The sequence below is a fragment of the Pantoea sp. S61 genome (genome assembly GCF_016625145.1).
GTDB lineage: Bacteria > Pseudomonadota > Gammaproteobacteria > Enterobacterales > Enterobacteriaceae > Pantoea > Pantoea rwandensis_B.
This window is the reverse complement of the sequence record NZ_JACVUO010000014.1, coordinates 1-57,671: the sequence shown is the minus strand read 5'-3', so window position 1 is coordinate 57,671 and position 57,671 is coordinate 1. Positions and strand designations below refer to the sequence as shown.

Annotated in this window: 31 protein-coding genes (1 of these 31 running past the window's edge); 4 read left to right on the top strand and 27 right to left on the bottom strand. The window is 51.5% G+C overall.

The features are described from left to right. From IAE30_RS21885 to speA, 27 genes are all read right to left on the bottom strand, one after another. Positions 1–237: the 5' portion of a YidB family protein gene (locus IAE30_RS21885; protein ID WP_038644964.1), read on the bottom strand. Its footprint begins 174 nt before the window's first position; the window shows 237 of its 411 coding nt (coding positions 1–237); it begins with the start codon at positions 235–237; the stop codon falls past the left edge of the window. 447 nt (positions 238–684) lie between these two features. After that, complete coding sequence (speB, locus tag IAE30_RS21880; RefSeq protein WP_034823229.1) at positions 685–1,605, bottom strand: agmatinase; 921 nt, start codon at positions 1,603–1,605, stop codon at positions 685–687. Between the two features lie 221 nt (positions 1,606–1,826). Then, positions 1,827–3,068: a capsule biosynthesis protein gene (locus tag IAE30_RS21875; protein ID WP_045831717.1), complete on the bottom strand. Its 1,242-nt coding sequence runs from the start codon at positions 3,066–3,068 to the stop codon at positions 1,827–1,829. An 89-nt stretch (positions 3,069–3,157) separates the two neighbouring features. Further along, positions 3,158–5,161 carry a capsular polysaccharide biosynthesis protein gene (locus IAE30_RS21870; protein ID WP_200681014.1) on the bottom strand — a complete coding sequence of 668 codons (2,004 nt, stop codon included), beginning with the start codon at positions 5,159–5,161 and terminating at the stop codon, positions 3,158–3,160. Between the two features lie 50 nt (positions 5,162–5,211). Then, complete coding sequence (gene rfbC, locus IAE30_RS21865) at positions 5,212–5,763, bottom strand: dTDP-4-dehydrorhamnose 3,5-epimerase (RefSeq protein ID WP_038644959.1); 552 nt, start codon at positions 5,761–5,763, stop codon at positions 5,212–5,214. Between the two features lie 49 nt (positions 5,764–5,812). Next, on the bottom strand, positions 5,813–6,685 hold the full coding sequence (gene rfbA, locus IAE30_RS21860) for a glucose-1-phosphate thymidylyltransferase RfbA (RefSeq protein WP_200536745.1): 873 nt from the start codon (positions 6,683–6,685) through the stop codon (positions 5,813–5,815). Positions 6,686–6,792: 107 nt separating this feature from the next. Continuing rightward, positions 6,793–7,680 (bottom strand): dTDP-4-dehydrorhamnose reductase, encoded by an 888-nt coding sequence (gene rfbD, locus IAE30_RS21855; protein WP_200681013.1) that lies wholly within the window; start codon positions 7,678–7,680, stop codon positions 6,793–6,795. Beyond that, the gene (rfbB, locus tag IAE30_RS21850) at positions 7,680–8,765 is read right to left on the bottom strand and encodes a dTDP-glucose 4,6-dehydratase (protein ID WP_200681012.1); all 1,086 of its coding nucleotides are present in this window, start codon (positions 8,763–8,765) and stop codon (positions 7,680–7,682) included. Before rfbB ends, rfbD begins: the two co-directional genes overlap by 1 nt. A 144-nt stretch (positions 8,766–8,909) precedes the next feature. Continuing rightward, the gene (locus IAE30_RS21845) at positions 8,910–9,917 is read right to left on the bottom strand and encodes a glycosyl transferase group 1 family protein (protein WP_038644953.1); all 1,008 of its coding nucleotides are present in this window, start codon (positions 9,915–9,917) and stop codon (positions 8,910–8,912) included. Continuing rightward, positions 9,905–11,917: a glycosyltransferase gene (locus IAE30_RS21840; protein ID WP_200681011.1), complete on the bottom strand. Its 2,013-nt coding sequence runs from the start codon at positions 11,915–11,917 to the stop codon at positions 9,905–9,907. The genes IAE30_RS21845 and IAE30_RS21840 overlap by 13 nt, the downstream gene beginning before the upstream one ends. A gap of 68 nt (positions 11,918–11,985) precedes the next feature. Beyond that, the gene (locus IAE30_RS21835) at positions 11,986–12,900 is read right to left on the bottom strand and encodes a glycosyltransferase family 2 protein (protein WP_200536741.1); all 915 of its coding nucleotides are present in this window, start codon (positions 12,898–12,900) and stop codon (positions 11,986–11,988) included. Between the two features lie 85 nt (positions 12,901–12,985). Then, positions 12,986–14,152 carry a nucleotide sugar dehydrogenase gene (locus IAE30_RS21830; RefSeq protein ID WP_038644947.1) on the bottom strand — a complete coding sequence of 389 codons (1,167 nt, stop codon included), beginning with the start codon at positions 14,150–14,152 and terminating at the stop codon, positions 12,986–12,988. A 538-nt stretch (positions 14,153–14,690) separates the two neighbouring features. Further along, positions 14,691–15,752 (bottom strand): DUF563 domain-containing protein, encoded by a 1,062-nt coding sequence (locus IAE30_RS21825; RefSeq protein ID WP_167540444.1) that lies wholly within the window; start codon positions 15,750–15,752, stop codon positions 14,691–14,693. 172 nt (positions 15,753–15,924) lie between these two features. Beyond that, positions 15,925–17,856, bottom strand: coding sequence for a glycosyltransferase (locus IAE30_RS21820; RefSeq protein WP_234472842.1), 1,932 nt, complete (start codon positions 17,854–17,856; stop codon positions 15,925–15,927). Positions 17,857–17,862: 6 nt separating this feature from the next. After that, complete coding sequence (locus IAE30_RS21815) at positions 17,863–18,651, bottom strand: glycosyltransferase family 2 protein (RefSeq protein WP_200681009.1); 789 nt, start codon at positions 18,649–18,651, stop codon at positions 17,863–17,865. Positions 18,652–18,662: 11 nt separating this feature from the next. Then, complete coding sequence (locus IAE30_RS21810) at positions 18,663–19,877, bottom strand: hypothetical protein (protein WP_200681008.1); 1,215 nt, start codon at positions 19,875–19,877, stop codon at positions 18,663–18,665. A gap of 295 nt (positions 19,878–20,172) precedes the next feature. After that, on the bottom strand, positions 20,173–21,375 hold the full coding sequence (locus tag IAE30_RS21805) for a sugar transporter (RefSeq protein ID WP_200681007.1): 1,203 nt from the start codon (positions 21,373–21,375) through the stop codon (positions 20,173–20,175). A 13-nt stretch (positions 21,376–21,388) separates the two neighbouring features. Beyond that, the gene (locus tag IAE30_RS21800) at positions 21,389–22,039 is read right to left on the bottom strand and encodes an ABC transporter ATP-binding protein (RefSeq protein WP_038644936.1); all 651 of its coding nucleotides are present in this window, start codon (positions 22,037–22,039) and stop codon (positions 21,389–21,391) included. Between the two features lie 12 nt (positions 22,040–22,051). Continuing rightward, positions 22,052–22,852, bottom strand: coding sequence for an ABC transporter permease (locus tag IAE30_RS21795; RefSeq protein ID WP_200681006.1), 801 nt, complete (start codon positions 22,850–22,852; stop codon positions 22,052–22,054). Between the two features lie 53 nt (positions 22,853–22,905). Beyond that, entirely contained in the window at positions 22,906–24,669 is a 1,764-nt protein-coding gene (locus IAE30_RS21790) for a polysaccharide biosynthesis/export family protein (RefSeq protein ID WP_200681005.1), read from the bottom strand. A gap of 17 nt (positions 24,670–24,686) precedes the next feature. Beyond that, entirely contained in the window at positions 24,687–24,932 is a 246-nt protein-coding gene (locus tag IAE30_RS21785) for a hypothetical protein (protein WP_234465266.1), read from the bottom strand. A gap of 1,200 nt (positions 24,933–26,132) precedes the next feature. Then, entirely contained in the window at positions 26,133–27,356 is a 1,224-nt protein-coding gene (locus IAE30_RS21780; protein WP_370585633.1) for an HlyD family type I secretion periplasmic adaptor subunit, read from the bottom strand. Beyond that, positions 27,356–29,539 carry a type I secretion system permease/ATPase gene (locus IAE30_RS21775; RefSeq protein ID WP_038644930.1) on the bottom strand — a complete coding sequence of 728 codons (2,184 nt, stop codon included), beginning with the start codon at positions 29,537–29,539 and terminating at the stop codon, positions 27,356–27,358. The genes IAE30_RS21780 and IAE30_RS21775 overlap by 1 nt, the downstream gene beginning before the upstream one ends. After that, entirely contained in the window at positions 29,536–30,990 is a 1,455-nt protein-coding gene (locus IAE30_RS21770; RefSeq protein WP_045814691.1) for a TolC family outer membrane protein, read from the bottom strand. The genes IAE30_RS21775 and IAE30_RS21770 overlap by 4 nt, the downstream gene beginning before the upstream one ends. A gap of 75 nt (positions 30,991–31,065) precedes the next feature. Beyond that, positions 31,066–48,963 carry an Ig-like domain-containing protein gene (locus tag IAE30_RS21760; RefSeq protein ID WP_234472838.1) on the bottom strand — a complete coding sequence of 5,966 codons (17,898 nt, stop codon included), beginning with the start codon at positions 48,961–48,963 and terminating at the stop codon, positions 31,066–31,068. Positions 48,964–49,274: 311 nt separating this feature from the next. Then, positions 49,275–49,970, bottom strand: coding sequence for an EAL domain-containing protein (locus tag IAE30_RS21755; RefSeq protein ID WP_038644926.1), 696 nt, complete (start codon positions 49,968–49,970; stop codon positions 49,275–49,277). A 716-nt stretch (positions 49,971–50,686) separates the two neighbouring features. After that, positions 50,687–52,666, bottom strand: coding sequence for a biosynthetic arginine decarboxylase (speA, locus tag IAE30_RS21750; RefSeq protein ID WP_045814693.1), 1,980 nt, complete (start codon positions 52,664–52,666; stop codon positions 50,687–50,689). 803 nt (positions 52,667–53,469) lie between these two features. Between speA and metK the strand changes: the two genes are divergently transcribed. The 4 genes from metK (at position 53,470) to IAE30_RS21730 (ending at position 57,589) form a co-directional block, all read left to right on the top strand. Next, positions 53,470–54,621: a methionine adenosyltransferase gene (gene metK / locus IAE30_RS21745; RefSeq protein ID WP_038644924.1), complete on the top strand. Its 1,152-nt coding sequence runs from the start codon at positions 53,470–53,472 to the stop codon at positions 54,619–54,621. 292 nt (positions 54,622–54,913) lie between these two features. Next, positions 54,914–55,309 (top strand): polymorphic toxin type 44 domain-containing protein, encoded by a 396-nt coding sequence (locus IAE30_RS21740; RefSeq protein WP_038644922.1) that lies wholly within the window; start codon positions 54,914–54,916, stop codon positions 55,307–55,309. Next, positions 55,287–55,670: a hypothetical protein gene (locus IAE30_RS21735; RefSeq protein WP_052059361.1), complete on the top strand. Its 384-nt coding sequence runs from the start codon at positions 55,287–55,289 to the stop codon at positions 55,668–55,670. The genes IAE30_RS21740 and IAE30_RS21735 overlap by 23 nt, the downstream gene beginning before the upstream one ends. Positions 55,671–56,194: 524 nt before the next feature. Then, entirely contained in the window at positions 56,195–57,589 is a 1,395-nt protein-coding gene (locus tag IAE30_RS21730) for a sugar porter family MFS transporter (protein WP_038644920.1), read from the top strand. Positions 57,590–57,671 lie beyond the last annotated feature (82 nt).

Below are 57,671 nucleotides of genomic sequence, written 5' to 3'. Positions count from 1 at the left end.
CAACTCCTCCTGCCCAAAGGCACTCTGAATCTCACCGCCGCCGACCTGTTGATTACCGCCGGTGCCGATCCACGAACCCAGCACCTCACCGAACCCGCCCTGTTGAAACTTCTGCAGTAGCACTTCGATTCCGCCCTGCTCCTGCACCCAATTCCAGATCGCCTGCAACTGACCCAACTGATTGCCTTGCCCGTTGCCGCTCCCCAGCGAACCCACTAATTCATCCAGAAAGCCCATGGTGACCTCCAAAGATTGAGTAACCGTGATTAACGAAGCGATAACTAACGCTACGCCCAAAAGTATAGCTACAGGGTGCCGATAATGAATTGTCACCTTTAAGTTGTTGAGGCATCAATGCGAGAAGCGTGACAATGGTCTGTATTCACCAGACGGGGCCATTTCATGGTGAAGATGGTCTACACTGACCGTTTGTTTGCAGGCGATACCAGAGAGAGTCACCGGAGCACCACATACTATGATGACCATTCTGATTATTCTCGCCGTCGTTATCGCGATTGTGCTGATCGGCGCGTATCTGGTGGTAAGGTCTGCCGCTCAGGACATCAATGGCGACTATTAGGAATCGGGGAAGTCGAGAGCAAATGATCGCCCTCAGTTTTTAATCTTTGTATCACTATCAACAGTTGATTTGAGGACAAGGCTCTCGCCCTGCCCTTCCCAGTATTAGCCTTTGTTCGCTGCCTGCACGTGCAGCATATCCAGCGCCAACGTAGCCGCCGCCAGTGATGTCAGATCGGCGTGGTCGTAACCCGGTGCCACTTCCACCAGATCCATCCCGACGATGTTCATACCCTGCAAGCCACGAATCAGCTTGGTGGCTTTATCGCTGGTCAGTCCGCCGATCACAGGCGTGCCGGTGCCCGGTGCGTGTGCCGGATCCAGACAGTCGATATCAAAGGTCAGATACACCGGCAGATCGCCCACAGTGCGTTTCACTTCCGCCAGAATATCATCGACGCTGCGATCGTTAACCTGTGCTGCATCCAGCACGTTAAAGCCAAGGCTCTTATCAAACTCGGTACGGATACCAATCTGCACTGAGTGATTTGGATCGATCAGCCCTTCTTTCGGTGCGGTGAAGAACATGGTGCCGTGGTCGAAGGTTGGACCGTTAGAGTAAGTGTCAGTGTGCGCATCAAAGTGCACCAGTGCCATTTTACCGAAGTGCTTAGCGTGCGCGCGCAACAGCGGCAGCGTGACGTAGTGGTCGCCCCCGAAGGTCAGCATACGCTTACCGTTTGCCAGCAATTTCTCAGCGTGCGCCTGCAATTTGTCAGAGAGATCCTGTGAATCACCGAATGCGTAAACGAGGTCACCGCAATCCACCACGTTCAGGCGCTGACGCAGGTCGAAATCCCACGGCCAGCGGCAACCTTCCCATGCGAGGTTAGTGGAGATCTGGCGAATCGCACCCGGCCCTAAACGGCTGCCCGGACGACCCGACGTTGCGGCATCGAAAGGTACACCGGTGATCACCCACTCAGCATCGCTGTCGTAAGGCTGGAAGTTCACCGGGAAGCGCATGAAACCGAAGGCGTTAGAAACCAGGGAGTTATCGTACTGATTGCCCAGGGTGTTATACATAACTTGTCCTCTTTAAGATCCGTGAGTCGGTTAGCCACTAAAATATAGGTAAAAAAAATCCCCTCCGCGTCGTTAGGCCCGACGAGGAAGGGATTTATTGAACGTAATTATTGCGGAGATTTTCATGCTCTGCAATCGACGCTTTAATGACATTTGAAATGAATCGCTGATATCACTTTGGCAGCATAGGTACGCACGAGACATTTCCCCAAATTTCCAGCTCACTTCCGTTCGAGATTAGTGAGAGCAGTAGGCTGGAGGGTCTCTGAAGGAATATCGAGCCAGTCGGACTTACCGTAAAAGACGGCATTAATTTGCGTGTTATAAAGCAAATGAGTGCGAAAGCGCTGGAAAAGTTTTTTATCGGGTACAAAATCCGACTGCCAAAACTGGTTGAGCGGCCCCTGCCAGGCCAAGCCTTCGATGTTGTAAAGCGCCTTACCCATCACTTTAAGCGGCTTATTGTGGATTAATGCCGACAGACCGGCGGTACTGTTCACCGTGATCACCGCCCGGGTGTGGGTCAGTAAAGCGGGCAAAGAGAGATCGTGCACATAGATAACCCGACCGCTGATGCCATATTTTTCAGTCAGCACGTTAATGAAGGTGCCATAAAATCGATGGCCACGATCCATTGGGTGGTGTTTAAACACCAGGTGTCGCTCTTTTGGCGCATGACGGGCAAATGATCGGATCACCGTTTCAATATAGTCTCGTACGTCTTTATAAGGGCTGTGATGGATGATCTGACTGTCGTTATAAACTTGTAAAATCGCCAGATAGTACTGATTGTCCAGTTCACCGGTGATATGGCTCAACATGTTGCGTTGCTGCCAGCGGTAGACGAGTTTGCGGCGACCTGCACGTATCCAGCAGCGCATCTCATACCAGGGTGAGAACGACTTATGATGCCTGTAGCCTTTATAACGGTGGCGGCCAAACCAGCCCGCTGCATAATAAAACATGGCATGGGCCGCGCGATTATAGGCACTCGGCTTCCACGGCGTCGGCGTTTTCAATTCGGGCAGCGGCTGCTCGCGATAATATTTCGCATCAATCGGCATTGAAGAAAATGCATTTACGCCCCCTTTTTCAAGGGTGATATAAAACGGACGAAAGTATCCTTCTTCGAATGCAAGGAAATCGATCGACTGGGTACTCGACCATTTCTTAGCTTCGACATGCATTGGGCGGCAGTCACCGAAACAGACAATGGTGTCGAAGGGGTACTTTTTGTGCAACTCACGCAGCCAATAAGCAAATTTCTTCGCCGATCCGGTGTAATGCAGCGCGGTTTCTTTCGCGGCATACCATGAATCCCCGGCATTGAAGCAAACCTGCTTCACTTCACGATGGCTGTTCTGCAACCAGATCGCCAGACGTGCAAAGCAAGGGCCCATTGGCCCCTGTAAAAAAAGATATCGTCGGCCATTAAGCAAATGGCGGATAGCTGGCTCTTCCATTATTTTTCCCAGAGCGGTTCCGTTGCGGGATCGCATATATGAGTGGCTTGATGACCGTTTTTCTTTCATTGGTGGGGATAAATCGTTCGCTAACGAAATGTCTGCACGAGGTAGCTCAATTTCATTTGCCAGCGTTGCCAGCGGCTGGATTTCTGTGCCGGGGAGTTGCCCTGCTGCGCTAACTGGTGGATTAACTGCTCCGGGCTCATCCACAAACCACTCTGCCAGTCGATATATCGTGGATAGGCGACCAGCGTGGTATAAACCAGCGCAGCCAAAGATAAATGACGCTGGCGACGTTCAGCGGGATGGATATCGTTCGTCAGCCCCCAGCCGCTATAAAACGGCTGGCCCCAGGTGGTGACTTTTACACCCTGCACTAAAGCTTCAAAACCGCTCAGCGAGGTCATGGTATGCAGCTCGTCTACATGCGGGTAGAGACTGGTCAGGCCGATATCCAGCACCTGGCTATCGACACAAGAGGTCAAACACGCCTCAGATATCGCCCCTTCACGGTTGCCTGCTACCACGTCTGGATGGGGTTTAAACAAAATATGAGCTTCCGGTCTGGCGGCACGTACGGCCCATAGCAGTTGTTCATTGCTATGAATGACCGGGCTACCCGTCAGGATCGATGCATCACCATCGACCTGCCCCACCACCAGCAGCAGCGGACGACCATCAACAGGCGGCGTAAAAGGTTGCACATTACCGACGTTGTATTTGCTGACCCCATTCTGCTGAAGCAGATCGATTAGCGCCGCGCCGCGCGCCAGCTGTTTCTCTGTCAGTTGCTGTTGATTCAGCAGTTGCTCGATCCGGCTTGGCCGACGGCTGTCGAAATAGATCCCCACAGGATCAATAGAGAGCGATGAAGGGCGACACAGATTAGACCCCAGACCTCGCGAGCGGATAAAGCCGTCTTCCACCCGTATAGGGTTGGCGAGTTCAGGATGACGACTGCCCCAGACCAAAACCTGCTCATCAGAAGCCACCTGTTTTGGTAGCTTACGCACAAAGCAGATCTCCTCAGCTAGCGGCGAACAGAAAGCACGCATAAATGCGCGTTTCCACAACGAGAAACCCACCAGATACAGGCGTCGATAATGCGGGGGCGGATTCTGCTGACGCGCGATAATGGGCAACACCTGCTCCACTTCACAGCGCTCGCCCAGCACCGGATCGAGGTAGCGCGGATACTGAATCAACGCCGCTGCCACCAATTGTGGCAGGCAGGCCTTCGTCTGCCGCCGCTTAAGATGTTGACTGTCATGGGTCAGCCCCCATCCCGCGTAAAACGGCATGCCGAAACAATAGACTGTCTTGCCCAGCAATAGGGCTTCGAACCCCATCTGGGATGATACGGTGTAGACCGCGTCTACCTGATTAAGCAGTGCATGGGGATGGCAGTGATCGGCCACCACTTCCACATCATCCATCTGCAAACGCGCCAGTACGCCACTCTTTCTGCCCAGACGGGTATCCGGGTGAGTGCGTAGCAGCAGCCGGGCATCAGGATGGTTGCGCCTTGCTGCTGCGACCATATCAATAAAATCTGCTTCGCTAGCCAGCGCGCCAGGGATGGAGAGATCACCGGCCACCTGATCAATCAGCAACACTTTAGAGCGAGGATCGTTTTGCAGACGTATGGCTAGAGCTGCTGGTAAATCGCGCGCTGTGCCGTAGCAGTTGTATTTGGTGATCCCCAGACGAAGCAGTTCGCTCGTCAGCTTCTCAGCTCTCGCCAGCATAGCAGCATCGCACGGTGTGGCGATTAATTGCTCAAGGTAACTAGGCTGGCGGGCATCATAGTAAACGCCTACCGGATCAACGATCAGGGAGACTGGCACGCCTCCCCTGGCGGGGTGGCCAATATAGCCGATAAAGCCATCTTCCAGCTGCCAGTACGGCAGCCCGAGTTTCTCGGCCCTTTGCTTTATCTGCCGGGTGTTGCTCTTTTGGCCCCAGCTAACCAGCACATCGTCTTCAGCGAGCGTCATACTGGCTTTGAAGGCATGTAATGTGTGGCCAAGCATCGGCTCAAACCGTGCTTTTTTGGCAAGGATTCCGGCTGAACCTGTGTAAAATTTCATTCGAACTCTGCGCGGTAGAAACTCCACACGCCATCGCGGAGGAGTGTGACTCAGATAAAGTGCTCTGCGTCTGGGAGGGACTTAGCAATGCTGTCTTTGGTCGAGGTGAGAATCTCGCTGTCGATTTTCGGCCACGTGATGGCTAAGGTCTCGTCATTCCAGCGAATGCCACGGTCACTTTCCGGCGCATAGTAATGGGTGGTTTTATACAAGAATTCTGCGGTGTCGCTTAGCGTCATAAAACCGTGAGCAAAACCTTCTGGGATCCACAGCTGGCGCTTGTTCTCACCCGACAAATGCACACCCACCCACTGACCAAAGGTCGGGGAACTTTTACGGATATCCACCGCCACGTCGAACACTTCACCTGCGATACAACGCACCAGTTTGCCCTGCGCATGCGGCGCGAGCTGGTAATGCAGGCCACGTAATACACCCTTAGAGGATTTTGAGTGGTTGTCCTGGACAAAGTTTACGCTGCGGCCAATGGCAGTTTCGAATTGCTGATGACTGAAACTTTCGAAGAAGAAACCACGATCATCGCCAAACACTGTTGGTTGAAGAATAAATACATCGGGAATTGCAGTTTGAATAACATCCATGGTTGAAACCTGATTCCAAAAGGGACGCATGCCCCAGAAAAAAAGAAAATTACTTAATCATTTTCAACAGATACTGCCCGTAGGCATTCTTAGCCAGTGGCGCGGCTAATGTGCGCACCTGGTCGGCATCGATGAATTTTTTACGGTAAGCAATCTCTTCAGGGCAGGCCACTTTCAACCCCTGACGGGTTTCGATCGTCTGAATGAAGTTGCTGGCCTCGATCAGGCTCTCATGAGTGCCGGTATCCAACCAGGCAAAACCACGGCCCATCATGGCAACTGACATCTCACCCTGTTCAAGGTAAATGCGGTTGAGATCGGTGATTTCCAGCTCGCCACGCGGGGAGGGTTTTAGGCTTTTGGCAATCTCTACCACGCGATTATCGTAGAAATAGAGCCCGGTGACTGCATAGTTGCTCTTTGGCTCCAGCGGTTTCTCCTCCAGGGAGATCGCTTTACCTTCTGCATCAAACTCCACTACGCCATAGCGCTCAGGATCATGCACATGATAGGCAAAGACCGTGCCTCCCGCCGATTTGCTCGCAGCCGCTTCCAGCTCTTTTTGCAGGTCGTGACCGTAGAAGATGTTGTCACCCAGCACCAGCGCGCAGTCATCGTTTCCGATAAAGTCTTCGCCGAGGATGAAGGCTTGAGCCAAACCGTCTGGACTTGGCTGTACTTTGTATTGCAGATTCAGGCCCCATTGGCTGCCATCGCCTAGCAGTTGCTCGAAGCGCGGCGTATCTTGCGGGGTGCTGATGATCAAAATATCGCGAATACCGGCCAGCATCAGGGTGCTCAACGGGTAGTAGATCATCGGTTTGTCATAGATTGGCAGCAGCTGCTTACTCACCGCCATGGTCACCGGATAAAGGCGAGTACCAGACCCACCAGCCAGAATAATACCTTTACGCTTGCTCATAACTCTTCAATGCTTCTTTCTTGATTACTGTAAAAGGGAGGCCACTGTGCCACCCCAGACAAAGTCCACGTCGATTAAAAAGGCATCAATAGCCTCACTTAATCTGTTTACTTGCCGAGGATTTCGGCCAACATGCGATCCACCCCGACAGTCCAGTCCGGCAGCGTCAACCCAAAGGTGCGCTGAAACTTGCTGGTTTCAAGGCGTGAGTTCTGGGGACGTTTAGCCGGCGTTGGGAATGCGCTGGTCGGAACAGCATTCACCTGAGTGACTGCCAGCTCAATGCCGGCTGCACTTGCGGTGGCGAATACGCGCTGAGCATAATCAAACCAGGTGGTAGTGCCTGAGGCGATCAGGTGATAAAGCCCGGCAACCTCCGGTTTATCCTGTGCGATACGGATCGCATGGGCTGTGCAATCGGCCAGCAATTCTGCCCCAGTCGGTGCACCAAACTGATCGTTGATAACCGACATCTCACTGCGCTCTTTACCAAAGCGCAGCATGGTTTTGGCAAAGTTGGCACCACGAGCGGCATACACCCAGCTGGTACGGAACACCAAGTGACGAGAGCACAGCGCAGCAGCATGTTCGCCCGCCAGCTTGGTTTCACCGTAGACGTTCAGTGGCGCGGTCTGGTCTGTTTCCAGCCAGGGTTTTTCGCCGCTGCCGTTGAAGACGTAGTCGGTGGAGTATTGAACCAACCAGGCGTCGAGTGCTTCGGCTTCTTTGGCGATGGCGGCCACGCTTGTGGCGTTGAGCAGCTCGGCAAAATCACGCTCGCTCTCGGCTTTATCCACCGCGGTGTGGGCGGCGGCGTTCACAATCACGTCCGGCTTCAGCAGGCGAACGGTCTCGGCCACACCCGCCGGGTTACTGAAGTCCCCGCAGTAGTCAGTGGAGTCAAAATCCACCGCGGTAATACGGCCGAGCGGTAACAGCGCACGCTGTAACTCCCAGCCAACCTGACCATTTTTGCCAAACAGAAGAATATGCATCAGTGACGTTCCTGGTAGTTTTTCGCGATCCAGTCCTGATAACTGCCGCTTTGAACGTTATTCACCCACTGCTGGTTATCCAAATACCATTGCACGGTTTTACGGATGCCGGACTCGAACGTCTCCTGCGGCTGCCAGTTCAGCTCATGGCTCATTTTGAAGGCATCAATGGCATAGCGACGGTCATGACCTGGGCGGTCGGCTACGTAGGTGATCTGCTCGCGGTAAGAACTGGCTTTTGGCACCATCTCGTCGAGCAGATCGCAAATAGTGTGCACCACGTCCAGGTTCTGTTTCTCGTTGTGGCCGCCGATGTTGTAGGTTTCACCTACCACACCTTGGGTGACGACGGTATAAAGAGCGCGGTCATGATCTTCGACATACAGCCAGTCGCGGATTTGATCGCCTTTGCCATAAATGGGCAGCACTTTGCCATCCAGCGCATTGAGGATCACCAGCGGGATCAACTTCTCCGGGAAGTGATACGGACCGTAGTTGTTGGAGCAGTTGGTGACGACTGTCGGCAGGCCATAGGTACGATGCCATGCGCGCACCAGATGATCGCTAGAGGCCTTAGACGCAGAGTAAGGGCTGCTTGGCGCGTATGCTGTGGTTTCGCTAAAGAGCGGCAACACAGTGCCTGCGCTCACTTCATCCGGATGTGGCAGATCGCCATACACTTCATCAGTTGAGATGTGGTGGAAACGGAACGCCAGCTTGCGGTCTTCATCCAACTCGCTCCAGTAAGCGCGGGCCGCTTCGAGCAGCGTATAGGTACCGACGATATTGGTTTCGATAAAAGCGGCAGGCCCCGTAATAGAGCGATCCACATGACTCTCAGCAGCCAGATGCATCACCGCATCGGGTTGATGGGTGGCAAAGACCCGATCCAGCTCCGCACGCTGACAAATATCGACCTGTTCAAAGGTATAACGGTCACTTGCCGCGACATCGGCCAGCGATTCCAGATTGCCTGCATAGGTGAGTTGATCAAGATTGATCACTGCATCCTGAGTTTCACGGATGATGTGGCGAACAACAGCAGAACCGATAAAACCGGCTCCCCCAGTTACAAGGATTTTCATAAGCAATTTTTACTTTCAATGTGGATGAAATGGTCACCAGAAAACGGTCTTTGCTCTGCGTTTTGACCGTGTGTTAGCGGCAGGCGCATGTGAATACATGGCCGGCTTTAAATTAGAGTGTTTTATTTGCCGACGCGTTGGGTGTTAATACAATAACGAGTCCGTATATTCTTTCGCATTATTCGCCAGCGTTAGGCGTTTTTGATCGGAATTGACCAACAGCGATATTGCCTCAATCCATTTTTGTGGATCGTTACTCAGCAATACACCATTAATATTCTGTTCAATAAAATCACTATAGGGCGCGCAATTGCTATAAACCCCTACAGCTCCCATACGAATGAAATCATAAAATTTGACTGGACCGCGCGCCCTATTGAATGCCGACTCCAGTAAAGGTGCCAGACCAATATCGATTCGGTGGTGCTGCGTATAATCCAGATAGTTTTGCCAACTCATCGGATGCAATACCGTTACGCGTGGTAAATCGCGATAGAGTTTATAAACCTCGTGCTCACCAAATATTTCGAAGCTGGCTTGTGGACACTGCGCCAATACGCCTGCCACTACCTCGCGCAACCAATACTTCTCGGCCTGATGCGAGCTTGAACCGTGATAAGCGATTTTTACGGGCTGCTTTACAGCAAGCAACTGTGGCGTGGGCTTAGCAGGCACTACATCGGGATTGAGGTGCGCATATTTCCTCGCCAGATACGACGTCGATACCCAGATACTGTCGCAATGCGAGGTGATCCAGCGGTGCTGGGCTGCAGAACGACGAATAATTTTAGTCCGATAACCTTTAGGCAACGCCGTCAAAGCCGATGGATCCAGCAAATCGTCATCCATGAAATAGACCACCTGTGAGAGGTCATCCATATTGCGGGCGATTTCACGCTGCCACGGAGCAGAAATAAAGCGGATGACTACAATAGCGGTTCCGTTATCCACTTCGATAGTGGGTGTGGTTAAGGTATCCACTAGCTGACATTGTGCGCCGGAAAAACGGCTTCTGATGGCGGCTTCAAAATAGGCCAGCGTCGGTGAATTACCCTCATGCAAAATCAGTAATGTGCGGCACTCTGTCCCGCTGCTTTGCTTATTCAACTTCAGATAGGGTTTAAACAGCGCCTTTCTGATTAACTCGTCCATGGCAGTACCACATTAGGAGTATGGCTTAGGGAGAAATCGGGTCGATCGTAGCTCAGGTTAGGATTGTATGCAGGATCGTGTTTGAGCCGCCTGGCCCAGCGTTTTTTCATATAGCGCAGTTCACCCCGCGAGCGTGCCAGTTGTTCCGGCGTCACATCTTTGCCTCGAGATACCGACTCATGGTGGTATAGCTCAGCAAAAGGCGTCCAGACGATGCGCCACCCAGCCTCCCCCACCCGCAGACAGTAATCCACGTCGTTAAAGGCCACTGGCAGGTTCACTTCATCTAAGCCGTTGAGAGACAAATAGAGTTCCCGAGGGGTAAGCAAACAGGCCGCGGTCACAGCGGACAATTCCTGCGCGCTCACCGCCCTGCGCTGGTAACCGGGCTCGTCGGCGGCCAGGCCACTGTGGAAATGATCGGCACAGCCCCCCGGCCCAACCGCATCCCCCGCATGCTGAACCCGACCATCACCGTAATAGAGTCGAGCCCCTACAATCCCTACGCCCGGTCGCAGCAGGTGAGAAACCATCTCATCCAGCCACAGTGGGTTGATCACTTCTGTATCGTCATTCAACAGGCAGATAAACTCACCCGTGGCCTCACGCACCCCGGCGTTGTTGATCGCCGAGTAGTTAAACGGATGGTCCCAGGAGATGACCTGCACACCGTACTCTTTGCTGATATGAGCAAAATAGGCCAGTGTTTCAGGGTCATCACTCTGGTTATCCATTACCATTATTTCAACATTTGGGTAGCAGGTGTGTTGCACCAGGCTTCCAATACAAGGTCTGAGATGTGCCAGCCCGTTGCGAGTGGGAATAATCACCGACACCCGCGGCAGTTCAGCTGGCAACGGCCAGCGCCAGCGGCAAATCCCGTGTGGCGCTGACTCCAGCGTTACGCCGACGGGCAAATCTTGCAGCATAGCTGCCAGTGATTCATAGCTATCTTGCATCGGCAATGTGTCCGGCACGTGCATCAACAAGGCCGGAATGTGTGCAATCTCTTGTGGCGCAAGCTGGCGAGCCAACTGGAACCACCCACGATAACTTTCAGCTCCATCCTGAGGGATGGATTTATCTCCCTGCTCCCGCCATAACCCACACCAGCCAATATAGTTTTGGCTTTGCAGCAAGGTTTCATTCCAGTCAGGCTTGAAGTCTGGCGAGTGGCGTTTGCCTTTGCCGTCCAACAAATCGTGATCGCCGTAAATCCATTGTGCATTGGGTGTTTGGCGGAGCTGATAAGCCAGCCACACCAGCGCAGCCGGTGCCAGTTCAGCGCCCACAGGAATCGCCCATTGCCACTCTCCCACTGGCCTGTGCGCGGCTGGAGGTTGTTCCAGCACAGTGATATGTGTTGTCGGGTAACATAGCGCCGCGATGCTGGTGAGGGTACGTTGCCGTGACGCCTCGTCGCCCCCCTTCACCAGATGCAGACATACATGGGGCAGATTGCCCCAGCGGGCCAGCAGACGGTCAATCAGGCGGCGCTCACCAGGTTGCACGGTATCGAAATTAGCCAGCCAGTGTTCATAGGCGTGTAGTGGCCTGTCGTCACGGATCTTGCCGACCAGCTGGTAAGCCTGCTGTAAGTCGGTAAACCACAGATGCCAAGACAACCCCAGGCGCTTGCGCTTTTGCGCGTCCAGGCGCTGATAGAAATGCCACACCCGGCGTAAACGGCGCATGAGACTGTTGCCCGCTGAAACCTGCGCAAAGCGGACAATACTCAACTGATATTCCGTCCCTTCGCTGCTGGCAAGCAGCCCCACTTCGGTGGCCCCCACCGGTAACCAGACCAGCTCCAGCAGAGTACCGCGACGCGTGACCGGCAGGATTTGCTCATGCCAGGTCTCCTGGCCGCACTGCCAGCGCAGCCGGGTTTCTCCCCGAGGATAACGCGCATGCAGTGTGCCCTGAATCAGGAACCAGCCCGCGCGTAATAAGGTGGTGTCTGGCAGTGCCAGAGGGTGCCAGTGGTGATAGCTATGCATAGAGGGTTTACAGCCATGAAGTGGGAAGGCCCGCTTCTGACTCCTGTCAGAGAATGAAAATACGTCGATTAGCCGATGAGCTTTTTAACTCGGGACGCCAACCAGGAGTCGCTCTTCGGCGGGCTCTCTAGTTCTGGTTCTGGCAATGCATCCAATTGCGCTTGTATTGCTGCCATCTCTGCTTTGACTTTAGGGGCTAGAGCGGCGGCCAATAGACAGGTTTCGTCATTGCGGTCATGGGCGTTGAAATAGGCTTTATGTTTTACACGGTTGGTCGTGGCAGCGCTGCCGCGCAGGTGTTTACCGAGTAAGAACTCTTCCAGCGATTTGACTGCGTAATGGTTGACCCGCACACCGCTCCAGATAACTTCGGCACTGACGCCATTGCCATGTTTTGGGTGTAAGACCAAATCATTGCCCTGCGTATCGATATAGCGGCCAAAACGCAGATCGGCATGATGTGGATTACTAAAGTGATTGACGCAGTTGGATCTGACAATACTCTTAAAATTTTTATTGGCATTGAATTGCTGAGGGGCACGTTGGGTAAAGCGCTCTGTTACCAATCCCTCTTCAGCGAACAACTCACCGCTTGAACCAAAGTTTGCCCAGTTAAGGGCAACAGCACTAACTGAAGGTTCGTTAAACCATTCTTTCAGACTAGTTATTAAACTTTGCTCAGGATTGAGCGACACCAAAAATTCATCGGCATCAATAAATGCCAGCAAATCACTGTCAGTGTCGCAACTACGTAGAATACGCTCGTAAGCGGGTAACTGCGGCTTTTTTCCATCAACAGTTGGAAAGTCGAGTACCGTTGCAATCCCGAGCCTTTTAAGCCCGTCGAGCAAAGCACGGGAACCATCATTACTACCGTTATCCGCAATAATGAATCCGCTTACCCCTACAACTCTGTGGTATGCAACCCACTCCAAAAGGGCATCTACTTCGTTTTTAACAATTGCAGCAACTAATAATTTCAAAATGCACTCTCGGTCAAATTACAGATAAAGTTGTCGTCTGAAAGAACTATCAATAATGAGGGGTATGATTATTTATTGGCGTATCTCAATCTGAACCAAAGAGATCGCGGGTATAAACTTTATCCGCTACATTGGCTAATTCATTTGCCATTCGGTTACAGAGAATAACATCACTAATCGCTTTGAATTCTCCGATATCTCGGATAACCCGAGAATTAAAGAAGGTATCTTCTTTGATTGTTGGTTCAAAGACGACGACCTCGATCCCTTTGGCTTTAATCCGCTTCATGACCGCCTGAATAGCGGATGAACGGAAGTTATCGGAACCCGCTTTCATGACCAAACGATGGATGCCCACAACCTTAGGCTGGCGACTAATCACACTGTCAGCAATAAAATCCTTACGGGTGGTATTCGCATCGACAATAGCGCGTATCAGATTACTAGGCACTTCCTGATAGTTTGCTAACAACTGCTTAGTGTCTTTAGGCAGACAGTAGCCACCATAGCCAAACGAAGGATTGTTATAATGCGTGCCTATACGTGGATCCAGACCAATACCTTCAATAATCTGTCGACTATCTAGCCCATGCGACTGAGCATAGGTATCTAGCTCATTGAAATACGCAACGCGCATGGCGAGATAGGTATTGGCGAACAACTTGATAGCTTCAGCTTCGGTGCTTCCAGTAAGCAACACCTCAACATCTTTCTTGATGGCACCTTCTTTAAGCAGGTCGGCGAAACGCTGCGCACGCTCACTGCATTCACCTACGACGATTCGTGAGGGATAAAGGTTGTCATAGAGGGCACGCCCTTCACGAAGAAATTCAGGTGAAAAGATTATATTATCTGTGCCAAATTCCTGTCGCATTCGCTCGGTAAAGCCCACTGGAATGGTGGACTTGATGATCATGATTGCTAGCGGGTTAATGCTGATTACGTCCCTAATAACGGCTTCTACAGTGCTGGTGTTGAAGTAGTTAGTCTTTGGGTCGTAGTCAGTTGGTGTTGCGATAATGACAAACTCAGCATCTTTATAGGCTTCGACTTTATCGATTGTTGCACTAAGATTAAGAGGCTTATTGGCTAAGTAGTCTTCAATTTCATTGTCTACAATGGGCGACTGATGATTGTTGATTTTATTAACTTTTTCGAGCATTACATCAAGAGCGATGACTTGATGACACTGAGATAATAGTATGGCATTTGATAGGCCGACATAACCAGTTCCAGTTATAGCTATCTTCATAATAATCACTCATAAAAATCGTTAACCGATGGTAATAAAAGGTAGTAATTCAAACCCGTACCTCAACAACGAATAAGTTAAATGCGTTAAGCCACTTTAATTAAAGTTCCAAGAATAAAAAAAACAAAACAACAAAGAACATCATTAAAACTGCAATTAAAACACATTCCATTGCAAAGCAAAAATCAAACCCCAAATTCATAATTCAAGGTAAATTCAGCGCGATCATTAACAACCCTAATCTTGGCAGGTGCTTGGGCGTACTTCATTTAAAACCAGAACATTCTAGAGAACAGAGATAAACTTCAAATGAAATTTATTGAAGGGGATTTATAAATGATGATTCCAAAACACATAAAACACCCCACATAATATTTCAGCTTCAGATTACATAATGCAAAGAAACTCATCATGACATCAATGACCAATCACTGCAAAATTCAGCCACTAACTGACAATGCCAACCACGTCTAACTCTCATTAAAAATGATTAAATCACCACAGCCTAATATAAATTCAAAAACAGACAAAATACATATTATAAAGACATTCCCATTACAATATCACATATATGCCCCACGTCTACACTCATGGAATTATTTCTATTTTTCTCAACACCTTCAGTTTCACATCTATATTCATTATAGGAGTGTTCTTTATGAACGGAAATAAAATGAAAAAAAGTATCAGGCATTGATGCGGGTGCAATATTAAGTATATTCGCATATTTATCTGCATATACAATATTAGTCATTTCAGCCCCCATAACACCAATTACAGTATCAGCATTTTTCAGAGCAGATATTTGTTCTTTTAGATTAAGCTTACCTGGAGTTATAGCTGAAAAACCAAGTTTTTTCAAAGAAGATGACAGGTGATCAATATTGCTAATACGTCTATGAGGAGAATCCCTTAATAATAGGACTTTTTTCGGTCCTGCTCCAGCGACACTTTCCCTCAACTGACTATTAAACTGGACTACTTGCGGAGCCATATAAGTGCCGTGATGGGTCAAGCCATCAATTATTACAAGTTTCTGGAAACGTTTGATCTCACTTTTTCCCATCTTCATTATCATAAGATTTGGAGATGAACAAGACGTTCTCAACGATGTCTCAATAACGAGATTCATCTGACTGCTAACATCAGGCACAAGCACTTTTAAATCTTTATTAATATGAGAAAGGTAATTGATCTTAGGAAGGCACTCAATCAACCAATGCCCGTAATTTTGCTCTCCCCTTTTCCTAAGATTTATAAAACTACCCTGAACATATTCTATGTGATTGAAATTTCTAGCTCTGTTTATAAACCCTTCTATTTCAAGAGATGAATGTTGCGTTATAGTCTCTTTTATTACTCTAAAGTTTGAATCTATAACTAAGCCTTGCTCTCCTACAATAACGTCATGTAATTCGATTATTCTAATATCCTTACCTAATATTTCATTGGAATCCCATCCAGTTGACATTGCACGTCTTACTTTATCAGGGATAAGATGTTCATTGAAAACATTTGGTTTTTTATTCCTGAAACCATTATTTTTTATAGTGATCGCATTGTACCCAATATCTTCTGCAAAAATCACTTCAACGCCCATTTGGGGCTCGACGCCGTTAACCATCCATCAACCTTTTTAAAGTTTTAATAATCATGGTAAAAGTCCTACGGCATTTCCTCTGGAATTATGAAAACTTTCAGAGCAAAAACCTTACTCTAAAATTTTTCGCACAACATATTTGTGAAAGAAACACACACTCAGCAAGATCCCTTCAAGAAACATGAAGGCTCTCATACAATAATATATACTGTTCGCTCATCCAATCAGTTGTATTAGTCAAACCAACACTTTTTTGCCAAATATTTAAATTATCAATTTTCTCTTTATAGAGTTTTTTATCAGAAACTGCATTAATTATCGACTCTTTGCAATCATAAGAATTTATATCACTGCTTACTAGCCAGCCGGCCCCAGTTTCCTTAATTCTATTACCTACGGCACCCAAATCTACACCTAAAACGGGAACGCCTGCGGCCCACATTTCAGTGAGCGTGTGGCAGAAAGTTTCAGGCCATAAAGAAAGTACTATACCGATATGGGGCTTAATTTCTTTTATCTTATCAATAACATCATCACGAGTATAAGGGCCATGGTAAACCCCCAATCCGCTTAACTCGGATGCAACTTTCCCTAAAAAATGGAACTCAAATTCATTTTGTGTATCTTCTTCAATCATTTTTTTAATTAGCAATGCACCTTTGGCTAAAGAAATATTTCCAGGTACAATGATTTTTATTTTTTTAGGGTGAGTATCAAGTACTTCCCCAGGGTGCATTGAACTGAAGTCTTGGCCATGCGGTATAACAGCGAACTTATTTTCCAACTGTGGGAAGATATTACATATTTGTTCTTTGGCGGAATTATCTGTAGTAATTACAGCATCGCAATATGATAAGAAATCACTAAATTGCTCACGCCATCTATACACATAATTATTTTTTAAATTAATAATATCGCCATCTTCCCATAGTGCTACTTTGCAATCTTTATTCTTATTATTGCATGCCCCAGTACAGTATTCCCCTGATTCATTACTCAGCGTAACTGTAGGACAAATTGAATAAAAATCGTGCATCGAATAAATGACTGGGATGTTCATTGACTTTGATATAGAGGGGAGATTTAAACTATGCCAGGCAATATGTCTAATATGTAACAACTCAATCCTGTATTTATATAACATTTCAGCAACAACAATATCGTATTCCTCTGAACGGTGTTCTAAAGCGTTGATAGGAATGCTGATTTTCATCTCTTCAATTATTTCTAATTCACCATCTATCATCCTTGATAAATAAATGTTTGACTTGTCGCACCTTAATAAATAGCAGCTATATTTGTCTGATATTGCACGCATTAGATCTTGATTGGTTTGCAGTGTGCCTCCCGTTGTCGTTGATATAACAAATAATGCACGTGGCAATATAGTACGGTCTTCTTCAAGTGCAGCTCTGATGTTTGAACGCAATAGGTTGAATTCGACATCATGAAATCTTGATGTCAATTTTTTATACTCGGGATAATCAAAGCGAAGTTGTTTAGCTCCAGCCTCCATTAACTTAATTTTTTCATCTTTAAAACTCTGACTTCTTTTGTGATAAACAAAGGACTTATCGCAAATGAGATTAAGCCAACCAGCACGAAAAGCTCTCATGCATAAATCGTTTTCCTCACCGTAACCTATTGGGTATTTTTCTTCGTCAAACAGACCAAATATGTTAAGGAAGTCTCTTCTAATATAGAAGCAAAAACCATTCCCAGTAGGAACTGAGATAGAGTTGCCAAAGGTGTTTTGAGTAATCAGACGAGCATGTTCTTCCTGAGTCAACCCAGCTTTTATTTCATTGAATTTCCCGACATCAGGAACAGAAAAGGCACCGGAGTTATCTGAAAGAGCTGTAACGGTTGATACCTGACTTCTGGAATAAGCTAAGTATTTAAGCGAATCTAACCATCTATGCGTAGTAACTGTATCACTATTAAGCAATACAACATCGTTTTCACCGCTTAGTTTTATAGCTTTATTTACTGTTTTTGTATAGCCTAGATTATAATTATTAGTTACATGTATAAAACCATGTTTATCCTTAAACTCTTTGAGTAGAATTGGTATTTTTCCATCAGTACTGCAATCATCAATCATCAATCATCAATCATCAATCATCAGTACTTGTACTTCATCACTCAGTGTTTTAACAAGAGAGTTTAAACAATCACTAACAGCTTCGTAAGCATTATAAACAGGAACTACGACCGTTATATTTCTTATTTTTTTTGATCTTAGAAAATCGATATATCTTGAATTGTAGATATTTCTTAGAAAATCACTATTATATGTCTTATTGGTATTATTAAGTGATTGAGTTGTTCCAGAAAACTTCAAATCAATAACAGAGCCATTTTTTAAAATACCTTCCTGGAAGGATAGTAAGAAACCTGCACACTGTCCAGGAAGTCCTTTCCTTGTAAGATCGCCTCGGTTTTTATCCGTTTTGATTTGCATAAGTAAATTATTATCAACGTGAACATCAATGCTTACGGGCTTCCCTGGATTGCTTTCATCTATTGCCCAACCACGCATCTCTGTCGTTGACAAAGAATCAAAGCATCCCCGGAAGCGGGTATTATTGTTTGACTTTGCCGTATTCTTTGTCTTTGTAGTATTCTTCGGCTGTGTAGTGTTTTTTTGAATAATTAAATGACTCGCGTTATTCTCTTTAGCTATCATTTCACACAACATCGTCAAACTTGAAATTTTTCCATATTTATTAACATCAAATGATTCTGATGGCTTCCTTTTGAGATAAAAGCCATATTTAATATAATGCTCAATAGGATTAATACCCGTTTGGATCACATCAGGGTATTCCATGGCATACCAAACTGGATCTACTAAACCAATGGAATATACTTCATTTAATAAATTAGAATAACTCATTTTCTTGCCCATTAATATTTTATTTTCCGGTTTTCTTTAATACCGAAAACAATGTAATGCTCAAGCGGATTAACGCCTTTTTTCTTAACGTCCGGATGAAGTTCAAAATACACTTCATTAGAAAAACTTGATGATGGATCTCTATTTTCAAAACCGCCAAATAATAAGTAATGCTTAGCAGGATCAATCCCAGAGCTTTCAACATCTGGATTCTGCAACAAGTACCACTCAGAATCGAAATAGACTGAATTCCTAATTAACTGTATTTTATTATTTAGCTTATTATTACTTTTTTCTTTTTTAATCTTTACGGGATAACATAAAGCGCGAATAGGTGCTGTTGCTTTCCACGAAAAACTATTTTTGATTTTTTCATGCCTATCATTAACCGCTGAAATCTCCCCTTGAAGCTTTAACACTTCCCGATTTGCCTTTTCAAGCAATCTTGTAATCAGTGCTAACTCATTGAATCTACACGTCAGTGACGCTTTATTTTTACCAAGTTCAACGTTTAACCTACTAAGTTCCTTTAGATAATCAATTTCAGCCATTTCTTTTAAATCTGGATTTTCACTAAGATTAACAAAATCTTCAACATGCTCAAATTTAATTTTTTCTTTTAAATTTAATTGAGAATTTTTTACTTTAACACTGTTATTTCTTGAAAAGATTTTTTCTTCTTTGCTTTGACTTTCTTGCAGCATCAGCGTCAATGTAGATATTTCATTGAATCTTAACTTAATATTATCTTCCAGGGCTGTGACTTCATTTATTACATCTGACAAAAAATTAGCAGCGCAAATTAATTTATCTTCAGATCCGTTTGTAAAAGCACTCTCTCTAATTGGCTTAATACCATTTGGCAGAAGCGATACTTCATCTAGACGCTCTAAAGTACGCCAATATTTATTACCCCACACCCAAAAAAAACCTAAATATTGACTTATTATTACCTTTTGTTTATCACTTAGCAGGTCTTTTATTTCTCTGTTTTCCCCTCCGCTCGATATATGTTTAATAACTGAAGACAGTGTGATAACGCTTCTATTGAATAAAATAAATTTTCTTTTGGTTTTGTTAATTAATAACAAAATATACTGTTGTTTCTCATTCCATTTTTCTAATGTTTCTTTTGTGATAGCATCCTCACTTCCAACATCGCTCCATGGATAATCATACTCCCATATGAATATATCATCCTCTGGTGCTAATTGAAGCAGAGACATTAGTTCTTCCGCAGAAGGTGAATGTATGGGGAACGATCTGCACTGCTCTAACTTAGCCTCTGAAGATCTATATAAATATAAGCTCACCAGACATCCTCACTCATAATAATAATGGTTTTAAAATTATTGGCATTTCAAAAATTAATTTATTTTAAAAAGTCACAAATGTCATACATAACACTTGTAAGTATTCAGCATAATGATTCATAAGTAGGATATATAAGTCTGGGATTCTCTTTAATAACCAAATTAATTTCCCAGTCGATAATATAGAAGCTTAGTCCATAATATATAATCAGTCCTGATGCTCTCGTAAGGTAGCCAAGCCCATTACAATCAGGCCATATAGCAGACAAAGTAGTACCGCTATAGTAGCCAGGTTATAAAGCCGGCGTGGATACTCTGCTTCCTCTGCCAACGTCGGCTTGCTAATAATTAACAGATGTTTTAGTTTGCGGTACGCCTCTATTCTGGCTTGCTCCAGACTAATCAAGCCAGTTTTGTAGAGATCCGCAGCTAATGTTGCCTGTGTTTCAACACCCATATAGCTGGCGATCACTTCGTTCATCGCATCTTTATCCACACCTGTCAGTTTGGATTTCTCCTGAGCCAATTGCTGAGTTAAGGCATCGACCCTTGCCTGCACAGATACAACTGAAGGTGCGCTTTCTTTCATATAGCTTTGCAGTTGTTTTAACTGAGCCTGCTGTTGAGCCAGCTGGGCTTCTATCTGGCTAACCACGCCCATGCGGGCAGTACTGGATGATTCTGGGCTGATTAGATGATGGGTGTTTTGGAACTCCAGAACTTTCGCTTTCTCGCTTTGCAGACGCTGATAGGAACGATCAACTTCTTTCTCAATAAAAGTAAGTTGTTCCAGGGCTACCTGATGCCCCAGCCTGTTGATGAAGCCCTCAGATTCCTTAAGCATCTGATTGACCACTCGCTGACCGTAGGCAGGGTCAAAGGCTTGTAGCTCAATAGTGAGTACTCCGGATAAATCATCCAGATGCAATGAGAGGTGATCACGATAATATTTTAGAAATTGTTCTCGGCTAACGTCGTTCGGAAGACGAGAAAAAAAGTCTACCTTGTGGTTTTGGTAGTGTACTTTAAGTGCCAATTCTTTATCTAATTTATCGAGGAGGTCTGCTGATTTCAGATAGTCCTGGATTAACAGCACATCTTCGTGATTACTACCACCAAGCCCTAGCATCGACAAAGCATCAGGTAGCATCTTAATTTGGTCTGCTTGCTTAACCACTATATCTGCCCGGCTTACATAACGATCCGATGCAATAAACCCAAAGTAGATTGTGGCAATAACAAAACAGGCGACTACCCACTGAAATCCACCAAGTCTATGGCTTTTTTTCCAGGAGCGATGAGTCAGGCGATAGCCACTGGAGTCGACAATAAAATGTTTAGGTTTGGTTTTTAATTTGCGCAGCTTGCGCATCAAACTTGAAGGTTTGTGGGGGTGAATTGGCTGAGTCATTGTTTTAGGCTTGTTACAGGCTCTGATAAATACGGATGGCATCGTCGATATTTTCGAATATTTCTAGCTTGCTATTACGCAGTAGAATACCCATATCGCATTGTTGGCGTAAATTTTTCATATCATGCGAAACCATGATTAAACTAGCGGTCTCGCGCTTTTGCGTGAACGTATCAATACATTTCTGCTTAAAGCGAGCATCACCCACAGAAGTAATTTCATCGGTCAGATAGATATCAAAATCGAATGCCATACTAACGGCAAATGAGAATTTTGATTTCATACCACTGGAGTAAGCTTTAATCGGCAGTTCAAAATGCTGACCAATTTCCGAGAATTCCTTCACCCACTCTTCAATGGCTTGCGTATCACGTACTCCATGAATGCGACAGACAAATCGGGTATTTTCCCGTCCAGTCATGCTACCCTGAAAACCACCATTAAGCGCTAATGGCCAGGAAACACGACATTGACGAGTGACCTTACCCCTGCTGGGCATATCCATCCCACCCAGCAGACGCAGAAGGGTTGATTTCCCCGCCCCATTGGCACCTAGAATACCTATATTACGATCTCGTGGCAGCGTTACGTTTACATCACGCAGCACATAATTACGGCCAAACTTAGTGGGATAATATTTCGAAACGTTATCAAGAATAATCATGTTTATTTAGCTTTAGCTAGCAATCAATCTGCGATGGCTTAGGCGATAACAGCTCATCGCAAACGTTAGTAAGACCAATGTCAAACTTGCTAAATAGCTCCAACTAACATCAGGGCTTACATAACCTGCTATCCAACCAGTTCGCATTAATTCGACGGCATGCACCAATGGATTCCATATAAACCAGTGTTGGAACTGGACAGGTACCGTTGCCAGTGGGTACATTACGCATGAAATAAACATTAATGGCATCATTATAAGGTTGAGGAATTTATCTGTTTCTTTAAATAAATTAATTAAGATGCAAAAAATAACACCTAATGAAAATGATAAGATCATCAACAAGAAATAAATAAAAACAACTTGTAAGGGATCGTTAGGAATTGCATCGAAACCAAGCCAAAGTAATCCCAATACAAGCACACAACCAACTACCAGCCCAATAATGGCTTCCAGGATAAAGCGAGCCACAAACGTAGCAAAAGGCGTTACCTGCCTATAACAGAACAGCCCCATATTGGCATTGACTGCCGATTGCAGTTTACTCACCACATTTCTAAAAAAAAGAAAGGGCAAATAACTGGCAGTAATAAACAACGGTGCTGGCGCACCGCCAAAACCGCTATGTCCGCGCATACCAAATATCAGGCTAAATGCGCTAATCATCAGTAACGGATCTATCAGCGCCCAGGCATACCCCAGCCGATAACTACCAAATCTGGTTTTCAGTTCACGAATAAGCAGGCCAAACGTCACATCGCGAAGGACCTGAAATGGACTGCGAGGCGTTTGGTTAAGAATGGGTTTAAACATAGGAAAGCCGATATCACAGGAGGGGCTCACCTCAAGCGAGCCCGAAGTTAGTTTTATCTGAGGACCACGTTGGCCGCTACAGCAACCTGATAGATGACCTGAGTAATGTCCTTGATGGACTGCATCATTTTGCTGTCCACTTTCGGCATAACGAGAATCTGATCGCCCGGCATCACGCTACCAGCGTCCTGGAACTCCATCAGACCGTTGGCATGCACCACAGCAATACGCTTGTCATTCGCACGGTCGGTGAAACCACCCGCCCAGGCAACATAGTCGTCAAGCCTGGCGCCTTCGTTGTACACCACCGCTTGCGGCATCATCACTTCGCCACCCACCTGAATCAGGTCGGTTTTGTACGGGATCACAATCTGGTCGCCTTGTTCCAGCATGATATTGGCAATCACGCCCTTATCAGACACCACCACTTTACCCAGTGGCTGGACCTTACGCGCTTTCTCCACAAACTGCATGACAAGCTCAGCTTCTTTAGTACGAATAGAGGCTTCACCGTCAGAGTTGGCGGGTGCGGTAAACACACTGCGCTCAAGGCGGTTGAGTGAATCTTCCAGCATCTCTTTCTGCCGTGCCGCCACGCTCTTACGCATGATGTAGATCGAGCCATAATCCGCCATGTTCGGATCAATAGGGATGTGATTTAACAGATCGTGAAGACGCGTCTCTTTACGTACGGTGAAGTAAGATGGCCCGCGGTAACTGCCGATAATTTGCACATCGTAAACCTGCGCATGCATATCATCATTGAACAGCACTTTGTCGCCGTCTTTTAACTGGATGCGGTCAAAATCTCTGTACGGCATATACACCGAGAACGGACCGTTTGGACGATCGCCAATCACCCCAACGTGACTCACCTTGGCAAGGGGCAAGGCAAATGACACCAGTTCAGAGCCCAGCGCGCTGCTGTTCTTTAATTCGAAGCGAAACGGATTACGTACTTTACCGGCCACACTGATCATCGGACCCTGCGACTCGACCAGAATCACGTCCTGATCTTTCAGCGACAGCTTTGGCATCCTGCCCTGCTGCATAAATTCATACAGGTCAATTTCCTGAATGACGCGATTTTGGCGCAGTACCTTAATATGGCGATAGCTACCACGGTCGGAATCAATGCCGCCTGCGCGCTTCAGAAAATAGAGCACGCTATCAGAAGATTGTCCGGCATATTGACCCGGACGGATGACCGGACCAGAAACAAATACACTCACTGGCGTCGCCGTCAGTAAATTGACATAGACATTGACGTTATTAGTAAATACTTCGCTGATATGACTGGTGACAAGTGCATTCACTTTACTGGCGGTCACGTTGTGGACATTAATCGGCCCAACGTCAGGAATGAAAATATTTCCCTGATTATCAACGGTTACCACGTTTGAGAAATTGACTGCGCCCCAGATCCAAATGTTGATCTTATCGCCGGGTGAGATCAGATAATTATCGTTCAGCCCGTCACTGCGTTCGGTTTCATAGCCGCCGGCAAACAAGTTGGCGCCGTAAGGGGGAGGCAGACCAGATTCAGACTGCGGCAATAATTTACGTACATCACTCTCACCCGGCAGTAGCATTCCCTGCCGGTTTTGTTGCGTAAAAGTCCCGGTCGTGGAGGTGGTATTCGCCTGTCCGCTCATTGCCTGTTGGCCGCCCAAGTGCATTCGACCATCGCCAGTATCTGCCGGACTATTCATGCCGAAGGCTTGCGCCTCTTCTTTCGTCGGTGCGGCCAGCGCAGCGCAAGAGGTGCAAATCAGCAGTAAGATGGCACTCAATGGCCGAAATTTCGTTATCTTCACAACATTTCTCTTTAAATTTATTGCACGACAAGGAGGTCGCTGGCAGAAGCCTGCTCAAGTTGCGGTACCTGATACCATGTCTCGTCGTTTTTACAGGTCACGCCGAGCTGCGACCGGTTGTCGTTGCGGTTACGCACTAATTCGATACATTCCTGCCCCAAAGCAGAGACATAACGCTGCCCCAGCGTATAGGTATGGCTGTTGGCGTTTAGCGTGGCACCCTGCTGCAGGATATTCAGGGATTGCTGCAGATTGTTTGGCATAGCCTGGAGACCGGGTGTCGCAGCCTGATTAACAAGCGGCCTTGATGCCTTAACCTGCTTCGGTGAATATGCGCATCCACTCAAGATGAGGGCGAATGAAATCACCAGAAGACGAGTGACGTTGTTCATAGATCAGTTTTCCAACAATTTAAATTCTGGAAGGCGAAATAGCCGCTGAAGGCACCCAACGGAGATTATTTGCCAAACTATTGCGAGGTATTACCAGAGCAGGAATGGCTTGAAATGCAGAAATAGGCTTATACGTTGCTGTATATCCATAGCTACCGCACGGAATTGATCCGCTTGAAGAGATGTTCGCCATGTTTTCCTGCCTATATCCTCTGGCAGACAGCTAACCCGTATTATTCGGTAATTTATTTGTTGCTAATGGGTTACTCACGCCAGGCAACGCCCAAAAAACTTCAATGCGGAACTCTTTGAGCGCTGACATTGAGTCGGCACGAAGGTTTTGGATTAAGTTCTTTTGCATGAAGTCATGGAGCAAATGCCATCGGCATGCTTCCAGACAGGTGGATTCATGACGCACTCATTACATTAAAACTTCTATCCTAATTTACTTAAAACCAGACCGGGCAATCACACCGTAAGGCGAGTCAAAGCGCGAGCGTAAGCGGACATTTAACGAGTCAGGAGGTTAGCGCTTTTTATTTTTTCGCATTGCATTACTCACGGAGAAACCTGAAATAAGCAAGAGGTGGAAATTCGATACGCTTTGTAATACATGGCACTAGCCCGCACAATTTTTGTCAGTAAACCTCTATTTAAAGCCTGACATTCAACAGACTATCCTTGCATTAAAAACAAATACAATTGGTATAAAGCACCTGTTTTAAGCAAGTTAATGGTCGAATAAGTTAACGAGGCGAAACATTACACTAAATTGCACTAAAGGTTTCTAAAAATATCAAAAAGCTTCCAGCAATTGCTACTTCAACTAATTAAATCAATAAAAAAGCAGAAAAGCCCTAAGACCGGTCTTGTTTTTCTGTCATCAATACCTGCAAAAAATGAGGTAAAAGATTACTGCTAATGCTTTGTAAAAGAGGGCTGTATTACGCTTTATTCAATGCATTAATCCTGCCACCAAATATTAGCCAAACTTAAGTAATGTACCTTGCAGACACAAAAAAGCCGCCGTTGACTCCTCAGCGGCGGCTTTTAAACATGCACGATATGCGATTAACGTTCGCGCATCGCCTCTTTGGCTTTATTAAACGGTTTCACCAGATAATCCATGATGGTCTTCTCGCCAGTCTTGATATCGACCGTAGAAACCATCCCCGGACTGATCGAGTAGCGCTTACCGGCTTTGTTCTGCACGTAGTCGTTATCAGTGCGGATAAACACGCGATAGTAGTAAATCTCCGGCTTCACCTCATCCTGGATGGTATCCGGTGAAATGCTTTCCACCACGCCGTTCATCCCACCATAAATCGCGTAGTCATAGGCCGAGATCTTCACCACCGCACGCTGGCCGGGATGGATAAAGGCAATATCACGCGGTGACAGGCGCGCCTCAATCAGCAACCGGTCGTTTAACGGCACGATGTTCATCAGTTCACCGTTGGGAGGAATCACTCCGCCAACGGTGGAGACTTTGATGTTTTTCACGATGCCGTTCATCGGTGAACGGATGGTCAGGCGCGTCACCGTATCTTCGCGCCCTTTGATCACCTCAGCCAGGCTGTCCGCTTCGGCACTGGCTTTTGCCAACTCCTCACGCGCCTGCACATAGTATTGCGAGCGCATGTCGGTGAGTTTTAGCTCCAGATCTGATTTATCACGCTGCAAACGCAGCACTTCGACGCTACTGGCGGCACCGGTTTTGGCCAGCTTTTGTGTGATCGCCAATTCCTTGTTCGCCAACGCCAGCGACTCGTTGAACTGCTTCGTCGAGTCAGCAAGCTGAGCGCGTTTGGTTTTGTACAACCGCGTCTCAGAGGCAATCAAATCAGGATAAGCTTTGAGCTCATTGGGGAACGTAAGGGGATCGTCGTTGACCTCGGCTCTCAGGCGCGAGGCCGCTGCCAGTGCCGCACGATAACGCGCCGCACTTTCACCGACGCTGGATTGCGAGCGCGTGGGATCCAGACGCGCCACCACCTGCCCCGCCTTCACCCGATCGCCTTCGTGCACATACAGCTCGGTGAGGATCCCACCTTCTAAGGATTGCAGCACCTGGTCACGCGAACTCGGGATCACTTTACCCGTGCCGGTTGAGACTTCATCCAGCGTGCCGAACCAGGCCCACACCAGCGATATCAGGATCAACGCGGCGCTGATGGTGATCAGCCTGACCGCACCGGTGTAGTGGGTCTCAGATTTCAGCTCCCCCAACAGGTCGTCAGAGGAATCGACTTCTGCCGCGGTGACCAGCCGCAGTTTGCCGGAAAGTTGCTTCATCATGGGCGCACCTCCGGTGGATTACCGCCGGCACGCGGTGGCGGCAACGCATTCTCTTTCGGGCTGTCCATCACCAGTTGCCCATCTTTCAGCACCAGCACGCGATCCACCAGTGCAAGGATCGCCGCACGGTGCGTCGCCACGATCAGCGTGCGGCCATTCAGCCACGCGCCCAGACGTTCGATGAACTCCTTCTCGGTATGATCATCCAGCGCCGCCGTAGGTTCATCCAGCAGGATAATGTTGGGATCGCGCAACAGCATGCGAGCCAGTAGCACTGACTGGCGCTGACCGCCCGATAAGCCTATCCCGCCTTCCATCACCGGATGATCGAGACCGAGTGGCAAACGACGAATGAAATCCGCCCCGCCGCTGACCGTTAATGCACCGAAGATGGCATCGTCAGTCGCGTGGGCCGCGCCCATGGTGAGGTTTTCACGCAGCGTGCCGTGGAACAGGCGTGCGTTTTGCGTCATCAAACCCACGTTGCGCCGCACATCCGAGACATCAATATGTGGCAAACTGAGGTTATCCAGACGCAGCTCGCCGCCCACCAGATCCATGCCGCCAATCATCGCCTGCAACAAGGTCGATTTGCCCGAACCGTTGCGACCCAGCACGGCAATTCTCTCACCCGGCTTGATGGTTAGGCTTTTGATACGCAGCGCGATGGTGAGTGAATCGGTGTAGTAACGAAACATCGCATCATTGAACTGATAATGACCAAACAGCACCGGACAATGGATACGCGTCTCGTCTTTACTGTTCTCCACCGGCAGATTCATTAATGCATCCAGACTGCCTTTGGCGGCTTTCACCTGCTGCCAGCGAGCCAGCACACCACACAACGTCGCCATGGGGGCAATCATGCGCGAAGAGAGCAGCGAAGCCGCAACAATCGCACCGGTGGTGATATCGCCGTTGATCACCATCGGCGCACCGACCACGATCACGCTGGCATACACCAACCCCTGCACCGTGACACCCCAGCTGATCAGCGAATGCATCACTTTGCGCATCTCCACACCGGATTGCGCCGTAATGCGAATGTAGCTGTTCCACTGTTGCAGGAAACGGTCTTCCGCCTGCATCAGCTTGATGTCCTCCAGCCCCTGCACGCTCTCCACCAGTACCGCATTTCGCAGCGTCGATTCCTTCAGGTTTTGCTGCGCCAGCTTTGACAACTTCTTCTGGCTGAGAATGCCGGGCAACACCATCAGGATCACCGCAATCGGCGCAATCCACGCCAGCTGTGGCGCAATGATCGCCATCACCAGCATAAACAGCAGGAAGAACGGCATATCAACAATGGCGGAAACGGTGGTTGAGGTCACCATTTCGCGGATCGATTCCAGCTCGCGCAGCTGCGAGATAAAAGTACCGGTGGAACGCGGCACCGCACTATTACGCAGCCGCAGCGCATGACCAAACACGCGATCCGAAACACGCATATCGGCACGTTTACCCAGCAGGTCAGTGACATGATCGCGCCCGACACGCAGGACGTAGGTGAACACCACGGAGATAATCACCCCGATATAGAGGACATACAGCGTGGGATAAGATTGCGCCGGAATCACGCGGTCATACACCTGCATCGAGAAGATAATGCCAACCATCGCCAGCAGGTTGAGCAGGAAGGATCCCAGCATCACGTGGCCATAAGGCCGCAGGTCGTGCAGCACCAAACGCCGCAGCCAATCCGGCTTGACCGTTGCCAGATAGCGATCGACGCGGCTGTCTTTGGCAGCGGTGACCGGACGTAATGCGGCGGCAAAACGAATCTCCGGCAGCAGCGTTTCCAGCGCAACGGGCGCCGGTTGCTCATCTCCCGAAAAGTGCACACGCACTTCATCTTCACCATCGAAGTTGGTGATGACACCGACCTGCCCGTCGGCCAGTTCTACCGCCAGTGGCAAACGCCAGCTGGTGATTTCCCACTTGTTCTCTTCGTACAGCTGGAGCGATAACCCCGCCTGGCGCGCTAAATGGCGCAGCGCTTTGTCGCGCGTCTGTTTACCCTGCCATTCGGCGGCGGCCATGATCATGCCCGGAGAACAGGGCAGACGATAATGGGTGGCGATCTGGATGATCGCCGTCGCCCATCCATTTAACGGAACGTGCCCGTCGGCACCACTGCTGGTATCACCGTTCGGGGCATCGGGAATTTGTAACTGGGTCATGGCTGGATCTCCACATTCTGGATCCGCTGATTATTCAACGCGAACGCCGATCGGATATGCCCGGTGCTGTATAAGCAGTCGAGTTGCAACGATCGTAATTGACTGATGGTTTGCTGCAGGGTGAAACGGGTCTGGAACACTTCCTGCTCGGCGTTAAGCACGTCCAGCAGCGGACGGGTGCCGAGTTGCAAATACTGATCCTGATAGAGCTGCTGGGTTTTCTCACCCAGCGTCTGTTGCCGCCCCATAATCGCCAGACTTTGCGACAAGCTAAGGGCTGCACTTTGCGATTCACTGAGTTGCTGCCGTGCTTTCAGGCGCGCGGAATTGACGGCCGCGTTGGCGGCTTGCAAGGCGTTGGCAGCGGCGTCACGCGCGGCAGTGATCCCGCCTCCCTGATAGATCGGCATCTCCACTTTGACGAACGCCTGATACTGAGTGCGATCGAGCGTTTCGCTGCCGGAGTAATGATTGTTGAGGTAGTGCGTCACCTGGGGTTCCAGCGAAATCGTTGGCAGGTTCTGCGCGTTAGCATTATCCAGTTTTGCCTGTGCCTGATTGGCCTGTGCCCATGCCGACAGCACCGCCGGGTTGAGTTTGTCATCTGCTTTACCCACCGAGCAGGAGCGCGTCAGGTTCACCGGAAAATCCTCATTCACTTTCTTCACCAGCGGCCAACCGAGATAGGTCGCCAGCGTGGCACGCCAGCGATCGAGGTTGGCCTGATACTGAATCAGCGTGGTGCGCGCACCTTCAATACGCGCATCCGTTTGCGTGGCATCGGAGAGCGAAGCCGCGCCTTCATCATTTCGCTGACGGGCCAGATCGCCAATTTTGCTCAGTGCATCGAGCTGCTGCTGGGCAATCTTGACGAGTTGCTGATAGCCCTGCACTTCCACCAGCGCGGAAGCCGTGTCATGTGCCACTGTATCAATACTCACCAGCACGTTGGCTTGTTCCATCGCCACGCCGGCTTCAGCGGATCGCACCGAGCTGCTGACTTTGCCAAAGTCATACAACATCTGCGAAACCGATAACACAAACGATGGGCTGAACCCCTTTTCGGTATAGGCATTGCTATAGCCGTTGTTCATCCCGCCACTGATTTGCGGATAATATTTGGCTTTCGCCACATCCACCTGGTTGGCCTGTTCCAGCATTTTGCCCACCGCCTGCGCGATATCCGGATGCCACTGAATGGCACGCTGTACGGCCTGGTTGATGGTGAGTGAATCCGGGACGTGAGCCAATGCGGGTTCGGCCACTTCACCGGTTAATGACGGCAGATCCTGCTGCTGTTGCGCCAAGCCTGCGGAGGTGATTCGGCTGGCCGAGGTGAGCGCATCACTGGCAGCCATGATTTGTGAACAATGAAATAAAGCGATGCCCGCACAGAAGACGCTGAGCTTAGAGTAACGGCGAGTTGGAGCGCCTGATTGCATCAAATCCATCGATAATCCACCAGTCAGTAAAAGGAAAGGAGCTCATCCATGAGCCCTTACTGCATCCTTGCTACGCGCGGTCCCTTATGCCGTGTGAGTCTGGTGCGGTTGCTGCAGCAATTCCTCCAGTGAAACGTTGACACCTTCCAGCGTTATCAACTGGGTACTGCTGTAACCCGTACCGGTACCGTCACGGTCAATTGAGAGCACGGTATTGCCATCTGAAGTATGATCCACTTTCACGAAATCATTAATATTACTTGTGGAATCATTCCAGCCGATTAGCAAGTTACTGATGTCAATTTTGTCGCCTTGCGCAACATTGAAGTCGGTCCAGGTATCGTGACCGTTCCCTCCCGTTGAGTCTGCACTCGCCAACAGGTGATACACCAGGGTATCGGCACCTGCACCGGTGGTGATGGTGTCGTTATACGCACCGCCGGTAATAGTGTCAGCCCCCGCCGTTCCTGTGATGGTCGGATGCAGGTCGATGGTGAAGGAGTGCGTGGTGATGGTGCCATCGCTTGCTGCCAGCGTGTAGCTGAACACCTCTTTATGCAGCAGGCTTTGTCCATCAACCCCTGCATTAAGCGTATAGGTGTAGCTACCGTTGGCTGCAATACTCAGCACACCATAGTCCCCGGCAATCGACGTGGTACCCACGCTGTGAACCGTTGTGACATCACCGTGTTCATTAGTGATACTCAAGGTTCCGGTATGCGTCGTCGAGTCACCGTAGATACTGCCGCTGGCATCGTGATCACCGGTTGAGGTGGTTTCCGCCAGCAGGCTGTTCACTGTGAGCGATGTCGCCGCACCGTTATGCAACGTGACCGTCAGGGATGCTGAAGTCACTGCACCACTGGAATCCCTCACCGAATAAGTGAAGGTGTCGGTGGTTGGCAAGGTACTGACGTCCAGCCCCGCCTTCAGCACGTAGGTGTAGTTACCGTGCGAATCGATGGTCAGCGTACCGTAGGTGGTATTGATCACCGTGTTGCCCGTCGCGGCGACGGCACTGCCCGACACCGTAGTCACCGCAGTACCGGTTGGTACCGTACCCGCGACTGAGCTGGTGTCGTTTGTCAGCAGGTTACCTGTCACCGTTGAGGAAACCGTCACCGCATCCAGCGTGGTATCCGTCACCGTCGTGATCGTCGTGGTTGGCAGCACGGCAATACCGCCACTCGAACCAATCACCACCGCATAGGTACCCGCGCCGAGTCCGCTATAAGTGACGTTGGCACCTGTCTGAGTACCAATCGACAGCAATGTGGTCGCCAGATAGTTTGATGTCACGCTCTTCAGCGTCCAGGAACCATCTGAGTTCTGCTGGTAGAGGTACAGCGAGTAAGTCGATACCAGCGCAATACCACCAACCGAACCGTGCAAGGTCACTGTACGGGTATCACCCGTGCCCACGTTGAAGGTATAAGCGTTACCGTTAGACAGAACGCCTACTCCCAGCAGTGTGCCGAGGTTCACCGTGGCCAAAGCCGCATGCGAGACGCTGGTGGTGCCGTTATTCACCGTTTGCGTGGTTGTGCTGTAGTCCACCTCATTGGTGTCGTTGGCGGCCACGATACGAATCACCCCGGTTAACGATGCGGATGGTGAGACGTTGCCCGCACGGTCAGTCTGGATAACGGACAGTGAAGCACCGGTGGTTTGTGCGGTGCTGAGAGTCACCGACCAGGTGCCCGCCGCGCCGACTGTCGTGGTACCCAGCGAGTTACCGTTAGCATCACGCACCGACACCGTATCGCCCACTTCACCACTACCCGTTACGGTGGTACCCGCCGCATTAATCGCCAGGTTAGTCACCGCCACCGGTGCCACGGTATCGATGTTCACCGTTGCCGTGGTGTTGCCGCTACTGACGTTACCCGCCGCATCCGTGACGGTGGTGCTCAACGGATGCGCACCGTTCGCCAGAACCGCAGTGGTGTAGGTCCATGCACCGGAACTGCCTACGGTGATGGAGCCGAGAACGGTCGCGCCATCATAGATGGTGACAATCGCACCCACTTCCGCCGTGCCACTCAAGGTTGGCGTGCTGTCTTTGGTGTAGGCGCCATTGGCCAGCGTCACCGGCGTGGTGCCGGTATCGTCGGTAATGGTCAGCGTACTTGCCGTTGGAGCTACGGTGTCCACACGCAGCGTGGTCGAGGCCGTTGGACTGGTGTTACCTGCCGCATCGGTCTGCGATACGTTGATGGTGTGCGTACCGTTGCTCAAGGTGGTGGAGATAAAGCTCCAGGTGCCGTTACTGCCCACCGTAGTCGTGCCGAGCAGCGTAGTGCCATCATAAATATTGACGCGTGCACCGACTTCACCGTTACCGGTCAAGAGTGGCGTGCTGTCATTGGTGGCACCATTGTTCGGAATCGTCACCGCTGTACTGCCGTTGTTGTTCGCTGCAACCAGACTGGTTACTGCCGCTGGAGCCACGCTATCGACAATCACCGTGGCTGACGTGGTGCCGCTGACATTGCCTGCTGGATCCGTCACGGTGACATTGATCGGGTGGCTACCCTGCGTCAATACCGTCGTGGTGTAGGTCCATGCGCCACTGCTGCCCACCGTCAACGTGCCCAGCAGCGTCGTGCCGTCGTAGATCGACACTTTGCTGCCCACTTCCGCCGTACCGCTCAGGGTTGGCGTGGTGTCATTGGTGTAACCGCCGTTTGCCACCGTGGTGTTGGTGATGTCGTTGGTAATCACCAGGGTTGATGCCGCTGGAGCCACGGTATCCACGGTAATGGAGACCGTTGCGGAAGCTGCACTGGTGTTACCCGCTGCATCGGTCACCGTGACGCTCAACGGGTGGGTACCGTTACTCAACGTGGCCGTGGTGAAGGTCCATGCACCGTTGGTCCCGGCAGTCACAGAACCCAGCACCGTTGTGCCGTCATAGATGGTGACAATGGCATTCGCTTCTGCGGTACCGCTCAAGGTCGGCGTCGCATCGTCGGTAACGGCGCCATTGGCCAACGGTCCCTGGCTCGCACCAACATCATCGTTGATCACCAGGTTGGTGACCGCATTCGGTGCCACAGTGTCGATGGTCATCACGGTTGATGCATTCGGGCTAACGTTGCCCGCCGCATCTGTCTGGGTGACATTCAACGTATGGCTGCCGTTGCTCAACGTGGTGGAGATGAAGCTCCAGGTGCCGTTGCTGGCGACGGTGGTGGTGCCCAGCAAGATTGTACCGTCATAGATACTGACCTTAGCCCCGACCTCACCCGTACCGCTCAACAGCGGCGTGCTGTCATTGGTGACTCCGTTATTCGGAATCGTCACCGCCGTGCTGCCATTGTTATTGGCCGCCACCAGGGTAACCGCTGCCGGAGGCGTGGTGTCGATAACCACGGTGGCGTTGGTTCTGCCACTGACGTTACCGGCTGCATCCGTGACCGACACGCTGATGGTGTGCGAGCCTTGCGTCAAGGTCGAGGTTGTGAAGGTCCACGCTCCCGAACTGTTGGCGATAGCAGTACCCAGCGTCGTTGTACCGTCATAGATAGTCACACGACCACCGGCTTCCGCCGTACCACTCAGCGTTGGCGTAGTGTCGTTGGTGGAACCCCCGCTGGCGACCGTGGTGTTGGTGACATCGTTGGTGATCACCAGCGTTGCGGTATTTGGCGCCACGGTATCCACGGTGATGGTGACCGGTGTTGAGGATGGGCTGACGTTACCCGCCGCATCTTTCACCGTCACGCTCAGTGGGTGGCTACCATTACTCAATACCGGGCTGACAAAGCTCCACGCGCCGGTACCGCTGGCGGTAGTGGAACCCAGCACGGTCGTGCCGTCATACACCGTGACAATCGCGTTCGCCTCAGCCGTACCGGTAAGGGTTGGCGTGTTGTCGTTGGTAGAACCGCCGGTTGGCACCACTGTGCTGGTGTTATCGTTGGTGACCACCAGGTTGGTGACGGTGTTAGGCACCACCGTATCCACGATGAAGTTGGTGGAAGCGGCAGGACTGACGTTACCCGCAGCATCGGTCGCGGTCGCGGTGATGGTGTGCGCACCTTCAGTCAGGGTAGTTGAGGTCCAACTCCACGCGCCCGTACTGCTGGCCGTCACAGAACCGATCTGCACACCGCCGTCGAAGATTTTGACGACGCTGTTCGCTTCCGCGGTGCCGCTAAATGCAGGCGTGTTGTCGTTGGTGCTGGTCCCTGCGCCAATCGCTACTGCGGTACTGCCGTTGTTATTGGCCGCCACCAGAGTGATGGTCGGAATTACGGTATCGATATTCACCGTCGCACTGGTGGTCGCGCTGATGTTACCTGCCGCATCCGTCGACGTGACGCTGATCGGGTGTGAACCCTGGCTCAGAGCCGCAGTGGTATAGGTCCAGTTTCCAGAAGCACCGACAGTGATGGAGGTAAGCAGCGTGCTGCCATCGTAAATCCTGACGATGCTGCCCACTTCCGCCGTACCGCTCAGGGTTGGCGTGCTGTCGTTAGTCGATCCACCGTTTGGCACCGTAGTATTGGTGTTGTCGTTAGTGATGACCAGCGTCGAAGCATTCGGCGCCACGGTATCGACAATCACGGAAACCGGGGTCGATGCCGGACTGACGTTACCCGCTGCGTCTTTCACTGTGACACTCAGCGGATGTGTCCCGTTGCTCAATGCCGGGCTGACGAAGCTCCATGCACCGGTGCCGCTGGCCGTAGTGGAGCCCAATACTGTCGTGCCGTCATACACCGTGACAATCGCATTCGCCTCAGCCGTACCGGTAAGGGTTGGCGTGTTGTCATTGGTTGAACCGCCGTTTGGCACCGTGGTGCTGGTGACATCGTTGGTGACCACCAGGTTAGTGACCGTGGCAGGCACGGCGGTATCCACCGTGAAGGTGATGGACGCATTCGGACTGATGTTGCCCGCCGCATCGGTCGCCGTCACGTTGATGGTGTGGCTACCGTCAGCCAGCGTGGTGGATGTCAGACTCCAGGCACCGTTGCTGCCTGCGATAACAGAACCGAGCAGGGTTCCGCCATCGTAGACCCTCACCACACTACCCGCTTCCGCCGTACCGCTGATGGCTGGCGTGTTGTCGTTGGTGCTGCTGCCTGCGAGAATCGCCACCGGCGTACTGCCGTTGTTGTTCGCCGCTGCCAGGCTCGCTACCGCCGCCGGAGGTGTGGTATCGATCACCACCACAGAAGAGGTGGTACCACTGACGTTACCTGCTGCATCAGTCACCGTGACGTTCAGCGTATGAGAGCCCTGCGCCAGTGCCGTTGAGGTGAAGGTCCATGCGCCGGTGCCGCTGGCAATCGCCGTGCCCAACAAGTTAGTACCATCGTAAATCGAGACGCGACCGTTGGCTTCCGCCACACCGCTCAGTGTTGGCGTGGTGTCGTTGGTCGAGCCACCGTTGGGGACGACGGCCGTGGTGTTATCGTTGGTGACCACCAGTGACGTCGTTGCCGGCGCCACGGTATCCACCACCACAGTGAAGTTAGTGGCCGTACTGGTGTTGCCCGCCGCATCACGCACGGTGACACTCAGTGGATGCGATCCTTCACTCAGTGCTGCAGTGGTGAAGGTCCAGGTGCCACCGCTTCCGACGACGACCGAGCCGAGAACGGTGGTGCCCTCAGAAATCACCACAATGTTGCCCGCCGTCGCGGAACCGCTCAGGGTTGGCGTGTTGTCATCGGTAGATGCACCACTCGTCAACGGACCCTGTGAGGAGCCCACGTTGTCGTTCACCACCAGGGCTGTCACCGGACTCGGCGCGCCTGTCACCACGGTAAAGGTAATCGAAGCATTCGAGCTGGTGTTGCCCGCCGCATCGGTCGCCGTTACGTTGATGGTGTGTGCGCCATCAGCCAGCTGAGTAGAGGTGTAACTCCACGCACCGGTGGTGGCATTCGCTGTCACCGATCCGAGTAAAGTCGTGCCGTCATAGATTTTGACAACGCTGCCCGCTTCCGCCGTACCGCTCAACGCTGGCGTGTTGTCGTTGGTGCTGCTGCCTGCGGCAATTGCCACCGGCGTACTGCCGTTGTTATTGGCGGCAGCCAGACCCGCGACAGCAGCCGGTGGAGTGGTATCGATCACCACAGTCGACGACGTAGTACCGCTGACGTTGCCTGCCGCATCTGTCACGGTGACATTCAGCGTATGCGAGCCCTGCGTCAATGCCGTTGAGGTGAAGGTCCATGCCCCTGTCGCACTGGCAATCGCCGTACCTAGCAGCGTCGTGCCATCGTAAACGGAGACGCGGCCATTGGCTTCTGCCGTGCCACTCAGCGTTGGAGTCGTGTCGTTGGTCGCACTATTGTTTGGCACCACCGTATTGCCATTGGCGTCATTGGTGACCACCAGAGTTGTGGCGTTAGGTGCGATGCTATCCACAGTGAAGTTCACAGCAGAGGAGCGAGGTCCAACGTTACCCGCAGCGTCAGTCACTGTGACGCTCAAAGTATGTGCGCCCTGGCTCAGGGTAGGCGATATGAAGGTCCATACGCCAGTGCCGCTGGCAGTGGTGGATCCCACAACGGTGTTGCCGTCATAGATAGTCACTATACCGTTAGCTTCCGTGGTACCAGAGAGCTGCGGAGTGCTGTCATTGGTGATGCCGTTATTGGTAATCGCAACCGGTGCGCCGCCATTGTTATTGGCAGCCGCCAGGTCGGTCACGGCTACTGGTGCAACAGTGTCGATGGTGAAGGTGATGGTTGCAGAGGTGTCCCCCGGGTTACCCAGTGAATCAACGGTAGTGACATAAATCGCGTGTGCACCATCTACCAGCGTTGGATTGAAGCTCCACTGGCCGCTTGCGCCAACAGTGAGACTTCCCAGCACCGTATTGTTGACATCGTGGATGGTAATAACATCACCCGGATCCGCAGAACCTGTCAGCACAGGCGTACCATCTTTGGTGTTCGCACCATTAGCCAGCGTGACAGGCGTACTGCCGCTGTCATCGGTGATAACCAACGTACTGGTGGTGGTCGGCAATCCTGCAGAAATGTTCAGCGTGAATGCCGGAGTACTTGCAGCGCTGACGTTGCCAGCCTGATCCGTCACCGTAAAGGTGAAGCTATGGCTACCGTTTGATAACCCTGCCGGTGGCGTGAAGCTCCATGCACCACCTGTTGCCGTCGCGGTTCCTAGTAGCGTTGTACCATCATAAACTGATACCGTACTTCCAGCCTCCGCTGAGCCGCCGAAAGTCGGTGTATTATCATCGGTGGTTTGGCCAGACGTCAGGTTACCGGTGCTGCCACCTGCATCATCACTCACCACCAGGGCACTCACTGTAGTCGGAATACCCGTATCAATATTGACGCCAATCGCTGCAGTTTGAGCGCTAGTGGTGCCAGCAGCGTTGGTGACTGACACCGCATAATTGTGGAGACCGTCAGTTTGCGTGCCCGTTTCATAGCGCCATACGCCGTTGCTCGCTACCGTGGTGGTACCCACTTGCACACCATCCACAAAGATATTGATAGTGGTACCTGCGACACCGGTGCCGCGGAGCACTGGTGTGTTGTCGTTGGAGTAGCCATTGTTCGCTACCTCGACAGGCGTGGTGTTGGCGTTGTTATAAATCGCAAAAGTCAACACTTGCGCTGGTGTCGAGGTATCCACAGTCAGCGTTGCAGAAGCATTGGAGCTGACGTTACCTGCCGGGTCAGTGACATTGATGGTTAGCGAATGCGTCGCATCGGTCAGTGTTGTGGTCGCCACACTCCAGTTGCCATTGGTATCTGCCACTGCAGTACCCAGCACGGTGGTACCCTCATAAACCGTTACGGTTGATCCCGCTTCCGCCTTACCGCTGAGCAGTGGTGTACTGTCATTGGTGGTGCCGCCATTGGCAATGGTAGTCGGGGTGCTACCGCTGTTGTTTTGCAGCAGCAGATCGCTAATCGGCTGCGGCGGTGTGGCATCGATGCGAACGACAGTCGGCGCCGAAGTACTCACGTTACCCACTTCATCGGTCACGGTGACAGTCAGAGTATGCGAACCGTCGGTCAACGTTGGCGAGGTAAAGGTCCAGGTCCCGCCGCCGGTTGCCGTGGTCGAGCCGATCACCGTGGTGCCATCATAAATGGTCACCAGACTGTTCGCCTCGGCGCTACCACTCAGTGAAGGCGTGTTGTCATTGGCTAATCCGTTGTTGGCCACGACCGTAGAAGTGATGTCGTTGGTCACCACCAGCGTTGGTGTATCTGGCGGAGTGGCATCCACAGTGAAGTTAACGGTATCGGCAGCCTCGCTGGTATTGCCTGCCGCATCGGTCGCCGTCACACGCAGCGTATAGGCGCCGTCATCCAGCGCTGGCACGCTAAAGCTCCACTGGCCATTACTACCCACAGCCGTACTACCCAACACAGTCGTGCCATCAAAGATCCGGATAATACTACCCGCCTCTCCGCTGCCACTGAGGAACGGCGTGCTGTCGTTAGTGGTGCTTCCACTCGTAATCGCTACTGGCGTAGTACCGTCGTCATTGCTGGCAGTAATCGCACTTGGTGCCGCAGGAGGTGTGGCATCAATCACCGCACTAATGGTGGTGGTACCGCTCACGTTACCAGCCGCATCAGATGCACTGACACTGAAGGTATGAGAGCCGTCCGCCAGCGCAGTGGGTGGCGTAAAGCTCCATGTGCCACCGGCAATAACGGTTGTGGATCCCAATACCCCACTGGCATCAGAGATGGTGATGATGCTGCCCACCTCCCCGTTGCCGCTCAGCACTGGCGTGCTGTCGTTGGTCAAACCGCCGTTTGGAATGTTAATCGCACCATCAATGTTGTTGGTCAGCACCAGGTTGGTGACCGATGGCGGTGCCACGGTATCAATGGTGACGTTCACAACGTCGCTGATCGGGCTGGTATTGCCGGCCGCATCCTGCACCACCACGCTCAGATTATGGGTACCATCTGTCAATGTTGGTGAGTAACTCCAGTCACCACTGCCATCCGCGATAACCGTACCGAGAACGGTATTGCCATCAGAGATAATAATGGTGCTGTTGGCTTCCGCTGTACCGCGCAGAACCGGTGTACTGTCATTGGTCGTGCTGCCGCTCGTAACAGGCACTTCTGTGCCGCTGTTGTTATTGGCGAGCGTAAGACCTTGCGCTGCGTCCGGTGCTTCACTGTCCACGGTAAAGGTCAGGGTTGGGGAATTAGCACTGGTATTACCTGCCGCATCCGTCACCGTCACACTCAGATTGTGTTCACCTTGACCCAGGGTGTCGGTGGTGAAACTCCAGTTACCACTGCTGCCTACCAACACCGAGCCGATTTCGCCAGCACCGTCATAAATTCTGACGATACTGCCAGCCTCGGCACTGCCGGTTAGTTGTGGCGTGGTGTCGTTGGTAAAGCCGTCTGCTGCAATCGGCACCAACGTACTGCCTTCGTTGTTGTTGACGGTCACGCCTTGCGCCACATCCGGCGCTTCAGTGTCAATATTGATCGTGACCACAGCAGAAGCCGGGCTGACGTTGCCCGCTGAATCAGTCACCGTAATGGTCAGTGGATGCGCACCATCATTCAGCGTATCCGCTGTGAAGCTCCACACGCCCTGCGCATTGGTGGTGACGCTACCAATCGCCGTATTGCCATCATAAATGGTCACCAGGCTGTTAGCCGTAGCGGTACCACTCAACACTGGCGTGTTGTCGTTGGTATAGCCGTTGTTCGCTACTGTCTCCGTTGGCAAGACATCGTTATTGGTGACCACAAAATCTGGCGTAGACGGAACAGAAGTATCCACCGTTATTGTCACCGCATTACCCGCAGCACTGACGTTGCCCGCCGTATCGGTGGCGGTGGCAGTCAGCGTGTGAGCGCCGTCGGTCAGGGTCTGAGTCGTGAAGTTCCAGGTACCGCCGGTGCCAGCCTGAGTTGAACCGATCAGGGTGGTGCCATCGTAAACTTTGATGATACTGCCCGCTTCCGCCGTGCCGCTCAGGGATGGTGTATTGTCGTTGGTCACTCCGGTTAGCGTATTGCCACTGTCATCTTTCGCCACCAAATCACTGATAGCGTCAGGTGCGATGGTATCTACGTTGAAAGTAATGCCAGCAGAAGGTGCACTGCTGTTTCCTGCGGTGTCTGTTGCGGTAGCCGTCAGAGTATGGCTGCCCTGGCCCAGTGCTGTAGTCGGCTCGAAGCGCCAGATGCCGTTGGTACCGACAATCGCCGTCCCCAGAACCGTACTGCCATCACGAATGGTCACGGTAGCGCCAATTTCGCCCGTTCCGCGAATAACAGGTGTGGAGTCATTGGTGGTGCTGCCCGCAGTGATCACCACGGCAGTACCGGCGTTGTTATTGCTGAGGCTGGTCACCACCGGAGTCGCTGGTGGTGTGCTGTCCACGGTAAAGCCAATCGCCGCTGATGGTGCACTGACGTTGCCCGCAGCATCGGTAACGGTGGTGGTAATACTGTGCACCCCCTCGCCCAATGCCAATGTGGGTGTAAAGGTCCAGGTGCCGCCAGTGCCCACCACTACAGTGCCCAGCACATTACTGCCATCAAGGATGGTGACAGTCGTGCCCACTTCAGCGGTTCCGCTCAGTACTGGCGTATTGTCATTGGTGACACTTCCCGCGGTGATGGGTACAGCAGTGCCGCTGCTGTCATTACTTAACTGCACGGCACCGGCGGTGTTAGGTGCCTGGGTATCGACAGTAAAGGTGATCGCCGTAGAAGGTGCACTGCTGTTGCCTGCTGCATCTGTCACGGTTGCGGTGAGACTGTGCGCCCCCTGACTGAGCACAGGTGAAGTGAAGCTCCAGGCGCCACCCACTGCGACCTGCACACTGCCGAGCACGGTATCGCCATCACGCACGGTGATGATGGTACCCGCCTCTGCTGTTCCGCTCAGTACCGGCGTGGTGTCATTGGTCGCGCCACCTGATGTGATCGGAATCGCACCACCGCCGTTGTCATTGTTCAGTACCACTGCATTGGCCGAATCAGGCGCAACGGTATCCACGCTGAATTCAAATGCAGGTGATTCAGGACCGGCGTTGCCGGTTGAATCGGTGACGATGGTAGTCAGACTGTGTGTGCCCTCAGCCAATGCGGCCGCTGGCGTAAAGCTCCAGTTACCATCGCTGCCAACAATCGCGGTACCAATCGTGGCGCCATTGTCTTTCACTGTGACGATACTGCCTGCTTCAGCGGTACCGCTGAGTACTGGTGTAGCGTCGTTAGTGGCACTGCCTGCAGTAATAGGCACCGCCACACCCGTTGAATCATTACTGAGTTGCAGATCGCCGACTTCCCCCGGAGAGGTGCTATCGACAATGACAATCACCTCAGAGGTTGGCGCACTGCTGTTTCCTGCCGGGTCAGTGACCACGGTGGTCAGACTGTGGCTGCCCTCCTCCAGCGGCGTTGTGGGTGTGAAGCTCCAGGTACCACCGCTGCCGACCACGACAGAGCCAAGCACGGTGGTCCCTTCGGAGATGGTAACCGTACTGCCGACTTCAGCAGTTCCGCTCAGGGTTGGCGTGGTATCGCTGGTGGATCCGCCTGTGGCAATTGGCGTGCCGTCGTCGGTGGTGAACTGCAGCCCTCCTGCCGCTGCAGGTGCTTGTGTATCCACGGTGAAGGTGATGGCTGGTGAGGCCTCGCTCACGTTACCTGCCGGGCTGGTCACCGTCGTGGTCAGACTGTGATCGCCCTGGCTCAGCGCTGGCGTAGTGAAGCTCCAGGTCCCGCCAGCGCCTACAACCACAGTGCCCAGAACCGTGGTGCCATCCAGCACGGTAACAGTGCTGCCAACATCGGCTGAACCGGTTAACACCGGTGTGGTGTCATTGGTCGCGCCATTGGTAATCGGTACCGCCGTACCGCTGGTGTCATTGTTCAGCACCAGCCCACTAGCAGGTTCAGGCTGCGTGGTGTCCACGTTAAAGGTAATCGGTGTGGTTTCCGGACCGGTGTTGCCGGCCGGATCCGTCACAGTGGTCGTCAGGCTATGCGAACCCGACTCCAGCGGCGTCGTTGGGGTGAAACTCCAGCTACCATTGCTGCCAACGGTGACCGAACCAATCTCCGTGCCGTTGTCAGAAACTTTCACCGTGCTGCCCGGTTCAGCGGTACCACTCAGGACTGGAGTGGTGTCATTGGTGGTGCCATCTGCGGCAATAGGAACTGGCGTGCCGCTGCTGTCATTGTTGAGCTGCAGACCACTCGCTTCTTCAGGTGCTGTGGTATCGACCGTGATGACGATTGGCGAAGATGGCGCACTGGTATTGCCTGCCGGGCTGGTGGTGGTCGCAGTAATACTGTGACTGCCTTCGCCTAACGGCGTCGTTGGCGTAAAGCTCCAGGTGCCACCACTGCCCACCACCACGCTACCCAGCACCGTGCCACCATCAGAGACGGTGATCGTGCTGCCTGCCGCTGCCGAGCCACTCAGAACTGGCGTGACATCATTGGTCGCCGCACCAGAGGTAATCGGTACAGGGGTGCCGCTCTCATCATTGCTCAACGCCACATTACCCGGTGCAGCAGGGATAGTGGTATCCACGGTGACTGAGATGGGTGCGCTTGCCGCGCCGGTATTGCCCGCAGGGTCAGTCACGGTCGTGGTCAGACTATGGCTGCCATCGCTCAACGGGGCCGATGGCGTAAAGCTCCAGTTGCCGTCATTACCCACCGTGGTCGAGCCAATCACGGTACCGTTATCAGACACGTTAACCGTGCTGCCAGGTTCGGCACGACCACTCAGCACCGGCGTGGTGTCATTGGTGGTGCCGCCAGTGATCGGTACTGCGGTGCCGCTGGAATCATTGCTCAGCAGCACACCGGATGCTGCAGCGGGCGCGGTGGTGTCGACTGTCACAATGACGGGCGTACTAGCCGGTCCGGTGTTACCCGCCGGATCGGTGACGGTTGTGGTCAGGCTATGACTGCCATCGCCCAGCGGCGTGGTTGGGGTATAGCTCCAGGTGCCATCGCTTCCGGTCGTGGCGGTGCCCAATACCGCGCCGCCATCAGAAACGGTTACCGTACTGCCCGGTTCTGCGGTGCCGTTCAGGGTTGGCGTGTTGTCATTGGTGCTGCCGCCAGAAGTAATAGGCGTGCCACCCTCGTTAGTGAGTTGGACATTGCCAGCCGCTGCCGGAGGCTGAGTATCGACGGTCACGGTAACAGGCGTTGAGGACGGACTGGTGTTGCCCGCGGGATCCGTCACCGTTGACGTCAGACTATGGTTGCCGTCGCTTAGAGGCGGAGTGGTGTATGTCCAGGTGCCATCGCCACCGACTGTGGTGGTACCAATTACCGTGGTGCCATTGGAAATGGTTACGGTACTGCCAGGCTCACCACCACTGCCGGTGAGGGTTGGCGTGTTGGTGTTAGTGCTGCTGCCTGAAGGGATCGGATCGCCATCCCCATTTGTCAGTCCAACATTGGTTGGTGCCGTTGGAACAGCAGTGTCGATAGTGACATTAATGGTAGGGGTATTTGTTATCGCACCGGTTGTTGGATTTGTCGCTTGAGCGTGGAAGGCGTATGTGCCGTCAACTAAAGCAGATGGCGTAAAGCTCCACTGCCCATCGCTGCCTGCCGTCACCGAGCCCAACACGGTCGTGCCGTTGAAGATAGTGATCAGGTCGCCCGCGCCCGCCAGACCGCTTAACACCGGCGTGGTGTCATGGGTGCTGGAGTTATCCGTCAACTGAACAATAGTGCTGCCGCTGTCATCTGACACGACGATCAGATCGTTGGTTGCAGGTACACCCGCATCAATGTTGACCGTAAAGGCCGGGGAAGCTGGGCTGACGTTGCCCGCTGCATCGGTCACCGTGGTAGTGAAGTTATGCTGGCCGTTAGTCAACGGTGATGCTGGCGTGAAGGTCCAGCTACCATTGCTGCCTACTGCAGCCGACCCTAGCAGCGTGGTGCCATCGTAAACTTTTACGATGCTGCCCGCTTCCGCTGTACCACTCAAGGTAGGTGTGCTGTCATCGGTAGTTGCACCCGATGTCAGTGGACCCGTGCTACTACCCACATCATCGGTCACCACCAGACCACTGACAGCAGCGGGTGCAGTGGTATCTACACTGAAGGAGATCGGCGTGGTTGCCGGGCTGGCGTTACCTGCCGCATCCGTCACGGTGGTGGTCAGACTGTGGTTGCCTTCACCCAGTGCCGGGGTAGTGAAAGTCCAGGTGCCGTTACTGCCGACCGTCACCGTACCCAGAACGGTGCTGCCGTCACGAACCGTGACAACGCTACCCGCCTCCGCGCTACCGCTCAACACGGGAGTCGGATCATTGGTGACGCTACCTGCGGTGATAGGAACGGCGGTGCTGCCTGCATCGTTATTCAGCTGCAATCCGCTGGCGGCATCCGGTGCAATGGTGTCGACGGTGATATTGAGTGTGGCAGTTGGCGTTACGTTACCTGCCGCATCGGTAATGGTGCCATGCAGCGCGTGCGCACCATCCGACAGGGTGCCAACTCGGAATAACCATTGGCCATTGCTACCCGCCGTTGTGCTACCGAGCAGCGTACCTCCATCATACAAAGTGATGATATTTCCCGGACTCGCCACACCAATCAGCACCGGTGTAGGGTCATTGGTACTGGCACCATTGGTCAACGGTTCGACGGTATTCCCATTGTCATCAACACCCTGCAGTGAAGTGGTAGCTGCTGGCAATCCGGCTTCGATATTCACCGTAAACGGCGGGCTGGTTGGCCCCACGTTACCGGCTGCGTCTGTGGCGGTGATGGTGAAAGTGTGGCTGCCATTACTCAGTGCTGGGGTGGTGAAGGTCCAGGTGCCGTCCGTATTCACGGTCACATTGCCCAGCAAAGTGGTGCCATCATAAATACTTAACAGCGCGTTCGGTTCGCCCGTGCCACTCAGCGTTGGCGTATTGTCATCAGTGACATCTCCTGATGCCAATGCACCCTGTGAGTCGCCAACATTATCGGTGACCACTAAACCGCTTACTGCGGCAGGCGGTGTGGTGTCTACGGTTAACGTAACGGGTGTCGACGCTGGGCCGGTGTTACCCGCCGCATCGGTGACCGTCGTGGTCAGGCTATGGCTACCGTCACTCAGAGCTGGCGAGGTGAAGCTCCAGCTGCCATTACTCCCCACTGTCGCCGTACCCAGCACATTGCTACCATCACTCACTGTGACGATGCTTCCCGGTTCTGCCGTGCCGCTGAGTACTGGGGTATTGTCGCTGGTCGTGCCGCCTGCAGCGATTGGCGTAACAACACTTCCGTTGTTGTTACTCAGTTGCAGATCGCCTGCCACTGCGGGCGCGACGGTATCGATGGTGATGTTGATGGTAACGGAATTGGTGGGGTTTCCGGTGCTATCGGTCGCCACGGCATGGAAGGCATAAGTACCATCCGCCAGCGAAGCCGGGGTGAAGCTCCATTGTCCATCTGAACCCGCCGTGGTGCTGCCCAGCAGTGTAGTGCCGTTGTAAAGCGTGATGATTTCCCCGGCCGCCGCCAGGCCGCTCAGGACTGGTGTTTTATCATGCGTGCTGGAGCCATCTGGCAGAACTTTCAGCGTGCTACCGCTATCGTCGGTGACTTGCAGCGTACTGGTGGTTGGTGGCACTCCCGCAGCAACAGTGATGCCAAATCCGGTGGTTGCCTGGCTGACATTTCCCGCCGCATCAGTCACCGTGGTGCTTAACGTATGGCTGCCGTTGCTCAGAACTGGCGTGGTGAAACTCCAGCTGCCACTGCTGCCGACTGCAACACTTCCCAACAACGTCGTGCCATCGTAAATTTTTACGATACTGTTCGCTTCGGCGTTACCGCTAAGAGTCGGCGTGTTGTCGTCAGTCGTTGCTCCAGCCGTGAGCGGCCCGGTGCTTGCGCCGACATCGTCAGTGACGACCAGATTACTAGCAGCCGCTGGCGCCTGGGTATCGACGGTGAAGGTGATAGGATCCGATGCTGCGCTGGTGTTACCTGCAGGATCGGTCACGGTGGTGGTAAGACTGTGGTTACCCTCTGAGAGGGTTGGGGATGTAAAGCTCCAGCTGCCGTTGCTGCCCACTGTGGCGGTGCCAAGTACGATCGTACCATCACGAACGGTAACGGTGCTGCCAGGTTCCGCTGTGCCGCTCAGCACTGGATGAGAGGTATTGGTTGCCCCCCCTGAAGCAATGGGCTGCACGGTACCACTGTCGTTATCACTCAACTGCAAGCCCGCTGCTGCACTCGGCACCACTGTATCGATGGTGATGACAATGATCGGCGTTTGCGTCACGCTGCCATCGCCATCGGTATCAGTGACAGAGGCATGGAAGCTGTAAGTGCCATCTGAAAGTGCAGCTGGCGTGAAGCTCCACTGTCCATCCGGGCCCGCCACCACACTGCCAATTTCTGTCGTGCCGTTGTAGAGGGTGATCAGTGCACCGGCAATGGCCAGCCCACTCAGCGTTGGCGTGCTGTCATGGGTGCTGGCGCCATTAGCCAGCTGCACCAGAGTGTTGCCGGTGTCGTCGGTAATTTCCAGTGAGGTGGTGGCTGGAGGCAGCCCAGCCTGCACATTAAAGTCAAACGCATCAGAAACCGAGCTGACATTGCCGGCAGCATCAGTCTGCGTCACGGTCAGACTGTGTGAACCGTTGCTGAGAGCTGGCGTGGTGAAGCTCCAGGTGCTATCGCTACCGACCACCGCCGTGCCAATCAGAATGTTGTTGTCATAAACACTGATCACCGCGCCTACTTCACCATTTCCGCTCAGGGTTGGTGTGCTGTCATCCGTTGTTCCGCCGCTGGAAACCTGTGAGGCCGTACCGTCAGCATTTCCGCTTAAGGCCAGACCCGTGGCGCTGGTTGGTGCTACGGTATCGACCGTGAAGGTAATAGTGGTCGCTGCACTGGTGTTGCCCGCCGCGTCTGTTGAGGTGATGCTGAGAGTATGACTACCCTGATCTAACGCGGGACTGGTGAAACTCCAGCTGCCGTTGCTGCCTACGGTGACGCTGCCCAGAACGGTATCGCCATCGCGAATAGTGATAATACTCCCCACCTCGCCTCGGCCGCTCAGCACTGGTGTGGTGTCATTGGTTGCGCCGCCGTTCGTGATGGGAATCACCACCGAGCCGGCGTTATTCCCGACACTAAGATCACTCACCGCTTCTGGCGCAGTGGTATCCACAGTAAAGGTGATCGGATCGCTGGCGGCGCTGGTATTGCCAGCCGCATCGGTCGCGGTGACGGTCAGGCTATGTGAACCGTCTGGCAACGTTGGGGAAGTGAAAGTCCAGGTGCCATTCGCGCCCACCACGGTGGAACCCAGCAGCGTTGTGCCATCATAAACGCGAATAATGGCCCCGACTTCGCCGTTACCACTTAAGGTTGGAGTGTTGTCATCAGAGACTGATCCGGTGGTGATTGCGCCCTGATAGGGACCAACGTTATCACTGACCACCAGGTTGGTGACTACGGCTGGAGGAGTGGTATCGCCTCCACCATTGTTGCCGCCACCGTTATTACCGCCGCCGTTGTTACCACCGCCGTTATTACCACCACCGGTGCTACCGTCACTGACTGCGGCATTACCGCCGCCACCGCCCGCCGAACCGGCAAACATCGCGCCCAAGCCTGCCAGAGCTGCACCACCGATACCGAAGGCCGCAATCGTGCCATCATTGGTGGTGTTCTCAGCCAATAGCCCTTCGGTGCTGTCGATGTTGACGTACTGGAACCCATCAGTGCCCGGATCTTCAACCCACCACAGCGCACCTTTGTCGTCCTGCAGCACCAGGTCACTGTCGCCTGCTGCCGTATAAAAGTTATGAATAACAACTACTTCACCAGATTTTGTGGTGACGACTAAATCATTACCATTGCGTGTGAAAGACTTAATATCTGATTGATTAAGGTGAAGTTTAACTACGCTTGGCGCAGATAAATTGACCTGGCTGCCACTGACTTCAGAAGCAACCGTCCCACCTTTAGGAGTGATAGAGATATTATTCATGTTATCGAAATCCCGCGCAGTTATTAAATTCCATAAAAACGCCCGGTATCCGCAGATACCGGCTTCAATGGCGAATAATCCAAATGACTATTCACTTCCTCTCTTGGTCGATTTCATAAAAACTCATGATGAAATCGCGCTGAGCCGAGTTAAGCCTCCATCCCGAGAGAGGGTTGGGTTTATTTTTCAGCGGAACAAAGGGGGAAATGCCTCTATTTTCCAATGGGCGAGCACAAATCAAGTTGAATGCAACAAACCCATTTTTTGACATTTTATCTGCCCCCGATTATCCTGGCCGAACCCGCACCACTTCAGGATTGCTTAATAAAATCATTTAGATAGACACTCTGCCAGTGATAGCCCTGCATACCGTAAACTGCCTTATGCGCGAGCAGTTCGAGGTGTGATTGGCTTTCGACGCCCTCAACAATCACGCCTTTGCATAATTGGTTGAGGTGGCTAAGCAGCGTGTCAAAAATGTGACCGTCGCCAAATTGCCAAAAAAATTCTTTGTCAATCTTGACGATTTCAAATATTCCGCTATCAAGCATGGTCAGGTTGGAATAACCCGGACCAAAGTCATCAAGCCATAAAGGGGCGTGTGTCACCTTCGCGACACCTTTTAATATCAGCAGGTCTGCGCTGTTAAAGCGCGCGGTAAAGAAGGCGGATATCTCTAAACGCAACAACGTCAGTTTCGCCAGTTTTTTTTGTATTTCAGCATCTTCAAAAATACCGGCGACGATATCTCTATCCACATTTACACTGACTATCTGATCAAACCCTTTCTGGTATAGCTGAATAAGTTTTCCGATCTGGTGGAGGAATAACTGCCATTTCTCGTCAGCAGGAAGCCGACTGAAGAACCCTTCATCCCTGCAAGGGTTACGCTTATTATTAATATCTGCATCATCTGAGAATCGTGTAAGCAACTCCCATGCAATCAACTCCCCGGTGATGTCGTGAACCGGTTCTAACAAAAAAATGTATTCGGGTTGATTGCTCATTTCACGGTCCCTTCTGCAACTAACTGATACTCCTGAATTGTTAGGATTACTCATGTGAGAGGTAAGGGAAACATCGATAAAACTTAACACCTTAACTGAAGCCTAACGTACACCTTACAGTTTGAAAAATAGATTTTAGTAAACGTCGCCCCCAACTTTAATCGTTTAAAACTATCAATTTCGTGAGTGAATTTCTTTTAATTTCAGATAACGATCAGATAATTCCTGGAAAAATTTAACTTACCGCTAACCTTGACAGATCCAAAAAAATATAAGCAATTGATTTTAAATAATAAAAATTAAGTCAACAATTGTGGTAGTTTATTTTTGTCCTAAAATGCAGTTTTTTCTTTTGGAATTAATTGGCTCCAAAAGATTCCAATAAACTCAATTTCAAACCGGTACTATTCAACTCTTAATGTTTAAATTTTGATTATACATTGCAAGAAAAACATAACAGTCAGGCTACCTAATCCTTACGAAATCAGTAGTTAATGGAGGGGTATTAAGACGCGCGACACTGTGTGCTTTTGGCTTAATGAATGAAAATAAAGGAGATAGAAAAGACGTATTTAAAGCGCGAGTTTAAAACGCAAGGTTAAGATTCTTTGAAGATGATCTTCATCACATTTTAAATAAATAAAGAAGAAATAAGAAAATATAATGGCAGGGGAATGAAACGGGCCCTGACCAGGGCCCGCTAAGCGCGTTAACGATTACTCATCTTCAAGATAAGTGTATCCATACAGACCGCTTTCAAACTCTTCGAGGAACTGCGCGCGCAGGTCTTCGTCGATATCATGCTGCCGGGTAACCTGATCGCGGAACAGCGTCATCAAATCGTTCGGGTTCAGCTGCACGTATTGCAGCATGTCCGCCACGGTATCGCCTTCATCTGACAACTGCACTTCTACACTGCCATCCGGGAAGGCAAACACGTCAACCGCTTCGGTATCACCAAACAGGTTGTGCATATTGCCGAGGATTTCCTGATACGCGCCCACCATAAAGAAGCCCAGCATCGGCGGATTATCAATGTCGTACTCTGGCATCGGCATGGTAGTCGCAATACCGTCGCCATCCACGTAGTGATCGATGGTGCCGTCGGAGTCACAGGTGATGTCGAGCAACACCGCACGACGCTGAGGGATCTTATTCAGCCCTTCCAGCGGCAGCACCGGGAACAGCTGATCGATACCCCATGCATCCGGCATTGACTGGAACAGCGAGAAGTTGACGTAAATCTTATCCGCCATGCGCTCCTGCAATTCATCAATGATTGGACGGTGCGCGCGGTTGCTTGGGTCCAGATGCTGCTGGATATAGTGACAAATGCTCAAATAGAGCTGCTCTGCCCAGGCGCGCTGACCGAGATCATAGGTGCCGGAAGAGTAGCCAGTATGGATATCGAACAAATCCATCTGGCTATCGTGCAGCCATTCACGCAGCGAACGACGGACGTTCGGCTCGTGCATCTCTTGCCAGGTATCCCACAGGCTCTGAATCGGACGCGGTGAATCCACATCCGGTGCCACTGGCGTACTGAATTCGTTGCGCTCAACCCCAATGATGTTGGAGACCAGTACGGTGTGGTGCGCCGTCACCGCACGACCTGACTCCGTGATGACCGTTGGATGCTCCAGACCGTTCTCTTCACAGGCATCGCCAATCGCCCAAATCACGTTGTTGGCGTATTCGTTCAGGCCGTAGTTCACCGAACAATCAGACTGCGAACGCGTACCTTCATAATCGACGCCCAAACCGCCGCCGACATCGAAGCATTTGATGTTGACGCCGAGTTTCGCCAACTCCACATAGAAGCGCGCCGATTCACGCACGCCGGTGGCGATGTCGCGGATGTTCGACATCTGCGAACCGAGATGGAAATGCAGCAGTTGCAGGCTATCGAGACGACCGGCTTTGCGCATGATGTCCACCAGCTGCAATACCTGCGACGCCGCCAGACCAAATTTAGACTTCTCGCCACCGCTCGACTGCCATTTGCCGGAGCCTTGCGATGCCAGACGCGCACGAATCCCCAAACGCGGGATCACATTCAGGCGTTCCGCCTCTTCCAGCACCAGGCGAACCTCAGTCATCTTCTCGATGACCAGGTAAACTTTGTGACCGAGCTTCTCACCGATCAGCGCCAGGCGAATGTATTCACGGTCTTTGTAGCCGTTGCAGACGATCACGGAACGGGTTTTACCGGCGTGCGCCAGTACTGCCATCAGCTCAGCTTTCGAACCGGCTTCCAGACCCAGTGGTTCACCGGAGTTCACCAGCGACTCGATTACGCGCTTATGCTGGTTAACCTTGATTGGGTAAACCAGGAAGTAGTCACCTTTGTAGCCGTAAGACTCGCGCGCACGTTTAAAGGCGGCGTTAATCGAACGCAGGCGATGCTGTAAAATCTGCGGGAAGCAGAACAGCGCAGGCAGACGCTGGCCATCGGCTTCACGCTCTTTGACCAGCTTCGCCAGGTCAACGCGCACTTCCGGCTGATCCGGATCCGGGCACACGCTGATGTGGCCCAGCTCGTTGACGTCATAATAGTTATTACCCCACCAGGCAATATTGTAGGTACGCAGCATTCTGCTTGCTTCCTGATCGTTCATCGCCACCTCCTGCATGGAGCGGAGTACACCCTGTTCGCCAGCTGACGAACCCTTGATATTCTTCATGTCGTCAGACATCGCGAACCTCAATTTTCCGTTGAAATATGAAACAGTTGCCGGGTCTTGCTGTTGTGAGTCCGGGTAAACATTTCCCCATCCTGCTGAGCTCCGATTATCGGGTTGCCGTGCACGTTGCTGACTCTAAGTGTAAAACACCACGCCGCAGTCAGTAAAAAACGGGCCAAAAGCCAACGCTTGTACCGCGTAAGACGAGTGAAACACAGTGACAGAAATGAGGGAATAGCTTAGCCGGCGCTCGTGTCGGGATAATTACCGCAACGCGCAAAACTTCGACGAGAGAAAAGAATAAAACTGGATTGGGATAGGATTGCCAGCGCGCACATAGAGCGCAGTGAACCGGGAAGAAGAGAAGTGTGGTTCATTACTTTTATCACCTCCAACGCCTGCAATCAGCAAACGAGAAACGGCCTGGGTGAAAATCAGAGAACAGCTCTGACGGCGCGACGCACGGGGGCGTCATCCTTTTGTACTGTGGTCGACAGCAGCGGCGTTTTATACAATCTGCAGGGTGAAAAAGCAAAATCTTTGTCTGGATTCTGTGGAAGGTGTCAGGAATTTCTTCCATCAGCCCACTTGCGTAAACGTGCGGAATCCGAAAAAGCACTGGAAAAGTGCTCACTGTGTAACCTAGAATAGCCGTCCAGATGGTTTTCCATCTAAACTGGTTAACATCCAGGCGGTGTCGGCGAATGCGCCCATACTCCCTACTGCTCGCGGCTTTGCCTGAAGGGGCGTCGAGTTGGCCTGGTCCACTTACGCTATGCAGTCGAATTCAAACCATTTGTAAGGTAAAGAACAGAATGGCTAAACACCTATTTACATCTGAGTCCGTATCAGAAGGACATCCTGATAAAATCGCTGACCAAATTTCCGATGCCGTGTTAGATGCGATCCTCGAACAGGATCCTAAAGCACGCGTGGCCTGCGAAACTTACGTTAAAACCGGTATGGTGCTGGTTGGCGGTGAAATCACCACCAGCGCATGGGTTGATATCGAAGAAATCACCCGTAATACCGTACGTGAAATCGGCTATGTCCATTCCGATATGGGCTTCGATGCAAACTCTTGCGCCGTACTGAGCGCGATTGGCAAGCAGTCTCCTGATATCAACCAGGGCGTTGACCGTAGCGATCCGCTGGAACAGGGCGCAGGCGACCAGGGCCTGATGTTTGGCTATGCCACCAACGAAACAGACGTGCTGATGCCTGCTCCGGTGACCTATGCGCACCGTCTGGTGCAGCGTCAGGCTGAAGTGCGTAAAAGCGGTACACTGCCGTGGTTGCGTCCGGATGCGAAAAGCCAGATCACTTTCCAGTACGATGGCGGCAAAATTGTCGGTATCGATGCGGTTGTACTGTCAACTCAGCACGCTGAAGAAATTTCGACAGCCGATCTGCGTGAAGCGGTAATGGAAGAGATCATCAAGCCGGTACTGCCTACTGAGTGGGTAAATGCCAGCACCAAATACCACATCAACCCAACCGGTCGTTTCGTGATCGGCGGCCCAATGGGCGACTGCGGTCTGACTGGTCGTAAAATCATCGTTGATACCTACGGCGGTATGGCGCGTCACGGTGGCGGTGCGTTCTCTGGTAAAGACCCGTCTAAAGTTGACCGTTCTGCTGCCTACGCAGCGCGCTATGTCGCGAAAAACATCGTCGCGGCGGGCCTGGCTGACCGTTGCGAAATCCAGGTTTCTTACGCGATTGGCGTGGCTGAGCCAACCTCCATCATGGTGGAAACTTTCGGTACTGAGAAAGTCCCTACCGAACAGCTGACCCTGCTGGTACGTGAGTTCTTCGACCTGCGTCCTTACGGCCTGATTCAGATGATGGACCTGCTGAAGCCAATCTACAAAGAGACCGCCGCTTACGGTCACTTTGGTCGCGAACACTTCCCGTGGGAGCAGACGGATAAAGCTGCTCAACTGCGTGAGGCTGCTGGCCTGTAATTCAGACCGCTTCAGCGAAAAACAAGCCTCTTAAATAGTAATGCCGGTCAGTTAAGTCTGACTGGCATTTTTTTGTTGCTGTCTTCCCAACAGACTCACCATCCAAACTTTCGAGCTAACGTCATTTGTCCGTTTAATAATGTGACCCAGTGATCGTTCTACGTACGAACAGCGCAACTCTTTCAGCTAATCATTAACTGCCCGCAATTGCGCCCGTGGCGGCCTTTTAAGTTGTTTCTATTTATTACATAATCCCACACTAATAACATGGAAACTGCAAAGGGAGTTGGATATGGCATCACCACCTGGCATTGCCCCCAGCGGCGCAATTCAGATCTTACAAAACAATATGAGAGAAGCACGCAGTCGCGGCTATGGATGCAACATGGCATTGCCGCAAACGTATTACTGGTTCTACCAAAAAGTTCGCGGGCGTGGACCATGGGATTACAAACAATTTGATCCGTACTGGGCCGCATTTGGTAACTTTAACTTTGGTGCGACGGGTACTGCAGCGGGTATTCCAGCTGAGATTTTACTCATGGGAGCCGGATGGGCGCAGTCTCGTGCCGGAACCTCACGTCCTGAATGGGGAAACTGGCGAGGTGGCCCGCCTTATGGTGATGACCCCGAAGACCAACGTGCTATCCGGGAGGGCATCGATTATGCGCGCCAGAACGGTTATTAATGGTATCCACTGGCTAATCACGATCATGCTATTGGCTTTCGTTTGGTTTACTTATCAACCAGATCCCCGCGCGAATGATTCACTTCAGAGTGTGCGGCAGGTCAGTGCGGAACTATGGCTTTACACTACGCAAAACAATGATGGTGGGGCAACAGTGCCAACTGTTTTCCGTTATTACTTTCATAATAATGGCGGCGCCGATGTGAAGGCGCTAAACGCAGAATTCCCATTCCTGACAGGGGGAGGAACAATATCCTCTGTTGCGGTAGATGGCGACAGGATACATGTTGATTACAGCGGTAAGGTATACGGTATGGAAAACAAATCCGGCCCGTACTCCCTGAGTTATTCAATTAATTAACCCCGTATTTCTCTGTATAGGGTCCGCTTATTGCGTCATGCCAGCCAGTTAAACCTGACTGGCATTTTTTAACTGCCCCTGCTGTCGGCTCATCAAAACTGCAATGGTTTGCCCAACACTCCCTCATGAGTGGGGCTCTTCATGTCTTCTGATACCTCGCCCGTTAACCAGCCAGCACATTTTTCCCCGCCGTCTACACTTCATTTTCTCTGTTTACAACAAAGTGTTAACGATTACATTTTGAAAACCTTTTGTAATCTGTCATTTAGAGAATTTTCAGCGTAGTTATTCGCATTAAAATGCGTTATTTTCAGCGTCGTCTGATAGCCGATATTTAGAGAGATGTCAGAAACTTAAAGGGTGCTATACCTTACTGGTTACGTAACTACTTCAGGCGGAAAATGCTGGATTGCAGGGTTTCAGCGTGTGTAACCGATTACACTGATGTGATCATCCTCACTTTTTTCCGTCGGCAGGTTTCATAACATTGATAAAAACAATGATAGATAAACTTCGGAGGCATTATGCCTGGTAATACTCATAAGAGCAGAACGTCGAACAAGATGATGACCTTGTTTGTCTGCTTCTTAGCGGCTCTGGCCGGCCTGCTGTTTGGTCTGGATATCGGCGTTATCGCTGGTGCCCTGCCCTTCATCGCCAAAGATTTCAACGTGACTGCACATGAGCAAGAGTGGATTGTCAGCTCAATGATGTTCGGTGCGGCTGTCGGTGCGATTGGTAGCGGCTGGATGTCTTCACATCTCGGCCGTAAAAAGAGCCTGATGGCGGGTGCGATTCTGTTCGTGATCGGTTCACTGTGGTCAGCCATGGCGGTTAGCCCGGACATGCTGATTGCTGCACGTGTGGTGCTCGGCTTGGCCGTGGGTGTCGCGTCTTACACTGCTCCTCTGTATCTTTCTGAAATCGCACCGGAAAAGATTCGTGGCAGCATGATTTCTCTGTATCAGTTGATGATCACCATCGGTATCCTTGGCGCGTATCTGTCTGATACCGCTTTCAGTGACGCTGGCGCATGGCGCTGGATGCTGGGCATCATCACCATTCCGGCAGTGCTGCTGCTGGTGGGCGTATTCTTCCTGCCAAACAGCCCACGCTGGCTGGCGGCGAAAGGCGATTTCCGCAGTGCAGAACGCGTGCTGGCTCGTCTGCGTGATACCAGCGAACAAGCTAAACGTGAACTGGATGAGATTCGTGAAAGCCTGAAGATCAAACAGTCTGGCTGGCAGCTGTTCCAGAGCAACAGTAACTTCCGCCGTGCGGTGTTCCTGGGTGTGCTGTTGCAGGTGATGCAGCAGTTCACCGGTATGAACGTCATCATGTATTACGCGCCAAAAATCTTTGAGATTGCGGGCTTCGCTAATACCACTCAGCAGATGTGGGGCACCGTCATTGTCGGTCTGGTCAACGTACTGGCGACCTTTATTGCGATTGGCCTGGTGGATCGCTGGGGCCGTAAACCGACGCTGGTGCTGGGCTTTATCGTGATGGCTGCCGGTATGGGTATCCTCGGTACCATGCTGCACATCGGCATCAACTCTGCATCCGCACAGTACTTTGCTGTCGCCATGCTGCTGATGTTCATCGTTGGTTTTGCGATGTCTGCGGGTCCGTTGATCTGGGTACTGTGTTCAGAAATTCAGCCGCTGAAAGGCCGCGATTTTGGTATCACCGTATCGACCGCAACCAACTGGATTGCCAACATGATCGTCGGTGCCACCTTCCTGACCATGCTCAACACGCTGGGCAACGCGCCGACCTTCTGGGTGTACGCAGGTCTGAACGTGTTCTTTATCCTGCTGACCATAGCGCTGATTCCCGAGACCAAAAACGTCTCGCTGGAACACATCGAGCGCAACCTGATGAAAGGCAAAAAACTGCGCGATATCGGCCAGCAATAAGGTCGATAAGCGATACGAAGGGCTGCCGATTGGCGTAATGCCGATCAGTTAAGACAAAAATGATCGGTTGAACGATCCGGCA

Bases quoted from the DNA above. Each gene is read 5' to 3' on its own strand.
- speB (WP_034823229.1), bottom strand. From the start codon at position 1,605: ATGTATAACACCCTGGGCAATCAGTACGATAACTCCCTGGTTTCTAAC.
- IAE30_RS21875 (WP_045831717.1), bottom strand. From the start codon at position 3,068: ATGGAAGAGCCAGCTATCCGCCATTTGCTTAATGGCCGACGATATCTT.
- IAE30_RS21870 (WP_200681014.1), bottom strand. From the start codon at position 5,161: ATGAAATTTTACACAGGTTCAGCCGGAATCCTTGCCAAAAAAGCACGG.
- rfbC (WP_038644959.1), bottom strand. From the start codon at position 5,763: ATGGATGTTATTCAAACTGCAATTCCCGATGTATTTATTCTTCAACCA.
- rfbA (WP_200536745.1), bottom strand. From the start codon at position 6,685: ATGAGCAAGCGTAAAGGTATTATTCTGGCTGGTGGGTCTGGTACTCGC.
- rfbD (WP_200681013.1), bottom strand. From the start codon at position 7,680: ATGCATATTCTTCTGTTTGGCAAAAATGGTCAGGTTGGCTGGGAGTTA.
- rfbB (WP_200681012.1), bottom strand. From the start codon at position 8,765: ATGAAAATCCTTGTAACTGGGGGAGCCGGTTTTATCGGTTCTGCTGTT.
- IAE30_RS21845 (WP_038644953.1), bottom strand. From the start codon at position 9,917: ATGGACGAGTTAATCAGAAAGGCGCTGTTTAAACCCTATCTGAAGTTG.
- IAE30_RS21840 (WP_200681011.1), bottom strand. From the start codon at position 11,917: ATGCATAGCTATCACCACTGGCACCCTCTGGCACTGCCAGACACCACC.
- IAE30_RS21830 (WP_038644947.1), bottom strand. From the start codon at position 14,152: ATGAAGATAGCTATAACTGGAACTGGTTATGTCGGCCTATCAAATGCC.
- IAE30_RS21825 (WP_167540444.1), bottom strand. From the start codon at position 15,752: ATGGGCGTTGAAGTGATTTTTGCAGAAGATATTGGGTACAATGCGATC.
- IAE30_RS21820 (WP_234472842.1), bottom strand. From the start codon at position 17,856: ATGATTGATGATTGCAGTACTGATGGAAAAATACCAATTCTACTCAAA.
- IAE30_RS21815 (WP_200681009.1), bottom strand. From the start codon at position 18,651: ATGAGTTATTCTAATTTATTAAATGAAGTATATTCCATTGGTTTAGTA.
- IAE30_RS21810 (WP_200681008.1), bottom strand. From the start codon at position 19,877: ATGTCTCTGCTTCAATTAGCACCAGAGGATGATATATTCATATGGGAG.
- IAE30_RS21805 (WP_200681007.1), bottom strand. From the start codon at position 21,375: ATGACTCAGCCAATTCACCCCCACAAACCTTCAAGTTTGATGCGCAAG.
- IAE30_RS21800 (WP_038644936.1), bottom strand. From the start codon at position 22,039: ATGATTATTCTTGATAACGTTTCGAAATATTATCCCACTAAGTTTGGC.
- IAE30_RS21795 (WP_200681006.1), bottom strand. From the start codon at position 22,852: ATGTTTAAACCCATTCTTAACCAAACGCCTCGCAGTCCATTTCAGGTC.
- IAE30_RS21785 (WP_234465266.1), bottom strand. From the start codon at position 24,932: ATGCCAAACAATCTGCAGCAATCCCTGAATATCCTGCAGCAGGGTGCC.
- IAE30_RS21780 (WP_370585633.1), bottom strand. From the start codon at position 27,356: ATGAAGCAACTTTCCGGCAAACTGCGGCTGGTCACCGCGGCAGAAGTC.
- IAE30_RS21775 (WP_038644930.1), bottom strand. From the start codon at position 29,539: ATGACCCAGTTACAAATTCCCGATGCCCCGAACGGTGATACCAGCAGT.
- IAE30_RS21770 (WP_045814691.1), bottom strand. From the start codon at position 30,990: ATGGATTTGATGCAATCAGGCGCTCCAACTCGCCGTTACTCTAAGCTC.
- IAE30_RS21760 (WP_234472838.1), bottom strand. From the start codon at position 48,963: ATGAATAATATCTCTATCACTCCTAAAGGTGGGACGGTTGCTTCTGAA.
- IAE30_RS21755 (WP_038644926.1), bottom strand. From the start codon at position 49,970: ATGAGCAATCAACCCGAATACATTTTTTTGTTAGAACCGGTTCACGAC.
- speA (WP_045814693.1), bottom strand. From the start codon at position 52,666: ATGTCTGACGACATGAAGAATATCAAGGGTTCGTCAGCTGGCGAACAG.
- metK (WP_038644924.1), top strand. From the start codon at position 53,470: ATGGCTAAACACCTATTTACATCTGAGTCCGTATCAGAAGGACATCCT.
- IAE30_RS21740 (WP_038644922.1), top strand. From the start codon at position 54,914: ATGGCATCACCACCTGGCATTGCCCCCAGCGGCGCAATTCAGATCTTA.
- IAE30_RS21735 (WP_052059361.1), top strand. From the start codon at position 55,287: ATGCGCGCCAGAACGGTTATTAATGGTATCCACTGGCTAATCACGATC.
- IAE30_RS21730 (WP_038644920.1), top strand. From the start codon at position 56,195: ATGCCTGGTAATACTCATAAGAGCAGAACGTCGAACAAGATGATGACC.